General features: G+C 43.4%; 53 protein-coding genes and 2 pseudogenes (1 of these 55 running past the window's edge). 20 read left to right on the top strand and 35 right to left on the bottom strand.

Going from position 1 to position 57671, the window contains the following annotated elements:
- The 7 genes and pseudogenes from M2R47_RS03810 to M2R47_RS03785 form a co-directional block, all read right to left on the bottom strand.
- Positions 1 to 90, bottom strand: partial view of a hypothetical protein gene (locus M2R47_RS03810; protein ID WP_249099206.1) — the start only. Its footprint begins 312 nt before the window's first position; the window shows 90 of its 402 coding nt (coding positions 1-90); its start codon is at positions 88 to 90; the stop codon falls past the left edge of the window.
- A gap of 18 nt (positions 91 to 108) precedes the next feature.
- Positions 109 to 447 (bottom strand): phage tail tape measure protein, encoded by a 339-nt coding sequence (locus M2R47_RS03805; RefSeq protein ID WP_249099204.1) that lies wholly within the window; start codon positions 445 to 447, stop codon positions 109 to 111.
- A gap of 66 nt (positions 448 to 513) precedes the next feature.
- A pseudogene (locus tag M2R47_RS09570) lies at positions 514 to 596 on the bottom strand (hypothetical protein); the annotation flags it as partial.
- A gap of 58 nt (positions 597 to 654) precedes the next feature.
- Positions 655 to 879, bottom strand: coding sequence for a hypothetical protein (locus tag M2R47_RS03800; RefSeq protein WP_249099201.1), 225 nt, complete (start codon positions 877 to 879; stop codon positions 655 to 657).
- Between the two features lie 287 nt (positions 880 to 1166).
- Positions 1167 to 1394, bottom strand: coding sequence for a hypothetical protein (locus tag M2R47_RS03795; protein ID WP_249099199.1), 228 nt, complete (start codon positions 1392 to 1394; stop codon positions 1167 to 1169).
- Positions 1395 to 1452: 58 nt separating this feature from the next.
- Positions 1453 to 1854 carry a hypothetical protein gene (locus tag M2R47_RS03790; protein ID WP_249099196.1) on the bottom strand — a complete coding sequence of 134 codons (402 nt, stop codon included), beginning with the start codon at positions 1852 to 1854 and terminating at the stop codon, positions 1453 to 1455.
- A 111-nt stretch (positions 1855 to 1965) separates the two neighbouring features.
- Positions 1966 to 2771: pseudogene (locus tag M2R47_RS03785) on the bottom strand (phage antirepressor N-terminal domain-containing protein).
- A 216-nt stretch (positions 2772 to 2987) separates the two neighbouring features.
- Between M2R47_RS03785 and M2R47_RS03780 the strand changes: the two are divergent.
- Positions 2988 to 3350: an Arc family DNA-binding protein gene (locus M2R47_RS03780; protein ID WP_249099194.1), complete on the top strand. Its 363-nt coding sequence runs from the start codon at positions 2988 to 2990 to the stop codon at positions 3348 to 3350.
- A gap of 124 nt (positions 3351 to 3474) precedes the next feature.
- On the opposite strand, the gene M2R47_RS03775 is transcribed toward M2R47_RS03780, so the two are convergent.
- The 5 genes from M2R47_RS03775 to M2R47_RS03755 form a co-directional block, all read right to left on the bottom strand.
- On the bottom strand, positions 3475 to 4020 hold the full coding sequence (locus tag M2R47_RS03775; protein WP_249099190.1) for a hypothetical protein: 546 nt from the start codon (positions 4018 to 4020) through the stop codon (positions 3475 to 3477).
- A 61-nt stretch (positions 4021 to 4081) separates the two neighbouring features.
- Positions 4082 to 4393, bottom strand: coding sequence for a phage tail assembly protein T (locus tag M2R47_RS03770; RefSeq protein WP_249099187.1), 312 nt, complete (start codon positions 4391 to 4393; stop codon positions 4082 to 4084).
- Positions 4394 to 4413: 20 nt separating this feature from the next.
- Positions 4414 to 4737, bottom strand: coding sequence for a phage tail assembly chaperone family protein, TAC (locus tag M2R47_RS03765; protein ID WP_046698394.1), 324 nt, complete (start codon positions 4735 to 4737; stop codon positions 4414 to 4416).
- A gap of 35 nt (positions 4738 to 4772) precedes the next feature.
- On the bottom strand, positions 4773 to 5201 hold the full coding sequence (locus tag M2R47_RS03760; RefSeq protein WP_046698393.1) for a hypothetical protein: 429 nt from the start codon (positions 5199 to 5201) through the stop codon (positions 4773 to 4775).
- A 3-nt stretch (positions 5202 to 5204) separates the two neighbouring features.
- Positions 5205 to 5573 (bottom strand): gp17 family tail completion protein, encoded by a 369-nt coding sequence (locus tag M2R47_RS03755; RefSeq protein ID WP_249099184.1) that lies wholly within the window; start codon positions 5571 to 5573, stop codon positions 5205 to 5207.
- Positions 5574 to 6136: 563 nt separating this feature from the next.
- On the opposite strand from M2R47_RS03755, the gene dusB reads away from it, so the two are divergent.
- Complete coding sequence (dusB, locus tag M2R47_RS03750; RefSeq protein WP_249099181.1) at positions 6137 to 7168, top strand: tRNA dihydrouridine synthase DusB; 1032 nt, start codon at positions 6137 to 6139, stop codon at positions 7166 to 7168.
- Between the two features lie 16 nt (positions 7169 to 7184).
- On the opposite strand, the gene recD is transcribed toward dusB, so the two are convergent.
- Genes recD through M2R47_RS03735 form a run of 3 tightly spaced genes read right to left on the bottom strand, consistent with a single transcriptional unit; the run spans position 7185 to position 17171 of the window.
- Positions 7185 to 9170 carry an exodeoxyribonuclease V subunit alpha gene (gene recD, locus M2R47_RS03745; protein ID WP_249099178.1) on the bottom strand — a complete coding sequence of 662 codons (1986 nt, stop codon included), beginning with the start codon at positions 9168 to 9170 and terminating at the stop codon, positions 7185 to 7187.
- Positions 9171 to 9178: 8 nt separating this feature from the next.
- A complete protein-coding gene (locus M2R47_RS03740) occupies positions 9179 to 13084 on the bottom strand; it encodes a UvrD-helicase domain-containing protein (protein ID WP_249099175.1) in 3906 nt (1301 codons plus the stop codon).
- Between the two features lie 22 nt (positions 13085 to 13106).
- On the bottom strand, positions 13107 to 17171 hold the full coding sequence (locus M2R47_RS03735) for an exodeoxyribonuclease V subunit gamma (RefSeq protein WP_249099172.1): 4065 nt from the start codon (positions 17169 to 17171) through the stop codon (positions 13107 to 13109).
- Positions 17172 to 17420: 249 nt separating this feature from the next.
- Here M2R47_RS03735 and dnaE point away from each other — a divergent pair, with 249 nt between their 5' ends.
- The 3 genes from dnaE (at position 17421) to cysE (ending at position 22882) form a co-directional block, all read left to right on the top strand.
- Positions 17421 to 21170 carry a DNA polymerase III subunit alpha gene (gene dnaE / locus M2R47_RS03730; protein WP_249099169.1) on the top strand — a complete coding sequence of 1250 codons (3750 nt, stop codon included), beginning with the start codon at positions 17421 to 17423 and terminating at the stop codon, positions 21168 to 21170.
- Between the two features lie 40 nt (positions 21171 to 21210).
- Positions 21211 to 22017 carry an RNA methyltransferase gene (locus tag M2R47_RS03725; protein ID WP_249099167.1) on the top strand — a complete coding sequence of 269 codons (807 nt, stop codon included), beginning with the start codon at positions 21211 to 21213 and terminating at the stop codon, positions 22015 to 22017.
- A gap of 73 nt (positions 22018 to 22090) precedes the next feature.
- Positions 22091 to 22882 (top strand): serine O-acetyltransferase, encoded by a 792-nt coding sequence (gene cysE, locus M2R47_RS03720; RefSeq protein ID WP_249099333.1) that lies wholly within the window; start codon positions 22091 to 22093, stop codon positions 22880 to 22882.
- Between the two features lie 105 nt (positions 22883 to 22987).
- Here the strand turns inward: cysE and M2R47_RS03715 are convergent, their stop codons facing one another.
- Both M2R47_RS03715 and M2R47_RS03710 read right to left on the bottom strand, forming a co-directional pair.
- A complete protein-coding gene (locus M2R47_RS03715; protein WP_249099164.1) occupies positions 22988 to 23656 on the bottom strand; it encodes a hypothetical protein in 669 nt (222 codons plus the stop codon).
- 1 nt (position 23657) lies between these two features.
- Positions 23658 to 24041 carry a hypothetical protein gene (locus M2R47_RS03710; protein WP_249099161.1) on the bottom strand — a complete coding sequence of 128 codons (384 nt, stop codon included), beginning with the start codon at positions 24039 to 24041 and terminating at the stop codon, positions 23658 to 23660.
- 343 nt (positions 24042 to 24384) lie between these two features.
- Here M2R47_RS03710 and trpS point away from each other — a divergent pair, with 343 nt between their 5' ends.
- The 4 genes from trpS (at position 24385) to scpB (ending at position 27604) form a co-directional block, all read left to right on the top strand.
- Positions 24385 to 25449 (top strand): tryptophan--tRNA ligase, encoded by a 1065-nt coding sequence (gene trpS / locus M2R47_RS03705; RefSeq protein ID WP_249099158.1) that lies wholly within the window; start codon positions 24385 to 24387, stop codon positions 25447 to 25449.
- Between the two features lie 34 nt (positions 25450 to 25483).
- Complete coding sequence (locus tag M2R47_RS03700; protein WP_249099155.1) at positions 25484 to 26101, top strand: methylated-DNA--[protein]-cysteine S-methyltransferase; 618 nt, start codon at positions 25484 to 25486, stop codon at positions 26099 to 26101.
- A 14-nt stretch (positions 26102 to 26115) separates the two neighbouring features.
- Entirely contained in the window at positions 26116 to 26931 is an 816-nt protein-coding gene (locus tag M2R47_RS03695; protein ID WP_249099152.1) for a segregation and condensation protein A, read from the top strand.
- Between the two features lie 70 nt (positions 26932 to 27001).
- On the top strand, positions 27002 to 27604 hold the full coding sequence (gene scpB, locus M2R47_RS03690) for an SMC-Scp complex subunit ScpB (protein WP_249099147.1): 603 nt from the start codon (positions 27002 to 27004) through the stop codon (positions 27602 to 27604).
- Positions 27605 to 27698: 94 nt separating this feature from the next.
- Here the strand turns inward: scpB and M2R47_RS03685 are convergent, their stop codons facing one another.
- The gene (locus M2R47_RS03685) at positions 27699 to 27842 is read right to left on the bottom strand and encodes a hypothetical protein (RefSeq protein ID WP_249099144.1); all 144 of its coding nucleotides are present in this window, start codon (positions 27840 to 27842) and stop codon (positions 27699 to 27701) included.
- A gap of 119 nt (positions 27843 to 27961) precedes the next feature.
- On the opposite strand from M2R47_RS03685, the gene rluB reads away from it, so the two are divergent.
- From rluB to M2R47_RS03670, 3 genes are all read left to right on the top strand, one after another.
- Positions 27962 to 28858, top strand: coding sequence for a 23S rRNA pseudouridine(2605) synthase RluB (gene rluB / locus M2R47_RS03680; RefSeq protein ID WP_249099330.1), 897 nt, complete (start codon positions 27962 to 27964; stop codon positions 28856 to 28858).
- A gap of 33 nt (positions 28859 to 28891) precedes the next feature.
- Positions 28892 to 29437, top strand: coding sequence for an acyl-CoA thioesterase (locus tag M2R47_RS03675; protein WP_249099141.1), 546 nt, complete (start codon positions 28892 to 28894; stop codon positions 29435 to 29437).
- A 238-nt stretch (positions 29438 to 29675) separates the two neighbouring features.
- Entirely contained in the window at positions 29676 to 31508 is a 1833-nt protein-coding gene (locus tag M2R47_RS03670; protein WP_249099138.1) for a phosphoenolpyruvate carboxykinase (GTP), read from the top strand.
- Positions 31509 to 31631: 123 nt separating this feature from the next.
- Here M2R47_RS03670 and M2R47_RS03665 read toward each other — a convergent pair whose 3' ends face one another.
- Together M2R47_RS03665 and M2R47_RS03660 are read right to left on the bottom strand one after the other, a co-directional pair.
- On the bottom strand, positions 31632 to 33401 hold the full coding sequence (locus M2R47_RS03665; RefSeq protein WP_249099135.1) for an acyl-CoA dehydrogenase C-terminal domain-containing protein: 1770 nt from the start codon (positions 33399 to 33401) through the stop codon (positions 31632 to 31634).
- 120 nt (positions 33402 to 33521) lie between these two features.
- Positions 33522 to 35345: an acyl-CoA dehydrogenase C-terminal domain-containing protein gene (locus tag M2R47_RS03660; RefSeq protein WP_283162902.1), complete on the bottom strand. Its 1824-nt coding sequence runs from the start codon at positions 35343 to 35345 to the stop codon at positions 33522 to 33524.
- Positions 35346 to 35630: 285 nt separating this feature from the next.
- On the opposite strand from M2R47_RS03660, the gene truD reads away from it, so the two are divergent.
- Together truD and M2R47_RS03650 are read left to right on the top strand one after the other, a co-directional pair.
- Entirely contained in the window at positions 35631 to 36707 is a 1077-nt protein-coding gene (gene truD / locus M2R47_RS03655; protein ID WP_249099132.1) for a tRNA pseudouridine(13) synthase TruD, read from the top strand.
- Positions 36708 to 36782: 75 nt separating this feature from the next.
- The gene (locus M2R47_RS03650) at positions 36783 to 37541 is read left to right on the top strand and encodes a M15 family metallopeptidase (RefSeq protein ID WP_249099130.1); all 759 of its coding nucleotides are present in this window, start codon (positions 36783 to 36785) and stop codon (positions 37539 to 37541) included.
- A gap of 5 nt (positions 37542 to 37546) precedes the next feature.
- Here the strand turns inward: M2R47_RS03650 and M2R47_RS03645 are convergent, their stop codons facing one another.
- The 3 genes from M2R47_RS03645 to pncB form a co-directional block, all read right to left on the bottom strand.
- The gene (locus tag M2R47_RS03645) at positions 37547 to 38398 is read right to left on the bottom strand and encodes a symmetrical bis(5'-nucleosyl)-tetraphosphatase (protein WP_249099127.1); all 852 of its coding nucleotides are present in this window, start codon (positions 38396 to 38398) and stop codon (positions 37547 to 37549) included.
- Positions 38399 to 38450: 52 nt separating this feature from the next.
- A complete protein-coding gene (rsmA, locus tag M2R47_RS03640) occupies positions 38451 to 39296 on the bottom strand; it encodes a 16S rRNA (adenine(1518)-N(6)/adenine(1519)-N(6))-dimethyltransferase RsmA (RefSeq protein WP_249099122.1) in 846 nt (281 codons plus the stop codon).
- Between the two features lie 152 nt (positions 39297 to 39448).
- Complete coding sequence (gene pncB, locus M2R47_RS03635; RefSeq protein WP_249099120.1) at positions 39449 to 40663, bottom strand: nicotinate phosphoribosyltransferase; 1215 nt, start codon at positions 40661 to 40663, stop codon at positions 39449 to 39451.
- A 289-nt stretch (positions 40664 to 40952) separates the two neighbouring features.
- On the opposite strand from pncB, the gene lipB reads away from it, so the two are divergent.
- The 6 genes from lipB (at position 40953) to mnmC1 (ending at position 45723) form a co-directional block, all read left to right on the top strand.
- On the top strand, positions 40953 to 41693 hold the full coding sequence (gene lipB / locus M2R47_RS03630) for a lipoyl(octanoyl) transferase LipB (protein WP_418001181.1): 741 nt from the start codon (positions 40953 to 40955) through the stop codon (positions 41691 to 41693).
- 46 nt (positions 41694 to 41739) lie between these two features.
- A complete protein-coding gene (locus M2R47_RS03625) occupies positions 41740 to 42270 on the top strand; it encodes an inorganic diphosphatase (protein ID WP_249099117.1) in 531 nt (176 codons plus the stop codon).
- A 132-nt stretch (positions 42271 to 42402) separates the two neighbouring features.
- On the top strand, positions 42403 to 43014 hold the full coding sequence (locus tag M2R47_RS03620; RefSeq protein ID WP_249099113.1) for an inner membrane-spanning protein YciB: 612 nt from the start codon (positions 42403 to 42405) through the stop codon (positions 43012 to 43014).
- Positions 43015 to 43050: 36 nt separating this feature from the next.
- Entirely contained in the window at positions 43051 to 43353 is a 303-nt protein-coding gene (locus M2R47_RS03615; RefSeq protein WP_249099110.1) for a YciI family protein, read from the top strand.
- Positions 43353 to 43808, top strand: coding sequence for a hypothetical protein (locus M2R47_RS03610; protein ID WP_249099107.1), 456 nt, complete (start codon positions 43353 to 43355; stop codon positions 43806 to 43808). Before M2R47_RS03615 ends, M2R47_RS03610 begins: the two co-directional genes overlap by 1 nt.
- A 10-nt stretch (positions 43809 to 43818) precedes the next feature.
- Positions 43819 to 45723 (top strand): FAD-dependent 5-carboxymethylaminomethyl-2-thiouridine(34) oxidoreductase MnmC1, encoded by a 1905-nt coding sequence (gene mnmC1, locus M2R47_RS03605; protein WP_249099104.1) that lies wholly within the window; start codon positions 43819 to 43821, stop codon positions 45721 to 45723.
- 112 nt (positions 45724 to 45835) lie between these two features.
- Here the strand turns inward: mnmC1 and sodA are convergent, their stop codons facing one another.
- The 12 genes from sodA to M2R47_RS03545 all read right to left on the bottom strand — a co-directional run bounded on the left by sodA (position 45836) and on the right by M2R47_RS03545 (position 57342).
- Entirely contained in the window at positions 45836 to 46450 is a 615-nt protein-coding gene (sodA, locus tag M2R47_RS03600) for a superoxide dismutase [Mn] (protein ID WP_249099101.1), read from the bottom strand.
- Between the two features lie 191 nt (positions 46451 to 46641).
- Positions 46642 to 47262, bottom strand: a complete 621-nt coding sequence (hfq, locus tag M2R47_RS03595) for an RNA chaperone Hfq (protein ID WP_249099099.1) — start codon at positions 47260 to 47262, stop codon at positions 46642 to 46644.
- 70 nt (positions 47263 to 47332) lie between these two features.
- A complete protein-coding gene (gene miaA, locus M2R47_RS03590) occupies positions 47333 to 48373 on the bottom strand; it encodes a tRNA (adenosine(37)-N6)-dimethylallyltransferase MiaA (protein ID WP_249099096.1) in 1041 nt (346 codons plus the stop codon).
- Positions 48366 to 48794, bottom strand: coding sequence for a tRNA (adenosine(37)-N6)-threonylcarbamoyltransferase complex ATPase subunit type 1 TsaE (gene tsaE / locus M2R47_RS03585; protein WP_249099092.1), 429 nt, complete (start codon positions 48792 to 48794; stop codon positions 48366 to 48368). The genes miaA and tsaE overlap by 8 nt, the downstream gene beginning before the upstream one ends.
- A 109-nt stretch (positions 48795 to 48903) precedes the next feature.
- Complete coding sequence (locus M2R47_RS03580; RefSeq protein WP_249099089.1) at positions 48904 to 49497, bottom strand: 6-pyruvoyl trahydropterin synthase family protein; 594 nt, start codon at positions 49495 to 49497, stop codon at positions 48904 to 48906.
- 267 nt (positions 49498 to 49764) lie between these two features.
- Positions 49765 to 51132, bottom strand: a complete 1368-nt coding sequence (locus tag M2R47_RS03575; RefSeq protein ID WP_249099086.1) for a lytic murein transglycosylase — start codon at positions 51130 to 51132, stop codon at positions 49765 to 49767.
- A gap of 122 nt (positions 51133 to 51254) precedes the next feature.
- The gene (gene purF, locus M2R47_RS03570) at positions 51255 to 52778 is read right to left on the bottom strand and encodes an amidophosphoribosyltransferase (protein ID WP_249099082.1); all 1524 of its coding nucleotides are present in this window, start codon (positions 52776 to 52778) and stop codon (positions 51255 to 51257) included.
- A gap of 15 nt (positions 52779 to 52793) precedes the next feature.
- Positions 52794 to 53321 carry a CvpA family protein gene (locus M2R47_RS03565; protein ID WP_249099079.1) on the bottom strand — a complete coding sequence of 176 codons (528 nt, stop codon included), beginning with the start codon at positions 53319 to 53321 and terminating at the stop codon, positions 52794 to 52796.
- Positions 53318 to 54355, bottom strand: a complete 1038-nt coding sequence (locus M2R47_RS03560) for a quinone-dependent dihydroorotate dehydrogenase (protein ID WP_249099077.1) — start codon at positions 54353 to 54355, stop codon at positions 53318 to 53320. Before M2R47_RS03560 ends, M2R47_RS03565 begins: the two co-directional genes overlap by 4 nt.
- A 185-nt stretch (positions 54356 to 54540) precedes the next feature.
- A complete protein-coding gene (gene ftsY, locus M2R47_RS03555) occupies positions 54541 to 55476 on the bottom strand; it encodes a signal recognition particle-docking protein FtsY (RefSeq protein ID WP_249099072.1) in 936 nt (311 codons plus the stop codon).
- Between the two features lie 64 nt (positions 55477 to 55540).
- A complete protein-coding gene (locus M2R47_RS03550) occupies positions 55541 to 55783 on the bottom strand; it encodes a hypothetical protein (RefSeq protein ID WP_249099070.1) in 243 nt (80 codons plus the stop codon).
- A 239-nt stretch (positions 55784 to 56022) separates the two neighbouring features.
- Entirely contained in the window at positions 56023 to 57342 is a 1320-nt protein-coding gene (locus M2R47_RS03545) for a Na+/H+ antiporter family protein (RefSeq protein WP_249099067.1), read from the bottom strand.
- Positions 57343 to 57671: the final 329 nt, after the last annotated feature.

The following is a 57671-nucleotide window of genomic DNA, read 5'->3' as shown; positions in this document are numbered from 1 at the left end:
AAGTTTTTCACTGTTCATCATGAATTCACGAAAGGCAGGAATTTGGCAAGCGATGGCATGGCAAGCTTCTTTGGCTGTTTTGACATACATCTGTGGATTGGCACTAGTTTACTCGGTAAAGGCCTGTAGCATGGGCGTTAAAGCCTGCATGACACTGTTAATGGTAGGCAAGAAGGCACTACCTAATGCAATCTTAACCGCTGTGATGTTATTGCCAAATATTTCCATTTGAGCTTGGCTTATCCCTGACATACCCTCAAATTCTTTAAGCATTGAGCCTGCGTATTTGGACGCATCGCCCATGTCTGTTAGCTTCTGTATGGCGACTTCTTGGTTTTGGATAAGCTGAGCAAAGATGGGCAGTGCTTCACGACCGACCAGCATGGTAGAGACTGCCGACTGTTCGTGTTCAGGAATGGTCTCACTAATGAGCCGTGTGATCTCCATAAGCGTGCCAAATCCGCTTGGGCTATCCCTGCTCGTCCTGCTGCTGCCATGATTTGAGCTATTTGGTCAGCCGCCATGGGCAATCGTTGAGACACGCCAATAATGTCATCTTGTATTTGCTTGAATGCTTGCGGTGTATCAAAGTCCACGATCTTTTTGACTTACGCCATGGATTGTTTAAACTTAACAGCTTCGTCCACCACTCCTTTAATACCGTACGCCATCACACCCAATCCAACCTCGCCGATTGCCCTGAACTTTACAAACCTTGCAGGGCATCACGATGCACACGGGCAAATTTGTCCATTTTTTGTGCATCTTACCAGCCGACTTTGAAAACTTGGTAAGTGTATCATTGACTTTAGCAAGCCCATGGTCAAAGGCGGTCGTGTTGGCCTCTAGGACGATTTGTAGTTTTGAGATGACAGACATTGATCTTTTCCAATAAAAAACCGCTCAAAAGAGCGGTTTATGATAAAAGCGGACATCAGATTAAGTTTTTTGGTGTTCTTTGTAAATTTTCCATAATTCAATAACATGACCGATGGTAAAGTGGTACAAAATCACCCCTAATATCAACAAAGCAATGCCGACAAAAGGAGTGGCTAAGCATAATGCAATCATGAGTGCTATAAAAAATGCCAATAACACCAACACCCCAGACTCCGAACAAATAATTTACCATAATACCTAAATGATGCCTTAAGCTGGTCTAATATTCAAGAGCTTTTGCGATTAAACATCGCTATCATTACCCCCACTTCTTCTTTTGCTTTTTGGGCGTGCTGTGTTAAGTTATTCATGCCTTTAGACGCTTGGCTTGTGGCATGAGTGATGGAAGACTGCATCTGCTGGGCGGCTTGCTTTGATTGCTTGCCGACTTTGCTGATGTTTTTGGTGAATTGTGCGGTGTTTGCCGCCACATGAATCTCAATACCCAATGACATGGATTGCCCCCAATAAAAAAAGCACTCATGACGAGTGCCTTGTGTTGGTTGTTAAGCGTCATTCGCTCAACGACAAATAGCTGGTGCTTTTGGCGTGGCTTTTGAGTTTTTCGCTGTTCTTGGTACTGGCTTTGACAAACAAACTTCGCCCATCATCAAACACAAGCTGTAATAAGTGCATTTTTTTGACACCCAACAGCGAACCCATCACAGCCCCTGCCATGCCAGCGACCACACTGTCGGTAGCAACAGCCAACGCACCACCAAGCAACGCACCATCTACAAAAGAAGGTCGGTAATCGCCATTTTGAGTGATGATTTCATTGACTTGGGCAAGGCATTCTTGACGCAGTACAATATTCTTGCCAGTGTGCAGGCACTTCAAGGAAAAGCCACCCAGCATATAATACAAAGGGCTTTTTTTATCAAAATCATCAGAGGCAACGAATTGTAACCGCATGGGAACTCCACATCACAAACGCTCATCTCATCATACCCCAATCCCTACGCCTTTTCAAGCCATGCCCCACAAGCCACGCCTGCAGGGTTTTATAATGAAAAGCTTAGTTAATTAATAATAACGGCCAACCGACCAGTGTGTGTTTTTCAAGAGTTCAAGGTTCATGCCGTTGTAGCCCAGATGTTTGCCGATGTGGTTAGCAAATATCGCAGCATGAATGATGTGGTCGTGTATCTCGCCTGATAATTTAGGGCTTAGCATTCTAAACGGCTCTTCAATGGCTTTATACCAAGAATAGATGAACTGTGTGTGCCATGCCAAGTTCTGGGCATTGATGGATAGGCTCTCGCTCATGGGGTTTTGTGCCTTAATCATCAAACCATGCACATACTCCACCGCTTGTTCCACCTGCTCTTTGGATAATTCTTTGATTTCGTCAATGCCAAAGCGTTGATGCACCATTTTATAAATGGTGGCATAGTCTAAGCGTAACACCCCTGTCGCCATGCTCACGGCGTTTCTAAGGGGTAGGGTGTCGTATGATGATAAACGATGATTGACCGCCACACCGTTATTCCAGTAATTATACAAAACTTCAAAGCACTCTTCTTGGTACTGCTCGACGATATGGCGAATGTCCGCACGCACTTTTTGTGGGTTAATGCTAAATAGCCAGCCGTTGATTTTGCGAACAGGGATACAAAGCATTTTTTGAGTGCCGCCATTCGTAGGTGTGTTCATATGAACACACCCAAATTTGGGGTTCGGTTGAGCTTTTCGGATTGGCGTTTCCAATCTAACCCCATATTTTCTACAATGGGGCGGACAGCGACATAATGCTCGCCATCTTTTTCTAGGGTGATAAGAGTGTCTCCCTTAAAATTGACAGTAGCGACCTTTTGTGATACATTAGACATAGGAATATTTCCTTTGTTACGGTTGATATTTCTAAATCCCTTGCTTTCCGACCAAAGACGGCAAGGGATTTTTATTGCTTTAAAATTCAGGCTATATTATAATAACCCTACTGGGGATATATGATACAACCCCACTAGGGTTAAGTCAAGTATTTTTTTAAAAAATTTTAAGGTGTGGACATATGACCACACCTTAACATAAGCAAGGTTATTGATATGGGTCAGCATTTAAATGTGGATTTCAAAATTCGCCTACCGCACGAACTTAAAGATAAACTTAATCAATCAGCAGAAAAACATAATCGCACCATGACGGCTGACATTGTGGCACGGCTTGAAACAACATTTAATACCATTGTCGAAAATGAGATATATGGTTATAATGACATGACAGAGCCAGCCATGACAGTTCATCTGCATGATATTGTCATTGGTCTTATGCAGTCTCAGTATAAAGACATCAAGGTGCAAAAAAATCCTTTTAATGATACTTGGGTGTTAAGTTACCACGCCTTACGGTGTACAATTGATGAGAAATTCGCACAAGCATTGATACATAAGGGGTGTAGTACGATTTAATTTGATATTCTCAAGTTTCTTTGTTTTTACCAGAATTTATGTTACAATACCCAACAGAGCGTCAAGAACGCCAAAGCCCCCAATTCTGTTGATTTGGGGGCTTTATTTTGCAACCAACTAACAGTTATTTTTGCTTATTCTGTTCAAGAGTAGACATAAACTCAGACAGCATTTTGTTTGCTCTGGTTTGTTTTTTGCCACCCTTATAAATCATATCATACAACCCTTTATCGGTGGCAACTTGCATTTTTATACTGGTTGCAGTTTCAAAGGAATGTAGTTTATCCAATGGAATAACAAAATAATCCTTAGATATTGTAGAAATTTGGTTATGTGAATAATTGGTCGGTTGGTTGGGTGTAAGTTTATTTAGCTCTGTAACTTCGCCATCAATATTCAACTTTAATCTATTGATCCTTTGGTATGATTTTAGCCAACTATCATTAATTTCAATGATTAAAGTTGCGTACTGTTCGCCAAGTTCGCCATCGCTCCACGCATAACCAATTAAGGGACACATCATTTTTGATTGTGGACATTCAACCCAAGAAGGCTCTGTTATAATAGTAACTGAACCATCAAAATCACTCTTATGGACATTGGTTTTGGCAAAGCTAGGCGTTAAAGTGGCTAAAAGTAGGGTCAAGCCAGCAAGAAAACGATTTTTCATAAACAACCCTTAAATTTTTGGATACGATACAACTGTATCATACCCAAAAACTTATCCTTTTTCAACCTAAGCGGTTAAACATTGCTAGCGTTCGCTCCATCTGGCGTTGTAGCTCTGCCTTTTGCTTTTCTAGCTCATACCATTCACGCATCTCATCAGTCATGGGATTTGGATCAATGGGCAGAAAGTCTGTGATGGTGTTGTCATCATTGCCCAATTTGGCATACAAAAGATGAGCGGTTTGAATGTCTTGGCGATACCCACCAAAGGGGTCTAGGCGGTCGTAGGCTTGCCAGCAGATAAGCTCTTCATAAGATAAGCTGTGTTCTAGCTCGCCTACCGTCCGCCCCAGTGCCAATGCCAATTTAAACAAAAACCGACGATGAGCGTCGGCTATGAGTTTTTTTCTGCCATCTCCACCGTGCCAAAGTTGACTCGACTGACCGCCTCAACGATGTGTCCGACAGTCTTTGAGTCCAATGCTTCAATGTCTTTGGCATCAGCATCCTCAAACAGACGCTCACCTTTTTCATCGCACACGCCATACAGCACCAATGCCACAGCAGCCGCTGTTTGGTCGTCTGCCAATTTGGCAAGCTTGCTTTGCTCGGCGACGCTGATGCGACGAATGAACAACGGCTCATCAATGCCATCAATGCTGACCTGCGTTGGCTTGCTTAGGGATTTGATTTGATTAAGTAAAGTAGATTTTTTCATTGGGTTTTCCTTGTTGTATGAATGCACTGTTTGAGTTAGCCGATTTTGCCGACATCGCCTGTGATGGAGATGGTGCCTGTTTTACGCAGTTTTTTCTTAGTGTCTTCGTTGTCTAGGGTAAGCTTGGAGATGATGCCTTTAAACTTTCGTCCCTCGCTGGTGGCTTTAACAAACTCAAGCTTAAAATTAAGCTCTGCCCCTGACTCAAAAGCGGTGTTGATGATTTTTTGTCCTTCGTCGTTGGGTTCGTGGACAAATTCAAACTCAATCTCCGACTCCTCTTTAAAATCCACCACCGCTTTGACGGTACGCTTATCATCGGTGGCGGTAACTTCATCCATCACCTTTTCTTCGGTGGGGACGGCACATTTTTGCAGATGCTCGACTTTTTTGAAATCATCTTCGGTGGTTGATACAGACAGCGTATAAAAGCTGTCAAGTAGATTGGCGACATTTTTAGCCATATATTACTCCTCGTTTGGCTGATTTGGTTTGGTTTGGTGGTTAAAAAATACATCGATGCTGGCACGATACAAGCCCTCATCGACACTAAAATGAGTGCCGTCATGTTCACTCATCGGTAATTGGTCAAATTTATCCAAAACCTGACCATACAACGCCAAAAGCCCATCATAATCATCATGATAAACATCAATCTGCACACGCACTCGCTCATGATGGGTGATGCCGTCTAGCGTGGTGATGGGCAGTGTTGAGATGATTTGGTAGATGATATAAGGTGGCGTGTCGTCTGCCGTCTCTGGGATCAGATGCGGATAGACTTGTCCTGCCACCAAAGGCGATAGGACGGTGTAGATTAGGGTGCTTGCGTTCATGGGTTTTCTTGGGGTAATAAAAAGCCCCACTTCGTAAAGCGGGGTTTTTGAAATAAAAAATGGTTTGGAAATTATAAAGCAACTATTTTGTAAATTTATCAATCCGTTCGCCCAAAAAAATACCAGTATTTTGGGCAGAGCTTTTTGAAGGGGGGGGTCTGCCTAAATTTTTTAATCAGACTTAGACGAAATCATTTTAAGACTTGGTTTACAAAACTTTTACCCTCAAAAAATACTTACTCATCACAATCATCATCAACCCCTACTAATTAGTATTTTTTTCGTTACTTTTAGATATGACAGCAACAGCATTTTTTAGTACACCACATGCCATTCCATCTCAAACGGCAAATCATTTTTGGCTTGATTTTTCCCTTGTGATTTTAAGGCTTATTGAACATTTCTTTTTATAAATATCCTTTACTAAAACCCACTGCTTTGTTAAAATCGAAAATTTGGCAAGAAGTCCGTTAGTTACCAACCATCATCACACGACTGATTTGCCCTCATCACACACAAATTTACGGCAACCACTTAATTAACAATTTAACAATTACCGCAACATGCCAAAACCTCCAAGCACCACCGAGCCAACAGCTCAAAAAAACACCCATGCCCTCCTCACACCTTTAAAAATAGGCGGTTTGGAAATAAAAAATCGCCTAATTGTCGCCCCTATGGCAGGCGTTACCGACAATCCTTTTCGCAGGCTGTGTAAATCTTTTGGAGCAGGTCATGCGGTCAGTGAGATGATCATCGCCGACACAGCGTTGTATGCACGCAAAAAATCATTATACCGGGCAAATTTTCATGGAGAAATCGCACCAATTTCAGCTCAAATTGCTGGGGCTGAGCCTGACAAACTGGCTGAAGCAGCTCGTTTTCAAGTGGCCAACGGTGCACAAATGGTGGATATCAATATGGGTTGCCCTGCCAAAAAAGTGTGTAAAAAATTAGCAGGTTCAGCACTACTACAAGACGAATCTTTGGTAAAACAATTGTTACAGACTGCTGTCGATGCTGTTGATGTACCAGTAACTTTAAAGACACGCCTAGGCTTTGCCAATGGTCAAGAAAATATTCTAAAAATCGCCCAAATCGCTCAAGATGCTGGCATTGCCGCCATCGCCATTCACGGACGCACGCGTGAAGATTTTTATACAGGTCATGCTCGCTATGAACTTATCGCCCAAGTCAAGCAAGAGGTTGACATTCCCATCATCGTCAATGGCGACATAGACAGCCCAGAAAAAGCCAAAGCAGTGTACGAAAAAACAGGGGCGGATGCGGTGATGATTGGGCGTGCTGCACAAGGCAAACCTTGGATTTTTAGGGACATCATTCATTATTTAAGCACCGGCGAATTATTAGCACCCCCAAACATCGATGAACTTCGGCAAATCGTACTATCACATCTTGAAGAACTCTACCGTTTTTATGGCGAATATTCAGGCTGTCGAATCGCACGAAAGCACATCGCATGGTATACAGGCGGATTGCCAAACTCAAATGCTTTTCGTGAAGCAATGTACCAAGAAGAAACGACTACAAAGCAGTTTGAGGTGGTCAAAAAATTTTTGCAGCAGCCACAGTAGCAACGCTCCGATACGGTTATAAAACACCAAGCCCTGTACTTCTGATGGTTGGCGTGGTAACCGCCAGTTGTAAAGCATGCAAAGTTGCATGAATGCTTACTTGCTTTTTAGCACGAGTAACAGCGGTATAAATCAACTCCTTACAAAGCAACCGAGCATGCATATCATCAAATACCACCGACACCCTTTCAAACTCCGATCCTTGCGACTTATGCACTGTGATGGCGTAAGCAGTTGCTACCGTATCGCCACCAAGCATGGCAACTGACACTTTTTTTAGGACATTGCCATCAAAATACACCGCCAACTCCCCTTGTTGCTGCACGCACACGCCGACATCGCCATTAAACAGTCCCAAATCATAGCGATTGACCTGCACCATCACCACCCTCCCGTGATACCACGCTGATGTTGCCATGGTGTTTTTTAAGTATCGCTTATGCCGTTTGGCAATGAAGTTATTAATGCTTGCATCGCCTGCCGTGCCGACATGGGAAGCGGTTAAAATGCGGTATTGATTCAAAACCTCCATCAACTCTTTGATCTTGAACTGCCGTGCATCATCAGACAATTCATCAAAGCCGAATAATAACTTTTTGGTGGCTTGGAAATAGCGTTCATAACCCTCGCACAACTGATGGTAATAGTCAACATTTTTGGCGATGTCATTAAAAGTCAATGCCTCATGCTCATGCACCAGTGCCAGCACTTGTAGTGATTTATTGCCATCATCACAAGCTTCATTGATGAGCGTTGCCAGCTTACCGACCGCAGAATGAGCATCAAAACGCCTTGACTCCACAAGATGAACGCGATGCGAGTACAAAGAGGGCACACGACATAAATCTGACAATACCGCCCCTGCTTCCACCGCTGCCAGTTGATGCGCATCACCCAGTAAAATCAGTCTTGCACCAGTCTTCACTGCCGATAGCAGATGACAAGACAGCTCCATGCCCAACATTGATGCTTCATCTACAATGATGACATCATGCGATAACGGATTGCCTTCATGATATCGTGGCAAGGCATTTTCACCAATGCCTAGAAGTCGATGAATGGTTTTTGGCTCTGGCAAGTTGATGTTGACGGCACTGTTTTTTAATGAATTGGTTAATGATTCGCTCATACGCTGTGCCGCCTTTCCTGTTGGGGCTGCCAATGCCAACTCAATGTCTGGATTTTGTGTGACTAACGCCACCACAATCTGTGCTACTGTAAAGGTCTTTCCTGTGCCAGGGCCACCTGTGATGATGGCAAATGGCTGCCTACTGACCATTTGTATCGCTTGTTTTTGTGCCTCATTAAGCTCTTGTGGCAAATTGGTTGCATCAAAATATCCAACCTCCCCTCCACAAATGCGTTCAATATGCCCAATCGTCATCTTTTCTGCATGATAAGCACGATTGGACCATAGGCAGAGCACCTCATCAGTATTTTTATAAATGATTGGCGTACCGATTGCAATTTGATCATGATGAGCGAAAAAACGACTCGCCTGCAAAGCATTAACCAATCGATCAACATCATCTTTTAAGACGACTTGAATCAAGTAATACGCTCGCAACATGATCAAAAACACCTCATAAAGCCGCCTTTGATGAGCCGTGTTACCAGTGTGATTGAGAACATTCAAAAAATCACGCACATGGCAATCAATCAGTTCAGACAGCCCCGCTGCATCATCAGCATACTCCTCAATGCTGGCAAGCACTTCCTTAAAATCAACCAGATCAGCATGATCTGCAAAAGATGACTCCAAATATGTTTGAATGGGGGATAAAAGACACTCCCAGACATTTTTTTTGTCTTTTGGCACCATTGTAACAGTATGCCCTTCTGACAATGACAACATACCAGCAAAGCTTAATGCGTGAAATAGACTGACTTCTTGTTTGTTTAGACGAGCAGTGTTTGTCAGCATGTTTTTGGCACCATACCAATGTTCATTTTCGTCAATACGCATGCTGACATAACGATCGATGATGGATGTATTAATCATAGTCACACTCAACTCAATAAGTTATCCAAATGTCTCACAAGTTCGATTGGCACCTCCCACACCAGTCGCCCCAATGAATGATCATTGGTAATACCCCGCAAGAACAAATATTCAACCGAACCCAAATACTTATGCTCATTACCCACATAATCACTGATACGCATTTTTAATAAACGGTGTAGTGCTACCTGATAGATGGCAGCTTGCAACCAATAGCCTGCCGCATCCATCGCATCATTCATGGCAGATGGATGGTAGTCTTGTAGCAAACTTCCTAGAAAATTTGATTTGTAATCAAGAATATAAAACCTACCATCATGCTCATACATCAAGTCAATCTCACCCTTTAGATGACGATAGCAACACCGATTTTTGTCATCAAAAAGCGACATGGGCTTATCGCAATACTTAGCAAATACCGCATTCAACTCATCAATACCAAACCCTTGCTTGATGCCGAGCAAAAAACCAAGCTCACGAACGCTGTTTTTGACATTCAGTGAACATAAGGACATACCAGATGCTGCAAATGGTGCATGAATGATCTCATCAATCCACAGCACCAGCTGGCGATGCGGCGTATTCTTATCATCAGTCATCTCATGATTGGGTAACTTTTGGGCTTTTTGACTCATGTATTCGGTCAATCCCATCAGGCGTGCGACTTCATCCACCGTCCGACTGATGTTTTGCAAAATTTGACTTGGTTCGCCTTGCACTGGCACTTTTTGTAGTACTTGATGCAAAAAATCCCCTGCTGTCAAGCCGCGCATGAAAGTATGACGAATGTCATCAACCACGGTCTCATCAGTCATGCCCACCAACACTACCTCACCATAATCAGAATGACCGACCAGCCTTGACCTTGATCTTTCAAGCCGATCAACCAGTGAAGTAAAGCTTGTTTGACATTCCCCAAAAAAATCTGCATTTGGTATGACATCATTCCAAGCATGATAATCAATCAAACTCAACTCATCACAATCTGACTCATAAGGCATCTTAATGTAGTCCTGTGCGTCCAGATTAAGCCAGTCCATCTGATTTTGCATTCTAGATGGCATCGTCAAAGTGATGTCGGTTGTCTCACACCATAAAAATAATGGTCGCAAATCCAGTTGTTTTTTTTGTCTTAACTCCTGCGTAACCACATACACCTGTTCAGAAGCACGAGTGAGTGCCACATACGCCAAGCGTTTTTTTTCATCCAAACTTTCTTTTTGATCAAGTTCTTTATAATGATTCTCTTTCTTTGACTGATGCGGCGTTGGCGAAATGCGTCTTTGGAATTGTTCATTGCTGTATGGATAAAATACCGTGTTATTTGCTGATACGGCCTTATCCAACCCCAGTACATAAACGATGGGAAACTCCAGACCTTTTGACTGATGAATCGTCATAAGATTGACACCAGACTCACTTGGCAAAGCTTGTCTTTTATAATCATCAGGCACTTCCAAACCTGCCATCATGCTCGCTTCATACCACTCAAAAAAAGCCAACTGCGGCAAATGTGCCTGCTCACCAACCAATTGCAATATTTGCCAAACATCTGCCAAATATCGCTCGCCAAGTGGTGCAATCGCCAGCCAAAGTGATTCGGCTTGATGGGAAAATGGATATGTAGATAAAGCAAAATTCAACGCATCGGTAATGCCAAATAGTCGCCATTTGTCAAAAATTTTATTCAGATAAATCAACAGCTCCTGTTTTTGCTTGTCTTGAACAGCCCGATTATTTTTGTGTTCGATGGCATCATTACCGTCATCATCGCCACCTAATATTGCCATGGCCTCATCAATACTTTGACCAAATAGTGATGAGGTCAGTAATCTGCCTAATTTTTCAACATTTCCCATTTCCATGCACGCCAAAAGCAAGGTATGAATGTCCAGACCTGCTTTCGTCTGGAACACATTGACTTCACGAGCTGCGATGGACGGTATGTGAAGTGCGTCTAAACATGCTTTGATGTTGGATAGGTCCACATGCCGTCCGCTTAATACGGCGATGTCATTAGGCTGTATGGCACGCTGTCCATTGGATGTTTGTATGGTGTGTTTGCCTTGCAATAAGCTGTTAATGTGCCAAGTAAGCATTTCCAACATGTCATGTTCACTGTCATTACTTGCTTGCAAAACAGCAAATGGCAAATGACCCAAATAGCTAGGCAACTGCTGCTTTGACGACTGCCAAGACACTCTTTGTGTCTGATTATGAGCGGTGATTTTTTGATAATAAATGCCGTCGCCCAAGTCGGCATGGCAGTTATTCTCACCTCCAGAAAACCATGAGTTGAGTGATTCAATCAACGCACCATTAGAACGACGATTGACAGTGAGCGTCAAGTCTTGGTTGATGATGGGTTGATCATTCTCATGGCTCACTCCCATACTTTTCATGTAGTTGTAGTTGGCGACATCACCACCTCGAAAGCGATAAATCGCCTGTTTAGGGTCGCCCACAAGCAACAAAAAACCACGAGATGAAGCCTGATCATCCACCTTCTTAGTTTTTGCCTGCCGAATCATCTTTGACAAATACACCTGATGAATGAGCTCAACCTGAGCACCATTGACATCTTGGGATTCATCAATGAGTGCCACAGGATAATGGTGGCGAATATGCCTTGCCAAATTTGGGTTGGATTTTAATGCTTCATTAAGCCTATTCATCTGAATGGTAAAAGTGGTCTTACGCTGATTTTCCAACCAAGCTGGGATCTTTTGCTGTACTTCCAAGGCGATTTTTCGGTACAAATAACGCCGATACTGACTGGGCAACTCTTTGATTTGCTGATAAATACCCTCAAGATCTGACACATGTTTTTCAATGAAAGTCATTAAAGTCTGCTTGGCACATTCATCATGCTTTTTATTGAAAAATTTGTCTTTTTCTATGGCATCATCAATCGCATCCAACCACTTGATGTGAGATTCTTGTAAGTGGTTGATGGCATTAATACCAAACTGTCGCAACAACTCAACAATTTCAAACAGATGATGCCAGCCATTCATCAAGGCATTTCTGCCATTCACACCTACCGAGGTACGGTAGTCTTTGTCGGCAAATGCTTGAATGCTGGACAACTCTGTTTGTAAAAATTCATCCACCTTACCCTGTAAGACTTTGAGAAATTCATCATCAATTTGGTCAATCTCATCAATCGGCACACCGAAAAACTGCATCGTCAAATTGACCGATTCATACGCTTTTTTCACATCGCTAAAAATATTAGAATGTCGAATCAACTCATATAGCCGTGGTTCTTGTGTCATGACATGGGCATGGGTATGGCGTAGTGCGTCATGTATGATGGCGGTCGTCATATCAGCACTGTCATAAAGAATGTCCATTTTGGATCGATGCCCTATCTCGGCTGAGAATTCTTTGAGCCATTTTTGAGCCAGGCTGTCCAAAGTACCAACGAACAGCTTATCCAGTGTGGCAAGCAACAACCCCACTCGGCGTATTGCCTCATCAAAGTCTTTCACATCTTGATTTAACAAATATCCAATCAAATGCACATTGATGGGATCTTCAAAACCCTCAACATTCGCCATGCTCGCCTGCGACACAATATCGTCCAGACGCTCTTGGATATCCATACTGGCATCAAACCATGAATCATGCAACGATTGTTTTGACTTAATCCAATTCAAATAACGATAAAAGACCACCAAACGCTCTTGGATGCGTTCTTGCATTTCAGCGGCGGCGGCACGCGTGAAGGTCGTAGCAACGATGCGTTCTGGGGCGTATTTTTCTTCGACAAGCAAACGCAAAATGATGCCTGTCAGCGTCCAGGTCTTACCTGTACCAGCCGAAGCCTCGATCAGATAAGCCCCTTTGAGTGTGCAGGCAATGGCGGGTAAGGTCGTTGTGGAAGTTGTGGGGGTTGTGGAATTCGTCATCTCATTCATCGTCAATGGTTATTTAAGCATCATCAAGCACACTAAGGCGGCTCATCATTGGCTTGTATAAAGGCACGCTCAATTGTCCTACGCCATTCATCACATCATCTGGATTGGCATCACCAATGATCAGCTGGGCATACTCGTCCATCTCATCATGCTTGATAACCACCTCTTCATGATCTGCCAAAGCCTTCTTCAACGCATTTACTGGTAATAAAATCAATGGCGTCTTCGTAGCGATTAGGGCAAACAACACCAAATTTATCAAATATCGCTTGGCAACATTAGCACAAACTGGGGCGAATTGATACACACTGCCTGCACTTAGACCAATGACTTTTAGCTGAGTTGATGATGGCGTAAGGTATTGCCACACACTCGCTCCTCGCCCATGTTTAACATCATCTTCGGTTGTCTGCCGATGAATCTGCCATATCAAATGCCAAACCCAAAAGCCCATCAGCTTATCAGCCGATGCTTTACTGACCAAAACATTCAGCCAAACCATCTCATCAGACGCAGGCATGTCAGCAACGACCTTGATGTCATGTTGTCCCAAACCGACAGTGATCCTCTCTTCACATGTGGTGGTCTTCATGGAAGAAAAATCCGTCGCCTGCATTGAATCATCGACCAACGCGTGATGTTTAATCACTTCAAAAAATGCCATGAATTGATCCTTAATAAATTCTGTCGCATCCTGCAACACCTGTGAACGCACCACGCCAGCAGGCAGTTTGGCATCATGGTATAAGGCATCAAGTTGTGATAACTCTTTGATATTTTGTTCTGTCATTTGCATGGCATTCATGTCATCTGGTTTTTTGCCGTCAAACACACCCAAAGCAAACGCCTTGATGATCACCTGCCTAAGCTGCCAATCGCCCAAACCATCTAATGACAAAGGTTCGTTCATCTCATCCACCTCTGATGATTTGGCAGTGGCAAATTTACCATACAAATAATGCTTGGCAGGTGATTTGATGGCATTGATGATCATTTGAGCAGTCAGTTGATTGGGTGGTGTCAAGCGATATTGACAAATCAACTCATCAATATCTTGAGCAACATGCTCGCCTTGAACATTGTTTGACAAAACATCAGCAAACCGCTTCAATTCATCATCACTTGGCAGTGTGGCAAATGGCTTATCGTCATGTGGGCGTTTGGCATCAATGATTCGCCTTACTTGTTGCCAAATGGGAGCAGGCGGCATGGACAATCTTTGCTCTTGCTTTTTGTTATTAATAAAACCAAGTAACATCTCTGCCAAACTTTGACTCTCAGGTTGGGACTGACTGTCATAAAACACCCCTTTTTCAAAACTCATTGCATGATGATAAGTAACCAAATACCGCTCAATCAAACTGGGCAATAATGCAGCAACCGCCTGCACATCCTCATTAGCCGCTTCAAATTGCCAATCAACATCTGATTTAAAAAATTCAATGAGTTCGCCAACAGGTGAGGCTGGCAATAATACCGTACTGCCATCGGTGCTTAGACCGTCATAAAAAATTGCACAGGCATCTTTGGTACATAAGATTGCGTCTAAAAACGCCCCATTATCATCATCTTCGTTCGTACGATCACCACGGCGTTTAAGTCCCGCCTTCATCAAGTCCAGCCGCACATTCTTATCTTGTCTGGGGAAAGCAGACAGGTTCATGCCCAACATGAGTGTCAGACCAAAAGGAATGCTTCTTAAAGCACCAAATCTTGCCACCGTAATCACGCCAGACGGTTCAGCAGCGATTGTTTGCATTGCCACCGCATCTGATAAGCTTTCTAGCACAAATTCAAGACTCATGCGAATGTCATCAGTATGAGTCGCACTGTCTGCATGACGATGATAGTTGGCATTGGCACGCAAGCTTGACATCATCGCATTCTTAGCATCAAAGATGGCACGCATTTGCACACTTTGTTTACGGTCATAAAAATAATCATTAATGAGTTCATGCTCAATTTTTTGGAGCCATGACTGCACCGTATCAACCTGATGATACATGCCAGAAAATCGTGTCAATGCCTCATGAATCGCACAAAGAGCTGTTACGATGTGTGCGTCATTTAAGCTGACGCCATCAAGTGGCAAGGTGGCATCTTTGATGGTGGGATTGACCCAATCAGACGGATACAACAAATCACTTGCCGCTTGTGCATTTGGTGCGATGAATCCTAGTACAATGCGATCAAGCGCATAACTGAATGTATAACGATAATCGGTATCGGCGATATGCAGAGTTTGACTGATGTGGCGTGCATCAAAGCCCCGCTTAAAGCCTGCCTGCACCAGCAAAGCTTTGGCACGATAAGCCCCCTCAAAACCCAAGCCAAAACTTTCATAAACACTTGGATTCATCAGCCATTCAAAAAATTCATGTGCATAAAACCGAGCATCTTGCATGCCAAGCAAGCGATAAAACCCGATGATCGCTTGCATCAGTTCATCTATCGTACGGTCGGTTGTGCCTGTGATTTTGATGGGTAATCTAAGACCATCAATACCCACGCCATCAGGAAAGACGGAGCGAATCACATGTTCAGCCTCTTGAGCATCAGGCAATAATATCACCACATCTGATAACTTACGAGCCACACCATCACCATAGTCGGTATTAAGATAGCGAGCAATCATCGTGCGCGCAATTTCAAGCTGTCTTGTCAGGCTATGGCAAGCATGAATACTTAACTCTGGTATGGCGTGATCAGACTGGGTGTCTAGGGTAAATGTGGGTTTTTGGCAGTTTTTTTGGGTCAGGGCAAAAAGCACTTCTTGCATTGCCACGCTGTCGTTATCCTCACCCAGCATTAAAATGTCTTGTTTGAGTCTTTGTAGTATGCCCGTTCCAGCACCATTGACAAATTTGTCTTGCCAGTCAATTTTGATGGCGGCGTCTGTGTCATCAGAACAGATTTTATTCAGTGATTGTTCATGCTGATTGACTAAGGCGTCATCGTGTTCATAATAAAAATCACCTCCTGACATGTCAGCAAGCATGGCAAAAGTCTCACGAGATTCCTTGCCCAATCTAGACAATAATCCATGTCCATAATCTTTTAGGTACACCATCTGTGGTTGAATGATGCGTTGGGTTAAAAGCCAGTTTTTATCCACAATGTCCGCCCAAAACATCTTTGATGGATTAAAGTGCAATAGGCGTATATTGATTTGAAGCGATAGCTTTTTTAAAAACATCAGTTCCACTGGTGGGATCTGCTGCACCGTGAACATATACAGATTTTTTGGCAACTCATCGATTGCTAGACTTTTTACAGCCTCGCCGCGCTCACCATTTAGCACTTGCCAAAACCTTGTTTCTAGCTGTTCTCGATAGTTGTAAACTTCCTTGAACAATACCCACCACAAATGGCGAAGCAGTCGCTCTAAGGAATGGTAATGGGCATACAACCAGTCAGGCGTACCTTCTGACTGCCCAAAACTTTCGCCAAATTGGTCTTTTTGACGAATCATTTCTTCAACCGACATGGGCAAAGGCTTGTCCAAAGACCAAGCTTCTAGCCATTTTGGGCGTTGGGTTAAATATCGCACATAAACTTTTGCCAACTCATCACAAGTCTGCCAAAGACGATGTTCCAAAATGCTTGGTCGCACATCAGCCACTCCCTCATCAAAGCGTCGTGATGATTGCGTGTCAACAAGTGATTTAAATAAAAAATGTAGCTCATCATCGTCATCATTTAAAATCCGCTCCAAATCCGTCTTGGCAATCTCACTCAAATACCCAAAAATTCGCCAACGCATCACCGAGCCAGACAATACCGCCACCTCAGGCACGGCCAATCCATCATCATGAAAGCGAGCGTCAACATTCAAGACGGCATCAATCATACGCCACTGATATCGACCCCAAAATTCTGTGGTTAAGAGCGTGCTGATTCCTGCTTTCAATGCCACCTGTTTAGACAGCCAATCACCCAACACCATTGACGGCACAATCACCACAAATGGACAAAATATGACATCTGTCAAAGACTGATGCTGGTGATTTTTTTCGTAAAAATGAATGAGCTGATCGACCAACTTATTTGTATCATTAGACTGAATGATTTGAAACATAACGCAGATGGCAATTTAAATAAAAGATAAAATGAGATTGTACCTTGATTTGGTCAATTTTACCATGAATGAGTGATGTTTTGATGTGCATCACTTCATTGACTAAACATTTAAAGACCGCATCAAAATTTCATTAATGGCAGTAATTTTTACACAACACTTAAAAATACAACCAATCAGTGGTATAATTCTAAAGTTTATTTTCATGATTTTTGTCATTTTCACTTCATCATAACATCAAGGACATTCATGGCATTTGTGCATTTGGGCGTACATAGTGAATTCGCCATCGTTGATTCTATCGTGCGTATCAAAGACTTGGTAAAAGCCGCTAAGGATGATGGGCAGACAGCGTTGGGATTGGCGGATTTAAACAATATGTTTGCTGTGGTCAAATTCTATAAAGCATGTATTGGGGCGGGCATCAAACCCATCATTGGCCTTGAAGCAACGATTGGTGAGTCTGCTGACCGCCATGCTCAAGACGCTGCTCACACCGTCATACTCTACGCCATGAATAACGACGGCTACAAAAATCTATTACGACTGCTGTCAGATGCCTACACCGACCGACCCATGAATGACAATGGCACGGTTGCCATCAGCACACCCATCATCACCAAAAAAGCATTATTCAGCATGAATGATGGCATCATCGCCATCTTAACCAACCGTTCAGAGACCAGCACCGTATTAACAGGCAACCACCCAGAGCAATTTGGCGAAATTGTTAAGCCTTGGCAGGAGGTTTTTGGCGATCGATTATACCTATCCATTCGACGCACACATGTCGGTGATGATGATTATAATCGCCAAGCCATCATTCAAGGCTCAAAAGCAGGCATTGCCATCATCGCTCATAATGATGTGCGTTTCATGAATCCAGTACCACAAAGTACAGGATTGGGCAGAGACGATGAGGTTGGCAGCGATTTTGATGCGCACGAAGCACGCGTATGTATCACCACAGGTTATACGCTAGACGACCCCAATCGTCCAAAAAACTACACACAATCACAATATTTTCGCACCCAGCAAGAGATGATGACACTGTTTTATGACTTGCCCCAAGCCATTGAAAACACCCATCTGCTTGCCAGCCGTTGCAATGTTACGCTGACGCTTGGCATCAATGTATTGCCTGAATTTCCCATACCTGAGGGTGAAACGATTGAAAGTTTCTTTAAAAAAGTCAGTGCCGAAGGTTTGGATCAGCGTCTTGCCAAGCTCTACCCCATCGATTCTCGTGATGACACATGGCATGAAATTTTCAAGGCATACCAAGAACGCCTCGATTATGAACTAAGCATCATCTTAAAAATGGGATTTCCAGGTTATTTTCTCATCGTGATGGATTTTATTCGTTGGGCGAAAGCCAATGGCGTACCCGTTGGTCCAGGTCGTGGTTCTGGTGCGGGCTCATTGGTGGCATATAGTCTCAACATCACCGATCTTGACCCCTTAGAGTACGACTTACTTTTTGAGCGATTTTTAAATCCTGAACGCGTCTCAATGCCAGACTTCGATATTGATTTTTGTATCGAGGGGCGAGATCGTGTGATTGATTATGTCGGTCGCACTTATGGCAGGCAGGCGGTGTCTCAAATCATCACTTTTGGTACAATGGGTGCCAAAGCGGTGGTGCGAGATGTTGCTCGTGTGCAAGGTAAACCCTTAGGGTTGGCTGACAAAATGTCGAAGCTCATTCCAAAAACTCCTGGCATTTCATTGGCACAAGCATTGGCAGAAGAACCTCAGCTTCAAGAAATGCTCAAAGACGACTCAACCCACCCAGATCATGATGCCGCTGTCGAAATATGGGAAATGGCACAAAAATTAGAGGGCATCACTCGCAATGTCGGCAAACATGCAGGTGGCGTACTCATCGCCCCCAATCGCATCTCTGATTTTTCTGCGGTGTACTGTGATGATGAAGGGCATCCTGTCAGCCAGTTTGATAAAGACGATGTTGAATCGGTGGGGCTGGTCAAATTTGACTTTTTGGGCCTGCGAAATCTGACTGTGATCCAAGCTGCGGTGGATAACATCAATCACACCCTTGCCAAGCTGGGTGAGCAACCGATTGACCTTGAAAAACTCCCCCTTGATGATGAAAAGGTCTATGAATCAGTCTTACAATCAGGAAATACCACCGCCGTATTCCAGCTTGAAAGCTCAGGTATGAAAAAATACCTAAAAAAACTCAAGCCCACCAACATCGAAGATGTGATTGCGATGTGTGCTTTATATCGCCCTGGTCCTTTAGAATCTGGCATGGTTACAGACTTCATCGACCGAAAGCACGGCATTCAAGAACCTGCCTACCCACACCCAGATTTCCAGCATGAATGGCTAGAACCTCCACTAAAAGCCACTTATGGCGTCATTGTTTATCAAGAACAAGTCATGCAAATCGCTCAAATATTGTCAGGCTACACCCTAGGCGGTGCTGACATGCTACGCCGTGCGATGGGTAAGAAAAAGCCTGAAGAGATGGCAAGGCAACGCAGTATTTTTGTTGATGGTGCCATCGGTCAAGGCGTGTCAGGTGAGCTGGCTGGACAAATATTTGATTTGGTTGAAAAGTTTGCAGGCTACGGTTTTAATAAATCACATTCTGCTGCCTATGGCGTGCTTGCTTACCAAACCGCTTATTTAAAATACTACTACCCTGCCGAATTCATGGCAGCGGTCTTAACCTCAGAAATGGACGATACAGATACGATTGTTTTTTTGATTTCTGATTGCAAAGATAACTTTGATTTGTCTGTCATTCCACCTAGTGTCAATCACAGTGATTGGAAATTTGTTGTACAGGATAAAAAGACCATCATCTATGGGCTAGGTGCAATCAAGGGCGTGGGAGAAGATGCGGTTGCCAGCATTGTCAAGGCTCGTCAAAAAGGTGCGTTTAAAGACCTTTATGATTTTTGCAATCGTGTCGATATTAAAAAAGTCGGCAAGCGTGCCTTAGAGGCGCTCATCTGTGCTGGTTGTTTTGATGATTTGGCAGAGCGTATCAAGCCAGAGTTTGCTGATCAGCAGTTACGCCACCACATTCGTGGAGGGCTTTGGGCACAACTACCCACCGCCACAAAAGTCGCTGAACAAAATCGTCAAAATGAACTGGTTGGCACTTTTGACTTGTTTGATGAGATTGACGATGGCTTATCCACCGCTCCACAGTTACCAAATGTCATATGGGGCGATCAGACACGCCTAAAAGGGGAAAAAGATACCCTAGGGTTATATTTGACAGGGCACCCATTAGACAAATATCGAGATGAGCTTAAAAAATACACCAATACCAACCAACTGTCCAATCTTAGTGATTTGGGCTATAACAAATACGCACAAGTGGCAGGTTTGGTCATTGATGTGGCAAACTTTGGTAACAGAGTCGCCATCACCTTAGATGATGGCAGTTGTCGTGTGGAAGTGAGTTGCTTTACTGATAAATTCACAAAACTAAAATCAATTTTAGAAGCCAAAACACCAAATGCCACTGAATTGCGTAAAATACCCAAAGAAGACTGGGAAGGCATTGAAGACCTAAATGGCGTCATCATCATCGCCAAACTTAGCGTGCGTGAATCCGATGGAAGAATTTTCGCCAGAATGCAAGACGCCATTTCATTGACTCAAGCTCGCATCAAACATTTATCCGCCATTAATATCAAGCTACACGCTCATGACACCAAGGCTTTATCGGGCGTTTTGTCGCTATTAAAAGAATCCGTGCCGCCAGCAGACATGCCCCACATTGATGACGATGAAGAGATTGACGATGCCATCGCTTATGATGAAGCAGGCAATGAAATTACCCTGCCAAAGCACACCACCATCAAAGACGGCTGCCTACCTGTCTCATTATTCATCTATGATGACTGTAGCGTCTCACGACTGATGGTTAATGAGCGTTTTCGCTTATATCCTAGTGATGGTGTGCTTAGCGGATTACAATCAATACTGCCACCAGATCACATCTTATTAAAATAATGGGCAAATTCATCAACCCAAAAAAACCACAGTAGCAACCATGAATATCCTAAAACATTTAAAGCACATTCGCATCATCATGATTGGCACAACCCTACCTGCCAATATTGGCTCTGCCGCTCGTGCCATGCACACCATGGGATTAAGTGATCTTGTCGTGGTCAATCCTCGCCTGCCAATTGATGAGACAAGCCACGCAAACGCTGCAGGTGCGACCAGCGTTCTTAACAACGCTGTCATTGTCAATACACCAGAGGAAGCATTGGCAGATTGCTCACTGATTTTCGCCGCTTCTGCTCGCACACGCCATTTACCACGCCCTGTTGTTAGCCCCAAACAAAGTGCTGACATCTTAACAGACTATTTTAGCCAGCATGACAATTCTCAAAGACCCAAAGTTGCCATTTTATTTGGGCGTGAGGACAGAGGACTGACCAATGATGAACTGGCGATTGCAGATTACCACATTCAAATCCCTGCCAATCCTGACTATCCTGTACTCAATGTCGCCTCTGCCATTCAGGTCATCAGCTCATTCATTTATGACGCATTTTATCAAATGACTCAACTCACGCCAAAGAACGCCCAACAACATGAATGCCAGCCACTGATGCTCACCATTCGTCAAGATTGGGACGAACCTGCCATCACTCATGCCCAAAAACAGGCACTGAATGATGCCGTGGTTGATTTGATGACACGCCTTGACTTAGCAGATGCTAATCATCTAAAAAACCTACCACAGCGCCTGTCTCGTTTGACCAGCCGATTACAACTTGACCAAAAAGAACATGCTTTACTGCGTGCATTAATCGCCAAAATCACTCAAAAATTAAATCCTACCTAATAGTTGGCAAATTTGGTGTAATGATTTACAATGAGACAAAAACACACCGACCAATAAGGATTGCTCCGTGTCCATCCTCACAAGACTAAAACATCTCGCCACTCAAATCAACGATGATGTTGAGGCGGTGCTGGCAAAAGATCCAGCTGCTCGCACCAAGATTGAAGTGCTTGCCACCTACCCAGGGATTCACGCACGCACCTTGCATCGTGCCGCTCACACCCTATGGAACAAAGAACATAAATTCGCTGCTCGTGCTTTATCACATGTTGGTCGCATGGTAACTGGCATTGAGATTCACCCTGCCGCCAAAATTGGTCAGCGGCTGTTTATTGACCATGGTATGGGTGTAGTCATTGGAGAGACCGCTGAAATTGGTGATGATGTTACTTTGTATCACGGTGTTACCTTGGGGGGGGTTTCCTGGGAAAAGGGTGCCAAACGCCACCCAACACTGGGAAATCATGTCGTGGTTGGTGCTGGCGCAAAGATTTTAGGCGGATTTAATGTCGGTAATCATGCCAAAATAGGCTCAAATGCAGTCGTCATCAAATCCGTTCCTGACAACGCCACAATGGTAGGATTTGCTGCCAGAATGATTGATAAAGATCACAAAAAAGACGCACCAAAAGTAAACCATGAGCAAAACCAAGTAGCCAACGAATTATTCAATGCTTACGGATTAAAACCAGACAATCACGACCCTATTGCCACCAGCATCGCAGCGTTGCTTGCTCATATCCAACATCAAGACAAACAAATCAAAGAGTTACAATGTGCCATTTGTCGATTAGACCCCAGCTTTTGCCCTGATGACGATGCGATGGCCATTTGCAAAGATGATTTAGAAGTGCTAAATTCCTAATATATACCAAATGAGCCATAGGATAATGTAGGGTGGGCTATGCCCACCATTTTTGGTGTAAGTCTTTGAATTTGTTGGGTTTCGTGCCTCAACCCAACCTACGGGCTACGGGCTATTTTCAAAACCAAGTTGCCAAAACCCCATATCCAATAATTTCATTTGTGGATATTCAAATTGTTCTTTATGAAGTTTCTGACGCAAATCTTCCAATTGGATTTCATTATCTGCATAAAATCCAGCCAATTCTTTTAAAGAACTCACGCCGTACGCTGCTGTAATTCCGCATACTTTTTTTGCAGTATCCATAAAGAAACGGTCATAGGCAGGCGTACAAGCCAAAGTACCTAGCAAAATTTTACTCATCAAAACAGATGATGGTTTTGATTTTACATCACCTTTAACAGTCTGTCTGACCATACCATAGTAATCAGAAAGCTCCTTATTTACATTTCTCCAGGCAACTTCCACTTGCTTGTTAAAAATATCTTGGCATTTTAAATTGTGCAAACAGTCATACTCTGGTTTTAAAATAATTTGCACTGCAGGAATATGAACTTTATAATCCTTTTGTAACAAAAAGGATGCTCTCAGCATACCCCAACTTGCCAAATAAAATGCCAAATGCAGGCTTAAGTAATCATAATCTAGCGACGACTGCTTTCTTGCTTTGGCAAATTCAGTATAGCAATGCTCCCAAGAGCGGTATCTGCTATTTTCATCATTTGCATCCAAACAAAACTTATTAGCAGCCTGGATAAAGTCTTGAATATTCAATTTAACTCTCTTGTATTAGTGGTTGTAAATCCAGCATCGCAAAATTTACACCGATAATGCGTTTTTCTGTTACCTTAAAAATTTTAACTTGGCGAGTTTTGGTTTTTCCAGACGAAGTTGTTTCTCTAAGCTCTTTATAAGTTGGATAGCGGTCTATTTCCTCCACCCTCCCCTTAACCAAAGCCTCTTCCTTGCCACATTCATCACAAGTAAAAAATCTCCTTCTCTTTTCCTCCTCACGAGCCCTCCGCTCCTCCTCCCTCTCCTCCTCCAAACGCTTCTCTATCACTGCTGAAGCAATACGACCAATCAAGAAAAGTAAAACTAAGCTTGTAATGATCCAATGCTCAAAACACCACTTAAGAATAGCAATAATAATATCCAAAATCAACTCCTGAAAAATAAAAACATTAGACGAAAAATAATCACAAAAATTCAATGCAAGTATTGTTTAAATTAGCTATCATTGGTTTTGTCAAATACCCAATCCCACTCCTCTAATTTTACAAAAAAAAACGATTTGTCAATCATACTTTTAAACACGGTGCTATAAAAAACTAAAGTTTAGGGTTGGGTATCCAAATTAGCAGATAAAAACTCAACCATATAAACACCATCCCAAAAAATTTCAGCAAAAATCCCAAAGAATCAAACATCACTTGTCAAAAAATTTGCTATAATAATCATTTTATCTTTTCATCATTGCCAAAAACAGACAAGAGACCATCATGAGCGACACCACCGAACAAAGACGAGTTCTTACAGGCATTACCACCACGGGCATTCCCCATCTAGGCAACTATGTCGGCTCAATTCGCCCTGCGATTGCCGCTGCCAATGAAGCGATTGCCAAAGGCGAAGGAGATGCTTTTTTCTTTTTGGCAGATTTTCACGCTCTCATCAAGTGTTTCGATCCTGATGAGATTCATCGCTCCACTCGTGCCATTGCTGCAACTTGGCTCGCCTGCGGTCTGGATCCACAAGCGGTAACTTTCTACCGCCAGTCAGACATTCCAGAAATTCCAGAGCTGGCTTGGGTGCTAAATTGCTCATGTGCTAAAGGCTTGATGAATCGAGCCCACGCCTATAAAGCCGCTGTTGATATCAATGCCGCCAAAGAAGATGTTGATCCAGACTTTGGCATTACCATGGGATTGTTCAGCTATCCTGTATTGATGGCGGCTGACATTTTGATGTTTAACGCCACTCATGTACCCGTCGGTAAAGACCAAGTACAGCATATTGAGATGGCAAGAGACATTGCTGGCACATTCAATTTTAAGTACAAGCCCCTGTTCGTTCAGCCAAACGCCGTCGTTGATGAAGACATTCCCTTATTAACTGGGCTTGACGGTCGCAAGATGAGCAAATCTTATGGCAATACCATTCCGCTATTTGGCGATGGCAACCCACAAATCGACCCAAAAAAAGCACTAAAAAAAGCCATCTCACAAATCGTTACCAACTCCCAGGCACCAGAAGAGCCAAAAGATCCAAATGACTGCAACATTTTTGAGATTTATCGTGCTTTTGCCAGCAAAGAAGAGATTGACGCACTTGCGGCTCATTATCGCCGTGGTATTGGTTGGGGTGAAGCCAAAGAGATTTTATTTAATAAAATCAATGATGAAATCGAACCCATGCGAAACCGCTATTTTGAACTCATGAACGACCCAAAACACCTGGAAGAAATCTTGCAAATGGGAGCCACCAAAGCTCGTCGCGTCGCCCAAAAGCAGCTGGATAAGACTCGTCGTGCCATTGGCATCAAACCACTTGCCAAGCTTAAATGACATGACCTGCGACCACATAAGACAATCAAAAGTAATGTTAATTAGGACTGGCGACGCATCTGTCCAGCACTCAGACACGCACCACTTATCAAAAGTGTTGCGTGTCATGAATGACGCACATGACCGCCCTAACGACCATCTGTGTCATTCATTCATACAGACACCGCTGGGGATGATGATCAGTATTTTTTCACCCAAAGGTTTGTGTCTTTTGGAATTTTTAGACAATAAAACACTTGTCAATGACATTCATACGATCATCAAAGTCTTTAATTCTCACCTACCACCCAACAACAGCAAAGCCATCAAACTCCAACATCAGCTTAACCGTTATTTTGATGGCACATTGACTCAATTTAGCATACCGCTAGACATGATTGGGACAGAATTTGAGCGTAAAGTTTGGCACGAACTGATGAACATTGATTATGGTCAGACAATCTCCTACTCAGAACAAGCCAAAAAAATGTCCATGCCCAATGCGACCAGAGCCGTCGCATCAGCGAATGGCAAAAATAAGATTGCCATCATCATCCCCTGCCATAGAGTGCGACTAAAAAATGGTAAAATTGGTGGATACAGCAGTGGCACTACTCGCAAAAAGCTGCTGTTGCAATTAGAAAGCTCCACCAGTAACACACAACTCATCTGATAATAAGGTTCATTGTGGAAAATTCATCCATTCGCATCTTCGATACGCCTGTTGAAAATCTGCCTGATGATTTATACATTCCACCGCAGGCTTTTGCCATTTGGCTTGAACAATTTGCAGGGCCGCTGGATTTTTTGTTGTATTTGGTTAAAAAAAATAATTTCGACCTTACTGAAACAGCCATTTTACCCATCACAAAGCAATATTTAAGTTATATCAAAGACTTAGATGAAGAGTATTTTGAATTGGCAGGAGATTACCTACTCATGGCAAGCACCCTGATTGCCATCAAAAGCGAACTTTTATTGCCCAATGCAGCTGGCACAGACGATGAAATGAGTCCAAAGGCAAGATTGATCAGAAAGCTTGAGGAGTATGCTCAGATCAAAGAAGTGGCCAGACGCCTTGATGATCTGATTCGCCTTGAAAGAGATGTGTTTTTGGCTTTTACAAGCCTACCTAGCATCGAAGCCATGCAAGCTGAATTACCCAAGTACTCGCCAGCACTGTTGATTAATAGCTTGGTCAATATGCAAATCAAATCAGAACAGCAAACACACATGGTTACCATTGACCCTGTTCCTTTGCCTGAACGCATCGCCAACATCACTCGCACATTAAGCAACAAAGGCATGGCAACATTCAAAGAGTTGCTTGAACCCACTCAGGGCAAGCTGGGTGTCGTGGTGAGTTTCGTGGCAGTCTTAGAACTGATCAAGCGTGGCTTGGTCGGCTTTAATGACTACCACGATGATGAGACAGACATCTCAAAGAACACAGAACATAAAGAAATCAGCATGGACGAACAGATGCTTTACTGGTTGCATTAAACACCCGCTCACCTTAATTTAATTTATCCGACCATTTTTTACCAAATGTAACACCATCATGCAAAACACCATGAACACCCCACCACTTAATGTGGCACAAGAGTCAAACATAACAAAAGATGAACAAAAAGCCATCTTAGAAGCTCATGCCACTGCCGAAGCCTTAAGTCGCTATATTGAAGTATTGTTACACGCCAGTGAAACGCCATTGACCGACAATGATTTAAAGAAACATCTTGCCATGAGTAGCGATGAACTACAAATGGCACTCATCATTCTACAAGAACGACTGTCAGGCAGTGTCCTGACACTCAGTAAGACAGCCAGTGGCTATCGCCTACAAATCAAAGACAGTTATTCACGACTGATTCAGCAAATCTTTCCACAACGCCTTGAAAACCTAAGTCAGGCTTTACTTGAAACCCTAAGCGTCATCGCCTACAAACAACCTGTTACGCGTGGTGATATTGAGCAAGTGCGTGGCGTAACGGTATCAAGTAACATTCTAAGACAGCTGTTTGATAAAGGTTGGATTATGGAGAAAGGTCATAAAGACACGCTGGGCAAACCTGCCCTACTGCACACCACGCCTGCATTTTTAGATGCTTTTGGTTTATCAAGCCTAGATGAGTTGCCGCCACTGCCTGATTTGGAAAGTTTGAAAGTGGAATGATGATCATCCAAAACACGCCTCATTAAAGTTTATAAATACAGTTACAAAACTATTCTTGCTAATTTTTAATAACGGTCGTATGATGGGCGTGGCATCATCTAACATCAGTGTCATCACGCATTCGCCCATGATTGATGATTGCCATGCTTTTTAGCATCAACACGCACTCATCACAAACATTGCTTTCACACCAAAAAGCAAGACGAACGCAAATCGTAACATTGTGAAATGTCATCATCCAAACACAGGAAACGCCCCATGAATGATTTTAATCATACCGATTTTATACCACACACCTCAGAATCCACCCCCACCACTCGCACCGATGGAGAAAAACTCCAAAAATTGCTTGCTCGCATGGGCTTAGGCTCTCGTCGTGGATTGGAGGACATCATTAAGTCAGGGCGAGTCTCTATCAACGGTACGATTGCCACACTTGGCGACCGAGCGACAGCATTGGACGAAATTCGTGTTGATGGACGCTTGGTGCGTATCAAAGCCGAACGAGAAAAACGCCGTCGTGTCCTTGCCTATTATAAACCAGAAGGTGAAATCTCATCAGCATCTGACCCAGAAGGTCGCCCCACCGTCTTTGACCGCCTACCAAAACTCACAGGCGACAGATGGGTCATGGTTGGACGCTTAGACATCAACTCATCAGGATTACTCCTATTTACCAATGATGGTGAACTCGCTCATCGTCTCATGCACCCATCTAGTGAGGTAGCTCGTGAATACGCCGTGCGAGTACTTGGTGATGTGACTCCACAAATCGCTCAAAATCTCACTCGTGGCGTTGAACTAGAAGACGGCATGGCAAAATTTGATGACATCAAAGAAGGCGGTGGCATGGGCGTAAATAAATGGTATCATGTCAAAATCAAAGAAGGTCGTAAAAGAGAAGTTCGCCGCATGTTCGAATCACAAGGACTGAAAGTGTCTCGGCTGATTCGCACTCGCTACGGCACCGTCATTCTACCAAAAGAATTACGCACAGGACGCTTCATTGAGCTTGACGCCAAAGAAATCAGCAAGCTGGTTGAAACGGTCGGTTTGCGTCCACGCATCGGCACAGGTCTTAATACTGCCACCAAAGAAAAGCAAGCACGCATTCATAAAAAACCGTTAAAATCTCGTGCTGTTCGTCGCCAGCACACAGATGGCAAATCCTCCAAAAATGGATCACAATCAAAAGAGCGTAACGAAAAATCAAAATCGCCGAACCTAAAGACCGCCAAGTTTTATCAAGTTTGACGGTAACAATCAGCCCAAAACAAGGAAATCAGCATGTATCCGTTTTTACGCCTAACCAAAACCATTGTCAAAAGCTCGCTCGGTCTAAAACAAGGAAAAGCCCTAAGCTTGACCGACACCAGTGAATATCATTTCACCGCCAATGTCAATGACATTGACAACTTTCTTGAAATGAACAATGGGAGAATCTTGACACTGTTTGACTTAGGTCGCACGGATTTTGCCATTCGTTCAGGTCTTGGGGTTAAGCTCATCAAAAATCGCTGGGGTTTGGTGGTGGCAGGCAGCACCATTCAGTACCGCAAGCGAATTCGTGCTTTTGATAAGGTTACGATGAAAACTCGCATTTGTGCCATTGATGAACGCTGGTTTTATGTGGAGCAGACCATGTGGGTTAAGGGAAAGTGTACTTGTCATGCCCTTTTGCGAACAGCAGTTACCGATTTTAAATCTGGCAAAGCCCTACCAACCAAAGAAATCTTAGACAGCTTGGGTCATTCAGACATCAACCTACCCCCTGATGAATGGGTACAAGCATGGATACAGGCAGATCAACTCCGTCCATATCCAGATATATGATGTTTAAAATCCCCAAGTCAAATGCTTGGGGATTATTTCAAGCATTATTACCCACCTATATTGCAACATGCCCATTCCATCAGTTTTAATCATCATTAAAAAAAATAGTTTCATTTATTTTTAAAATAATGATTATCATTGTTTTATTTTTATGTTTTAATAGGTCATTTTTTTTATATGTAGTACTTTTACTTCGTACTTACTTTTTCATTCAATCTAAGAACCCTGAGAGGTTATCATGACCACAACCATCACTGCCCCACAATTCGTCCGTCACCAAGCTTTAATCGATTGGGTGGCTAACATTGCCAGCCTCACCAAGCCTGCCAACATTGAGTGGTGCGACGGTTCAGAAGAAGAATACGATCGCCTCATCAATCTGATGATTGAGAATGGGACAATGATCAAGCTTAATGAAGAAAAACACCCGAATTCTTATTTGGCATTCTCCGATCCGTCAGATGTGGCCCGTGTTGAAGACCGTACTTTCATCTGTTCTAAGCAGCAAATTGACGCAGGTGCAACCAACAACTGGAAAGCCCCCGATGAAATGCGAGCAATTTTAAATGAGAAATTTGACGGCTGCATGGCAGGTCGCACCATGTATGTGGTACCATTTAGCATGGGTCCGCTGGGTAGCCACATTGCCCACATCGGTGTTGAAATCACCGACAGCCCTTATGTTGTCGTCAGTATGCGTAAGATGGCTCGCATGGGCAAGGCTGTCTATGATGTACTGGGCACGGACGGTGAATTTGTACCATGCGTGCATTCTGTTGGTAAGCCATTAAGCGATGGCGAGAAAGATGTGGCATGGCCGTGCAATGATGACAAGTACATCGTCCATTTTCCAGAGACTCGTGAAATCTGGTCATACGGTTCAGGCTATGGTGGTAATGCCCTACTTGGCAAAAAATGTCTGGCACTACGCATTGCATCTGTCATGGGTCGTGAACAAGGCTGGCTGGCTGAACACATGCTCATCTTGGGCGTAACCAATCCAGAAGGCAAAAAACACTATATCGCCGCCGCTTTCCCATCCGCCTGTGGCAAAACCAACTTTGCCATGCTCATTCCACCAGCGGGTTATGAGGGCTGGAAGGTAGAGACGGTTGGTGATGACATCGCTTGGATCAAGCCATCAGCAGATGGCAAACTTTACGCCATCAACCCAGAAGCAGGATTTTTTGGCGTAGCACCAGGAACAAACACTAAGACTAACTCAAACTGCATGAGCATGCTGGGGTCTGATGTACTTTATACCAATGTCGCCGTAACAGAAGATGGTGAAGTGTGGTGGGAAGGCAAAACCAAAGAGCCACCAGCAAATCTCATCAACTGGAAACGCCAACAGCATGATGGATCAGAAAAAGCATCGCACGCTAATGCTCGCTTTACCGTATCAGCAGCACAATGCCCATCCATCGACCCACAATGGGAAAACCCTGAAGGTGTGCCTATCTCTGCCTTTATCTTTGGTGGTCGTCGCGCTGACACTGTGCCATTGGTATCTGAAGCCTTTGACTGGGTGGACGGCGTATATAAAGCGGCAACCATGGGTTCTGAAACCACCGCCGCCGCCACAGGGCAGCAAGGCGTGGTACGCCGCGACCCATTTGCCATGTTGCCATTTGCAGGCTACAACATGGCCGACTATTTCACCAATTGGCTGGAAATGGGCGACAAACTAAACAAATTGACCGCACAGCATGGCACAACAATGCCAAAAATGTTTAAAGTGAACTGGTTTCGTCGTGATGAACATGGTGATTTTGTCTGGCCTGGATTTGGTCAAAACATGCGTGTTCTTGAATGGATCATCAATCGTTGCGAAGGCAATGCGAACGCTGTTCACACGCCGATTGGATTGGTACCTACCTATGATGACATCAACTGGGCAGAGTCTGATTTTAGCCAGCAACAGTTCGACTTAGTAACCGGCCAAGACAAAAACTCTTGGATACAAGAACTTAATGACCATAAAGCATTGTTTGAAAAACTGGGCGAACGCATGCCTCAAGCTCTGATTGACCACCAAGCCAAATTGCTTGATGCCGTACAAAAATCCTAATCAAACCACAAAAAAAATACCTTAATGATAATTAAGGTATTTTTTTAACCTTCATCATCAATCCTCACAAGCAACCGAATGATGAATGGCGACTGTCTATTGCTGTCATTCTGCCATCAGCGACTAAAAAAAATCATCGTCAAAAGCCATCACGCTTGACGCACTCGCCTGTGCCATGTCAGCATGTGCATAGAGCTTCGGCAACATTCGCAAAACAAAGTAATCTGCAAGCTTACGACGCTCATCATAGAACTTACCAGACTGACCATCGCATGCTTGCACAATCAATAAATACATGTACGCATAGCATAAGTAACCAACTGCATGCAGATAATCCACCGCAGATGTGTTAATGAGGTGAGTGTCTTGCTTGGTAGCACTTAGCAGATGCTCTGTCAATGACCGCACACGCTTGGCGGCTTTAATGGCGGCATCTTTGATGGCATGATTCGTATCCGCCTGACACGCATCTAGCACCTCATCAATAAAGCTCAATAGCGTCATGGCTTGATTCTTAATGACTTTACGACCCAATAAATCTAGTGCCTGAATGCCATTCGTCCCTTCATAGATTTGGCTGATGCGTGTATCACGAACGATTTGTTCCATGCCCCATTCTTTAATATAGCCATGACCGCCAAATACTTGCTGACAGCCCACCACCGCTTCAAATGCCATGTCGGTCAAAAATGCCTTAGCAATCGGTGTTAATAGGGCAATCTTAGCATTTGCAGCCGCCCTCATCTGTGTATCGTCGCTAAATTTAGCAATATCCAGTTCACGAGCCACATACATGGCAAAGGTACGAGACGCAACACTATTGCATTTGGCATTTAACAGCATGCGACGCAAATCACCAAAACCAATGATGGCATCGGCAACTTTATCTGTATTTTGTACGCCAGCATCATTACGACCTTGCAGACGCTCTTTGGCATATTGACAAGCGTTTTGATACGCAAGCACGCTCGCCCCCAGCCCTTGCAAACCCATGGTAACACGCTCATAATTCATCATGACAAACATGGTGGCAAGCCCCGTATTTTGTTCACCCACCATATATCCCTTAGCATCATCAAAATTCATCACGCAAGTCGCCGATGCTTTGATGCCCATTTTATGCTCAATCGACCCACAAGTAACAGCATTTCTCTCACCCAAAGAACCATCAGCATTCACCAAAAATTTTGGTACAATGAATAAAGAGATGCCTTTAGTACCAGCAGGAGCATTTGGCGTCTTAGCAAGCACCAAATGAACGATGTTCTCAGTCAAATCATGCTCGCCACCAGTGATAAAAATCTTCGTGCCAGTGATGTTGTAAGAGCCATCTTCGTTTGGCGTGGCACGAGTCTTAATGATGCCCAAATCCGTCCCTGCGTGTGATTCGGTCAGGCACATGGTACCAGACCATTCACCTGTATAAAGCTTGGGCAGATAAACATTTTTTTGTTCCTCACTGCCACTGGCGAGCAAGCAAAGACTGGCTCCAACCGTCAAGTTTGGGTATAAAGCAAAAGATTGATTGACCGAAAACATCATCTCTTCGGTAAGCATCGTAATCATTTTTGGCATACCCTGTCCACCAAATGATTCGCAGCCACCCAGTCCGATCCAACCCATCTCAGCATAAGACCTGAATGCCTTCCCAAACCCCATGGGCGTCTCAACCCTGCCCCTACCCAGATATTTCGCCCCCTCGTTATCGCCAGATTGATTGATTGGCAATAATACTTCACGGCTAAATTTCGCCATCTCCTGCAAGACCATGTCCACCGTATCAGCGTCCATGTGCGACAGACTGGGGGTGTTTTGCCAAAATTGTGATGCTTTAAACACTTCATATAAAGTAAATCGCATCTCATCTAACGGTGCGTGATAACTCAAACTCATGACCACTCCTTGTTTATGATGAATTTTAAAAATAATTTTCACTCTAAAAAGCTACTGCCATCAAGAAACAACCTTTAAGATCAAGCTGACAACCATCTGATGTCAGTAGCTGACAGATCATCAAAAGGCAAACTGTTCCACCTCCATTGCCATCAATGATTCATGACCACTGTTGATTCGTGCAACATGAACCGCATGGCGTGGCATGAGTTTGGCAAAATAAAACTCCGCCGTTTTAATCTTGGCATCATAAAAGCCGTATTCGCCATCCAACGCATGTTCCACATCTAAGCTTTCACACATTTTATCCAGTCGTGCATAAGCGACGGTCGCCATTTTTGCCCATAGATAACCCAAGGTAACATAGCCACTAAAAAACAGATAATCAACCGCTGCCGCACCAATAGCGTCTGCATTTTGAGTGCCCTGCATGCCAATACGAGTGGTGATATCGCCCCATTGTTTATTAAGCTTGGTAAGCGTGCTTATCATCTGACCCACACGGTCATCATCTTGATGCTCTTGGCAAAACTGATGAATGATTGTCGTGAAGTTGGCAAGCATTTTGCCTTGCGAACCCAACACCTTACGAGCCAGCAAATCCAATGCTTGAATCTCTGTCGTCCCTTCGTATAAGCATGCAATGCGAGTATCACGAACATTTTGTTCCATGCCCCATTCACTGATGAAACCATGGCCTCCATAGACTTGCACACCCATGTTAGCGGCCTCATGACCTGTTTCAGTCAAAAATGCCTTGGCAATCGGTGTTAGTAAAGACAGCATTTCATCAGCAAACTTTGCCTGTGCATGCTCACCTTTGGCGACAATGTCAGCAAATTGAGACAGGTAGTACACCAAAGCTCGACCACCTTCAGCAAATGCCTTTTGGGTCAATAGCATGTTACGCACCGCTGGATGGTGAATGATGCTATCAGCAGGTTTTTGTGGCTCTTTGATACCGGATAATGAACGCATTGCGGTACGATCTTTGGCATACTTTAAAGAGCCTTGAAACGCAAACTCAGACGCCGCCAAACCCTGAATTGCCGTACCAATGCGTGCGACATTCATGAAGGTAAACATGCAATTTAGACCACGATTTTTCGGCCCTATCAAATATCCCTTAGCATCATCAAAATTCATCACGCAAGTCGCCGATGCTTTGATGCCCATTTTATGCTCAATCGACCCACAAGTAACAGCATTTCTCTCACCCAAAGAACCATCAGCATTCACCAAAAATTTTGGTACAATGAATAAAGAGATGCCTTTAGTACCAGCAGGAGCATTTGGCAGGCGAGCTAAGACGATATGAATGATGTTTTCGGTCAAGTCGTGTTCGCCAGCAGAGATGAATATTTTTTGTCCTTTAATGGCATACGATCCATCTTCATTTGGTGTGGCACGAGTCTTAATGATGCCCAAATCCGAGCCTGCGTGTGATTCGGTCAGGCACATGGTACCAGACCATTGACCCGTATTCATTTTTTCAAGATAAGTGGTTTTTTGTTCGTCTGTGCCGTGATGCTCAATGGTTTGAATGGCACCGTGTGACAATCCTGGATACATGGAAAAAGACCAGTTTGCCGTCCCCATGATTTCACTGACGGCACTTGATATGGAAGTTGGTAAGCCCAAGCCGCCATACTTAGGTTCGGCATTTAACGCTGCAAACCCAAGCTCACAATACTGCTCATATGCTTGTTTAAAGCCTGTCGGCGTCGTGACTTCACCCTCATCAAAAGTACAGCCTTCAAGGTCGCCTGTGCGATTTATTGGCGATAACACTGACTGGGCAAAATCCGCCGCCGCTTCCAAATAGCTATTAATCGTCTCTATGTCAAGTTCATGATATTCATCCAGTTTGGCGTAATGCGACTGGCTATCTAACAGTTCGTGCATCACAAACTGCATATCACGAAGTGGGGCGATGTATTGCATGATCATTCTCCATTTAACTCATGTGTCATGTTTGGTATGCACTCAATTTAAAATAAAGTCATCACCCCTGCAATCTTTTCATCAGACTGGCTGGTCATTTTAAGCACTTGATCATTCAAATGCATCATCATAAGGTCAAGCATCGCTTCCGTGAGATAAGCTTCGGCTGACCAAATACATATTCATCAAGCATTTTTGATGATTTTTCATCATCATGCACTTTTTAATTTGAGAAATGTGCCAAATCATGCTTTAATAGCCATTTTTAGCTGTCAACCGATCCTCATGCAAACCATCATTTCAGCCACCTTTAAGAACACACCTACTGACTTTATTGTTACCGAACAGCTTTGTCTGGATTTTGATGGATGTGGCGAACATCTTTGGTTATATGTAGAAAAAATCAACCTAAATACCCATTTTGTCGCACGCCTGCTGGCTGACTGGGCAGGCATTCCCATTCATGATGTTGGCTACTCTGGCATGAAAGACCGCCACGCCCAAACCTTTCAGTGGTTCAGCTTACGATTACCAAACAAACAGCCACCACAAAAGCCTTTTAATGATATTGCTCTAAAAGCACTCAAGCCCACCGAGTACCTTGCTTTATTACAACAACACTGGCATGGTAAAAAACTTAATCGTGGCACGCATGCTGCCAATCATTTCACCATCACTCTCACTAAGGTCGTCGGTGATAAAGATGCCATCGAACAGCAGCTCACGGACATCATCAATCACGGTGTGCCAAACTATGTTGGCGAACAAAGATTTGGACAAGATGGAAACAACCTAAGCCAAGCCCGAGCATTTTTTCAAAAGTTATTAGACAACCCCAAGCCTTACAAGCCATTCAAAAAAGACTTTGAACGCCATGGGATACTCATCTCATCAGCACGCAGTCATTTATTCAATGAAATTTTAACATTACGAGTGGCTGATGGTACTTGGAATCAAGCAATTGATGGCGATGTGTTCAATCTTGATGGCACAGGTTCAATTTTTACCAGTAAGATTGATGATGCCGTCATCGAACGCCTAAAAAGACATGACATTCACCCCACCATTACCCTGTTTGGCATTGGAGAAAATAAAGCCAGTCAATCCGCCTTGGCGGTTGAAAATGCCATTTTTCAAGATGAAAAAAACAGCGTACTCATCAAAGGCTTAGAAAAAGTTAAGGCAAAAATGTTACGCAGACCCACACGACTGATTGTACGCAATTTGTCTTGGAAATGGAAAGATGATGCACTGACATTAAGTTTTGTACTACCCAAAGGTTCTTTTGCTACCGTGGTGCTTGATGCGATGGTTGCACATCTGCATCAACCAAAACCCCAACATTCTCCGCTTCGTAAGTAAAGATTGGCATTCACAAATGTCATCACGAACAGCACTTATCTTAAATTCTTAACACGCAATTCAAACATAAAGACAATGCAGACAACACATAAAATCAAGCATCACATCGCTCTGTTTTTAATGGCTTTTGGTAGCATGACTGCCTACGCCACGAACATATCAGATAAAGAACATGTCAGTACCACAACAACTGTTAATATGATGTGGGTCAATCACGAGGAGACAGACGAACCTCTGAACAAATCCCCTGACGAAAATTCATCGCCAGTCGCCGCCACGCCCATCTGCTCACCTGATGCCTTAGCAGTTGGCATCAAGCATTTTTCATACCAAGAGGCTTTTGCTGAAGATTTGGTATGGAGTGGCTATGGCGATAAAAACCATGAGAACAAACTCATTCACAAAGATGTCAAAACACCTTTACAAGAACTGGTCAAAGCAGCAGCCAAAGACAAAGTTGCGTTATACCCAAGTTCCATATTCCGCTCCGTCCGCGCTCAAGATGTCATTGTGAAGCGTAAAATCCGCCAAAAACAATCTCCAAAAACCATCTACACCACCTCATCACCTGCGGGATTTTCCGAGCATCACACTGGCTATGCGGTAGATTTTGCACCGATTGATGATAAGTTTGCCAAAAGTAAAGGTTACCGATGGCTCAAAGAACATGCCAAAGAGTATGGGTGGGAGCAAACTTTCACGCCAAACTTTTCCTCTCAAACAGGCGTGTCAGAAGAATCATGGCATTGGCGATATGTTGGAGATGAACGAGGTCAGAAACTTTTTGCACCACGCACTTGCCAACCACTTGATACCAATCTTGAAAAACAGTAAGTCCGTCAAATTTGGGCATTGCCATCAACCCAAAACAACTTTTCGTCGCCAAGCCGATAGGCCACCAGTCTGCCACCCCACACACAGCCGCCGTCAAGTGAGCGTATGGTACGACTGGCAACTTTGGCTTGTAATGCTGCCCAATGTCCAAATAAAATCCGTCTTTGCCTTGGTACTTCCCATAAAAACCAGGGGCGAAATCCTTTTGGCATTTCATCAAGCAAGCCTTCTTTAAAGCCAAATTCAAGTGTGCCATTGGCATCACACAGTCGCATTCTGGTCAGGTAGTTAGCGATGTGTCTAAGTCGCTTTGCACCACTCAAATCATTTGCCCATCGTTCGGCTTTTTTGTTGTATAGTTTTGGTAGGAGTTTATCAAGACTGTTCAAATCCGAACCAAGTGCGATTTGTAGCTCTTTGGCATAGCCAGCCGCCTCATCAATTGACCAATTGGGCGGAATGCCTGCATGCGTCAATACCGTTTTATCATCAGGATACAACAAAAGCGGCTGCTTTCGAAGCCAGTTTAACAAGTCATCACAGTCATGGGCTTTGAATATGGGCAAGGTGTTGTCCCTAGGCTTAGGCGGCATGATTCCACGCCACACCGCAATCAATGTGATGTCATGATTACCAAGCACGGTTGCCAACGCCCCCACATCAGACAGCCTCTTGACTTCACGCAAGGTTGCCAAGGAGTTCTCACCACGCGCCACGATGTCGCCAGCAAGCCAAATCTTATCTTGTGCCTCATCAAAATCAAGCAGGTTTAATAGGCGAGAGAATGACCCAAAGCACCCTTGTAGGTCGCCGATCACATACTGATGACGATAAGTCTTTTGTCCGTCTTTATCCATGTTGTTTTTTGTGTCAATGAATGGTTAAATCCGCCCATGATGGCGTTTACAGTTAAGATGATTTACTTAGGGCCAAATCAGACAGACGCACAAAATCCGCCACCGAAAGTGTCTCTGGGCGTGCCTGCGGATTGATGCCAGCTTCAACAAAATCCTCATCGTTCAATTTTGGCAAAATACTCATGCTCTTAAAAATCGCTCGTAATGTTTTGCGTCTGTGATTGAAAGTCTCACGCACGATGGTGGCAAACAACGCCTCATCTTTGGCAGTGATGGGCTTACAGGCATATGGGATTAGGCGAAAGACTGCTGAGGTTACCTTAGGTGGTGGATTGAACGCCCCTTTTGGCACAGTCAAAAGATACTCCGCCATACAATGGTACTGCATGATGACTGACAGTCTTCCATATGCTTTGGTATTCGGCTCTGCAGTGATGCGATCAACAACCTCTTTTTGGAGCATGAAGTGCATGTCGCTGATGACATCGCCAAATTCAAGCAAGCGAAATAAAATCGGCGTGGAAATGTTATAAGGCAAATTCCCCACCACTCGTAACGCCCCTTTACCAATCTCTTGGCTAAGTGCGCGATAATCAATATGCATGGCATTGGCATTGATGATGTTAAAATCAGGATGGCTATTAGCACCAATGTTGATTTTAAGCTGGCTGGCCAAATCGCGATCAAGCTCAATCACCGTCATGCCATCAACCTCTGCCAGTAGCGGCTCAGTCAATGCACCAAGCCCAGGTCCGATTTCTAGCAGATTGTCAGTGCGAGATAAGCAGATGGCATCAACGATTTGGCGAATCACGCCAGTATCATGAAGGAAATTTTGCCCAAAGCGTTTTCTTGGATCGTGGCGGACTTGTTGTGGAGTTTTTGGGAGGTGTCGCATGGTTTTTGATGAGTTAATAATGATGCCCAATCATATCATGATTTTAATCATTTTACCAAAAAGATGTGTCATGAACTCTTCATAAATCAGCATTTACCTTTTTTGATCATTGAATTCAAACCATTGATACGCAATCTTGACTTAATGAAGCATTAGCCATCATTGATTTCAAAGACTTTTCTTAGATATGCCAAATAAGTATCATCATCAATCATCGTCTTACCTGGGCTATCAGAAAGCTTGGCAACAGGCTGCCCATTACACTGCACCAATTTTAGTACAATGTTTAACTGTATCAGCCCCATGTCATTGGTGAGATTTGTACCAATGCCAAAGCCTGTCTTAATGCGTTCTTTAAAATACTGATGTAAATCCCATGCTTTTTCGAGTGTCAGACCATCACTAAAATTTAAAGTCTTGGTTTTTGGATTGATTTTTAGCATGCTGTAATGATTGATTGCCTTATCCCCCCACTCATAGGGGTCGCCAGAATCATGACGCAACCCATCAAACAACTTGGCAAAATACAAATCAAAATCTCTTAAAAATGCGTCCATACCCACCACATCAGTCAATGCTATTCCCAAATCACCACGGTACTCACGCACCCACGCTTCTAACGCCGCTTTTTGACTGTCTCGCAGTCGCACATCCAATGCCTGAAATGCCTGCATGAACTCATGTGCCATCGTCCCAATCGGCGTGATACCCAACTCTTTGGCAAGGTACACATTGCTTGTTCCACGAAAAATGGTTGGTGCTTCTTTGGTGAGTGTACGCACGACATGATAGTGCCATTGCTTAGAAAATCGACGACGAGTGCCAAAATCTGCCACCGCAAAAGGCGGATGATCCAGGTCTGAGCGTTGCAAATCTTGGTAGTGCTTGAGCATTTTAACCTTATCATCAAGGCGTCTTTGCCCTTCTGCAAGCACACAGTCATCATTTAGGCGTTCATAATACAGCTGATTGACAATACAAAGCACAAAAATTTCAAAAAACATCGCCTGAATCATCGGTCCTTCAATGTCAATGGTTAGCAGACCAAGTTCATCAATGGATACTTTAATAAAGCGGCGTTTTAGCTTGAATAATTCTAGATAATCAACAAAGTCAGACTTGATAAATCTCAACCCTCGCAGGTAGTCCAGCTCATCTTGAGTAAAACGAAGTTCGCACAGATGATCTAACTGTATCTCCAATTCATCTTTAATCCAAGCAAGAGGGTAGGCTGTCTGCTCGTGATTGCGACAACGAAATCGATACACGCCATGCGTCTGGGGAAACTGGTGCAACATGGCTTGAAGCATGGTAAATTTATATAAATCATTATCAAGCAGCGAGGTGATGATGGGTAAACTTTGCATGACTTCATCCACTATTTTAATCTAATCATCCAACAAAATTGACTTATCATACCGAAAAATATCAAACTTTGCATTGATTTTAGTCAAATTGTTACAAAAATATGAGAATTTTTCTCAAAACAACGCACCCTGCCACCAACACCACCAACCACCGATGCTCAATACCCACAGAACCACCCCATATCAAATTTTTTATTCAGACTTTTGATCAATAAAAGCAAAAACCCTTTAAAAAACATCTCATATCAAGGTAAAATAACACATCATTATTGACAAACTGATTGATATCATGACCTCACCTACCATCTCATTAAACCTGTCAGAACTCAACCACAAACAGTTATCAACTGATTGTCTGCACACGGTCATTCATGACAATGCTCCATATGACGCCACGCATGAAGCAATGCTATCAAGAATTTTGGCTCGTATTGACACCAAAAAACATGGCAAGGCCACAGCAGATGAACTATGGCTTGTCGAACATGAAGATGTCTACACATTGGGGCAAGCAGGCAAAGAAGAGCACATTTTATACAAAACCAGCACTCCCATCATCAAAACCGATCGCGGCGGTCAAGTTACTTGGCATGGCAAAGGTCAGCTCGTGGTTTACTGGCTATGGGATTTACACGCCCTTGGGCTTGGTGTGCGAGATTTGGTCAGTCATGCCGAACAATCCATTGAAGATATGGTCAATGAATATCTGCCAGACGGATTGACCGCCAGAGCTCGCCGTGATGCCCCTGGCGTATATGTTTATAATCAACATGGCGACATGCTTGGTAAAATTGCAAGCCTAGGTTTTAAAATCAAGCAAGGTTACAGCTATCATGGCATCGCCATCAATTTAAGTTGCGATTTGACTGCTTTTCATGCCATCAATCCTTGTGGTTATGCAGGCATGAATATGGTGAAATTATCCAATTTTGGCTGCTTTGACCCAGATGACACACACACTTTCATTCAAAAGCTTGTCCAAAATATTTCTCAAAGACATCAAGGAGTAATTGCACTTAGAGCGATTTAATATTACAATGAGCTGTTTTATTGTTAGTTTTTAAACGGAGCATATTATGGCAGATTTTAACCAAATTTTAGACGCAGGCGATGTTGAGGGCGGCATCATTAATGTCGTTGTTGAGATTCCAGCAGGGTCAAATCATAAGATTGAATGGAATCGTGAACTGGCATGCTTTGAGCTTGACCGTGTTGAACCCATTGTCTTTGCCAAACCCTGCAACTACGGCTTCATTCCACAAACTCTGGATGAAGATGGTGATGAACTTGATGCGTTAATCATCACAGACCAGCCTTTAACCACAGGCATTTTCTTAAAAGCTAAAGTGCTGGGCGTGATGAAATTTATCGATGATGGTGAAGTAGATGATAAAATCATCGTCGTGCCAGCTGACGACCGCAACCATGGTAATGCGTATGCGTCACTAGACGACTTACCAGAGCAACTCATCAAACAACTTGAATTTCACTTCAATCATTACAAGGATTTGAAAAAAGCTGGCACCACGAAAGTTGAGGGATTTTTTGACATTCAAACTGCCAAGGAAGTCATCATTGAGAGTCAAAAACGCTGGAATGACAAGTAATCACTCATTATCATACCAAAAAATAGCTCAATCTTGGGCTATTTTTTATTTTAGGAGGCATTTGGGTAAATTTAGGTTTTATTTTTGGTCATTTTATTTTAAACTATATCTTTTATCATTGACTCGCCATTCATGAAAGCTTTATTTGATTACATTCCGCTGATTGTCTTTTTCTATTTATACAAAACCACCGATCAAAACAACCCTCACCACCCCTTACTTGATGTATTTGGTTTGACAGGCACGACGACGAATAATCACATCATTGTTGCGACTTTGGGTTTGAGCCTAGCAACGCTGATTGTGTATGGATTTTTATTCGTTAGCCAAAAATTTCGTCTGGAAAAACAGCAGATTTTTGTATTGCTGATGACGGTAATTTTTGGGGGACTGACCTTGGCATTACGAGATGATTTTTATATTCGCTTAAAGGCGGTTTTGATCAATTTGGGGTTTGCTGGCGGATTGGCATTATCTCCCTTATTTTTAAACCAACAATCCGCCATTCAAAAAATGCTTTCACCCATCTTTCAGCTATCATCAGCAGGCTGGAAAAAGTTGCATTGGGCATGGGTGGGTCTTTTTACCCTAATGGCAGGTCTGCATGCTTTTTTTGCTTTTGTATTCATGAACGGAAAATACTGGGGAGAGTTCACCGCTTTTGGCGACATGATTGTCATGCTGATCTTTATGATGGGTATGTTTTATGCCTTAAGAAAAAACATTCGCTCAGATGCACAATAACACCTCATTTTATGATCAATTCAGGAGAGAAAAGTCATGCCCCTATTCGCCATCATCGGTCATGATGTCGCAGACAGCACAGCCAAACGAGCCATGATTCGCCCCGCACACATTGAACGCTTAGCCAAACTTCACGATGAAAAACGACTCATCATCGCAGGCCCAACCCCCATTGAACATGGTGAATCCGCCATGAGTGGCAGTCTGATCATTGCACATTTTGATGATTTAAAGCACGCTTTGGCATGGGCAGATAAAGAACCCTATCTCCATGGCGGCGTGTACAGTCATGTGGAGGTCAAACCTTTCATTCAAGCCCTGCCAAAAGTAGATTTATAATGAAAAAACACACTGCATCATTTTTTTTACTGACCTGTCTGTCTGTGGCATCATCTGCATTTGCCAACACGCCAACTCCAATCACCGAAAAGACAGCAGCTTTTACCAATCAAACCATCATCACCAATCCTGCCGATGCCCAAAGTGATGGTCAGCATTCATCGCAATTTCAACACGATGCTTTGAGCATCTCGGAAGATGCTCACACACCCAGCATTGAAGAAATAGCCGCCCCAAAAGACAATGCGTTATCACTTGCCAATGCCGAACTTTTAGTCAAAAATGCTGAATTGGAGCGTCGCATCAACGATTTGACCACCCAAGTGAATGTTTTGACTAATGAACGCAGTGGTCAGCTATTTTTATATGGTGCGATTACCGTACTTGTTACCATCGGTCTGTGCGTATTGGCAGGCACCCTCATTTCCATGCGTAATCAGCGTAGCCGTTGGTAGCCAAACACTCATGAAAATACAGCATGCTTCCTTAGACTGGAAAATTGACCACTTAGGCAACACCGTCCCCATCTCAAATCATTTTGATGATGTGTATTTTTCCCATGCAGGCGGTCTTGACGAAAGCCATCATGTCTTTGTGGAGGGTAATCAGCTGACCCACAGATTTGGCACTTTGTCCGAATGTCAAACCTTTGTTGTGGCAGAGACTGGCTTTGGCACAGGGCTGAATTTTCTTGCTACTTATCAACTTTGGTACAAGCTGAAAAGTCAAGGTAATTTAGCCACTGGTGTACGCCTACACTTCATCAGTACCGAGAAATTTCCATTGAGTCGCTCTGATCTGATAAAAGCACTTAAAGCATGGCAGCACAGTCATGATGATGGCATATCCACAGCCATCAAATCACTCATTAACAACTACCCCCTACCCTTAGCAGGCTGCCATCGGATCCATGTGTGTGATGATGTGATGCTTGATTTATGGCTTGGTGATGCTTTGGACAGTTTTCAAAGCATGCATCAAGCAAATCAAACACAACATCACACCACCTTTGGCGTTAACGCATGGTTTTTAGATGGATTTGCTCCCAGTAAGAATGATGATCTTTGGTCAAACGAGTTGTTTGAACTCATCAAACTGTTGTCAGCACACGATGCCACACTTGCCACTTTTACCGCCGCAGGATTTGTGCGTCGTGGTTTGCAGGCAGTAGGATTTAACATGACCAAAAATAAAGGTTTTGGTCGAAAGCGTGAGATGCTCACAGGTAAGCTCTCAATGACGCAAGCACCATGTCCCAGCCACACCCCCAAACACATTGCTGTGATTGGCGCAGGCGTGTCTGGGCTATGTATTGCCCATGCTTTGGCTTGCCGTGGCATCAAAGTAACATTGCTTGATAAGCACACGCCACCATCAGGAGCATCAGGCAACCCCTGTGCCATGTTTGCCCCAAAGCTATCAGCGTTTGAACAAGCAGATCATCATCTATCAACCGTTGCTTTTTTATATGCGGCAAGATTTTATGAAAGACTTAACAGTGATGGCGATTTGTACGATTGCTCTGGCGCATTAGACTTTTTATTACCCACCAAAAAAAGCCATGATAAGCTTAGTACCATGATTGCTCCTTATCCTAACGAGCTGATTCATGAAATCTCCGCCATCTACCCCAACCAGATCATTCACACATACATTCCCAAGGCAGGGTTGATTTTTCCAAAAAATCTGGCAAAAGCCATACTCAAGCATTCTTTAATCTCATTCAGGCAGTTTTCTGCACACACCGTGATTGAACATGCTGATGGCGTGAAGATTGTTGGCGATTGTGGTGAGTTGAATGCTGATAAAGTCATCATCTCATCAGGTCATGAAAGTCATCTACTCACCCCTAAGCTGTTCAACCCACGCAAAATTCGTGGACAAGTCTCATGGTTATCAGTAAATGATGATATCTATTCTAAATTGCCCACGCATCCGATCAAGTACGATGGCTATTGTGCCAAATACAATCACGAATCTGGCAAAAGCTTTCTGATTGGTGCCAGCTTTGTACGCAACTGCACCGACACCAAAATCAGTCTGGTTGAACATCAATTCAACCTTGATAAATTAGCAAACAACCTGCCAGCCATCGCCGATCTCATCAAACCAGCCATCGCCGATCTACAAGGTCGTGCCAGCATTCGTGCCCAAACGCCTGATTATCACCCCATCGTTGGGCAAATTGATCAGCATTCATATGCCATGTATGGTATGGGCTCAAAAGGTTTTACTTTCGCACCTTTTTGTGCAGAAATTTTGGCGGCAATGATTACCCATGAGATGTTACCTGCCAGTCATGAATTGCTTAAAAAAATTGAACCAAACCGCCCAAGACTTGCCAATCCAATCACAGATCATGAGATTTAGCCGCATCATTTCCAGCAATCATCATTGCGATTGAAAAATGATTAAAAAACACACTTAAAGCATGAATGCTCTAAGTGTGTCAATGATGATCCAACCCATCATCTAGGATGCATTAGGCATTTTCAAAGCGTTTTTGTGCTTCGTCCCAGTTCACTACCGACCAGAATGCCTTAATGTAGTCTGGGCGTTTGTTTTGGTATTTTAGGTAGTAGGCATGCTCCCACACATCAAGACCGATGATGGGTGTGCCTTCACAACCTGCCACATCTTTACCCATCAATGGGCTATCTTGGTTGGCAGTAGAAACCACAGCAAGCTTATCACCTTGTTTAACAAGCCATGCCCAACCAGAACCAAAACGAGTCTGTGCAGCTTTTTCAAACTGCTCTTGGAATGCTTCCACCGAACCAAAATCACGGATGATGGCGTCTTTTAAAGAACCTTGTAGCTGAGTACCAGTCTTTAAGATTGTCCAAAACAGACTATGGTTGGCATGACCGCCAGCGTTATTACGCACCGCAGTTTGTTTGTCAGCATCAATTTTATCAAGGTTGGCAATCACTTCTTCTGCTGATTTACCTTCCCATTGAGTGCCTTCAAGTGCAGCATTGGCGTTATTGACATACGCTTGATGATGTCTGCTGTGGTGGATTTCCATGGTTTCTTTATCAAAATGTGGCTCTAATGCATCGTAAGCGTAGCCAAGCTCTGGTAGTGTAAATGCCATGACGGTATTCCTTTGTTGAATGAATTGAGTGATGTGTGTCAATAATTTTTTGACCACCATGAACAATATAAGGGCTTGCGTGAATAAAATCAAGTCAAAAACAGAAGTTTTCCAAGATCAATGACACACGAAGCCAAAAAACCACCGAATACATCGATGGTTTTTGACATGATGGATAAAAAATTTAGCAATCAGCCATTAAACTCATCATCGCCAAATTTTTCATCAAAATCTTTATCATCAAAACCGCCAAAATTACGAGTTTCTTTCTTATCCTTTTTTTCAAAGGTTTTACCATCGAAACCACGCTCATCAAATGCACTACGATCAAAACCCCGATCAAAGCCTTGACCCATACCACGATCAAAACCCTGATTCATGCCACCACCTTGTGGATAGCCACCACGGTCAAAACCACCACGAGTACCGAAATTCTCATTCGGAGGCGTGCGTGTGAATCCACCCAAAGGACGAGAACCGAAGCCAGTATTAACATTGCGATCGAAGCCTGCGTTGTTGGTAGATTGATAATTGCTTGAAGACATGACTCCCAATGGCGGTGTGGCATAGCCCATCTGTGCACCAGAGACAGAGACACCGTCAGTGCGTGGGTTACGAGTAGGGACGACAGTTGAAATGGCATGCTTATAAACCATTTGGCTGACCGTATTCTTCAATAAAACAACATATTGGTCAAAAGACTCAATTTGACCTTGCAGTTTGATGCCGTTAACTAAGAAAATGGACACAGGGATGCGGTCTTTACGCAATGCATTTAAAAATGGGTCTTGCAAACTTTGCCCTTTTGACATAAAAATTCTCCAAAAACCAAACTGATGAAAACTCACAGTTTAAAAACACAACGCATGAGCAAGGTGATTTTTATAATAACTGCTCTTGTACTTCTTGTATGCTAGAAAATGGTAAAATCAATGATGATTCACCACCAAGGCGAGCAAGGCTACGCTGCCAAGTAGATTGGCGCTTCGCTAACTGCCTTGTTGCATATAATGCCTTATTTTTCATGTCTTGGCAAGACATTGGCATGACATTTGATGGGTCTTTTTGTAAATTTTTAGCAAATTGTTGCCAAACTGGAGAAATATCCATCAATTCATGACCTGACATACCCAAAAACTCCAAGACCTGCCTATAACCCACACACCGCATGGAAGGCATATCAGGTGCTAATGTTGGGTATTTTTTTAGCAATTCAATCACCTCATTCACCAAGCCCAACTCCCACATCATATCAAGTCTTTTTGAGATACGCTCATGCAACCAAGCTCGTTGCGGCTCAACGGATAATGTTATCCAGTAATGATTTGGGTTATGACTCAAAGCAATTTTAGGAGTGTCCTGCCAAACACTCATCGGTATGCCAGTTTGTTGATGCACCTCCACCGCACGGGTGATACGCTGCGTATCACAGATGGTCAATCGCTGGCAGATTTTTGGGTCGTATGCTTGTAAGTAAGCATACAAATCCGCAATGCCCTTTTCATTAAGCCAGTCTTTGACCTGTTGGCGAATGGCGGAACTTGTTTCAGGCACAGCAGATAGCCCATCAAGCAATGCCATATAATACATCATCGTTCCTCCCACAAGTAGTGGAATGCGTCCATTTTGATGGATTTGATGAATGAGCGTCTCTATCGCAGCGACGAAATTGGCAACACTGTAAGTCATTGTAGGCTTGATGATATTCACCAAATGATGTGGGAAGCGAGCCAATTCCTCAACTGTGGGCTTTGCCGTGCCTATATCCATGTCTTGATAAACAAGAGCAGAATCCACCGAAATCAACTCAAACCTTCCTGTATCATATAGCTTACATGCTAGGTCAGTTTTACCACTGGCGGTCGGAGCAATGAGTGATAAAACAGCATGATCAGGAATGTTTTTATAATATAATTTATTCAATATCAATTCCTTGAATTGTAACCAGCCTGTCATCACCCGCCATTTTTTTGATATCAATCAATATGTCAGGCTTGGGCAATAGGCACTCTGCACGACTCGCCCATTCTATGATGATCAGCGAATCCTGCTCATCAAAATACTCAAAAAAACCCATAAGTTCCAGCTCTTCTGGATCATGCAGACGATATAAATCAGAGTGATAAACAGGCTTGTCATTGATGACATAAGGCTCAACCAAGGTAAAAGTAGGGCTTTTGACCGCACCCACATGCCCTAATGCCTGCAAAAAATACCGAGTAAAAGTCGTTTTTCCTGCACCAAGATCCCCTGACAGCCAAATACTACCAACAGGCTTTAGATCGGCAATCTTTTGAGCAAGAATCGCCGTATCAGATTGAGAATGCAGCATCAGGGTTTTCATGACCTACTCCAACAGACGACATTGTTATTATTTTTTCTTAGATGGCAAGTAAAATGTATGGTCATGGGCATCATACATCACTTATTGATAGATGATTGAAGTAGCATCATCACTTAACTTGAATCTCAACTTTTGGATTATAAAAAATCTCACCTTGTTTTAATTTATCAAACAATGATGGATCTCCCCATTGTTGTTTAACATCATCGCTAAACTCAAAATCATTCAAATCCAATAGTCCCATTTGTGGATTGATGACATCTTCATAAAAACATTGGGCATAGCCTGTGGCTGTTTCATGAACGATGACCGAATAAACCGAAACGCCCTGTTCTCCATTGTTCATTTGGGTCTGTTTTAAAATCTCACTTGCCCAAAAAAAGATGACTCGGCTAAATTGCTCAGCAGAGGGTGAAACAGGCAAACTTACCCAACGGTGTGAAAATTCTTTACACGCACGAATGTAATTAGAATCGTCTTTATTCCAAAAGGCGATGGCATGATCAAAACTGTCTATGATGTCTTTGATGTTGCCCTTTAATAATCCGAAATCATAGACCATTTGTCCATGATCAAGGGCGTTGGCTTCCAAAATCAACTCAACTTGATAACTGTGTCCATGAATGGAATATTTACAGCGATCAGATGAACAATTGCGGACAATATGAGCATTCTCAAATTTGAAAACTTTACGGATACGCATGGCGGTCTATTGCACTTTGAATGATGAGTATGGCTTTTTATTATAACATATTTTTATTGATGATGGCGTAATCAGCACAGCACGCCATCATCACAGATTACTCACATCCATCTTATCGCAATAATGTGTTGATGATCACACCTCAAGGTACTCAGTTTGGCAAATTTTGTGAATACCCCAGATTTTTTTGTGAATTAGCATGTCTATCACACACCTAAAAAATTTTAGGTTAGCCACATGCATGAATGACAGACTTAGTCATCAGTTTTACCAAATCAAATCCTTAGTACTATACTGACTGATGAAGCCGTCAGGAATGCGACCATTCGCCGATTGCCATCGAGCAAACGCACGGCGAGTGTTTGCACCTACCACACCATCTACACCACCTGCGTCAAATCCTTGCTCATTGAGCTTGTTTTGCAAACGCTCAACTTGACTGCGAGACAGTGGCCGTTCGTGCGTTGGCCAACTTGCCACCAACCCTCCATTACCAGACAGACGCTTGGCCAGTAATGACACCCCAAGCGCATAGCTGGTTGAGTTATTATAAACCCGAATCACCTCAAAATTTGGCGTCAGTAATAACGCCGGTCCGTTAATGCCAGCAGGCAACCAAAGTTCTGCAAGCACAGAACCACCAAAATCTTCTGCCACCACCGAACTCAATCCAAGATTTCGCCAAGTATCTAAGGTTTGTTTGGTATTCAACAACTCATAATTAAAGTTATTAGGCAAACGAATCTCATAATAAGGAGCAAGACCAGCAATCCAGCCTGCATTCTTCAAATAACTGGCGGTAGAATTAAGCGCATCTCCAACACTCCAAGGGTTGATATGACCATCACCATTGCCATCCAAACCCTCTTTCACCCAAGTGCTTGGAATGAATTGTGTATGCCCCATGCCACCTGCCCACGAACCTTTAAATTGCGAAGATTCAACATCACCACGATTGAGCATGTGTAACATGGCAAACAACTGATTTTCAGCAAATTCACGGCGGCGACCATCATAAGCAAGGGTGGATAAGGCACTCACCAAATCCGTATTGCCAGTCGCTGCTCCAAAAGATGACTCCATACCCCAAATCGCCGCAACGATTTGCTTTGGAACGCCGTATGTCAATTCGGCATGATTAAAAGTCGTCGGATATTGAGCAAGTTTGGCACGACCTTGATTGACACGACTGGCAGATGCTGCAGAGCTGACATACTCCCAAGGCATTTTGGTAAATTCTGCCTGAGAGCGATCCAGATCGACAATGCGTTGATTAAAATTAGCACCGTCCATCAGTGCATGCACCATATTTGCCCCATAACCTTTAGCAATCGCACGATGGATAAAATCCTCTTTCCAATCATTGAAGGTAATGGGATGCTCTGCCACAGCCTTGGGGGTGATTGGTTGATGGGTAGGACGATCATCAATGACATGACTTTCGATTTTAGGGGTTGGTTGTGCTTTCTGAACTTGGGCAATCGGCTGGCTTGATGCCCAAGATGAAGCATTGCCCTGAATCACTGTGATGGTTTTTTGTATAGGGGTGTGATTGCTGGTATTGGTACAGGCAGTCAGCAATGATAAGGATAAGACAGATAGGCTTAAAGCAAGTTTTTGATGAGATGATTTCATAATACACTACATAAAAATGATCACAGTTTGAATAAAAATCAAGTAATATCAGGGTGATGATTATCAGCGGATACATGAATAAATCAGCCTTCATCAGATGACTGATTGCTATCATCATGCTCTTAAACACCCGTGACACCCGTCATGTCCACTGGTGTATCAACAACCGTTACGGTTTTATTTTTAGCGGCATCGTTGCGTCTGGCTTGCAGTGCCTCCAAATAAGCATCATCAATGCCCCCTGCCACATAACGACCATCAAATACCGAACAGTCAAACTCACTGACCTTACTGTACTTAGTATTATTCACCGCCTCAATCAAATCCTCCAAATCTTGGAAAATCAGACGATCTGCACCGATGATTTGACGCACCTCTTCAACCGTACGATTTGATGAAATCAGCTCACTGCGAGACGGCATGTCAATACCGTAAACATTGGGGAATTTGACCTCAGGTGCTGCCGAAGCAAAAAACACATTCTTAGCACCTGCATCTCTTGCCATTTGAATGATTTCATGACAAGTCGTACCACGCACGATTGAATCATCAACCAGCAGGACATTTTTATTTTTAAATTCTAGTGGTATGGCGTTTAATTTTTGGCGGACGCTTTTTTTACGCTGTCCTTGCCCAGGCATGATGAAGGTGCGACCAATATATCGATTCTTATTAAAGCCTTCACGATATTTGACATTTAAATGCGTGGCAAGCTCTAAGGCTGAATTGCGTGAAGTGTCTGGAATTGGAATCACCACATCAATTCCGTGATCTTCACCCCATTCACGCACGATTTTTTGTGCAAGCTTCTCCCCCATACGCATGCGTGCTTTATATACCGAAATGTTATCAATGATTGAATCAGGGCGGGCAAAATACACATACTCAAAAATACAAGGAGTATGCTTGACGACATCAGCACATTGCTTGGCATGAATGTTGTGTGACAAATCAATGAAAATCGCCTCACCTGGTGCGATGTCTCGAACAATCTCAAAGCCAAGTGCTTGAATCACTACCGACTCAGATGCCACCACATATTCCACACCATCGTCGGTCATACGCTGCCCATAGATGAGTGGACGAATGCCATTTGGATCACGAAAGGCAAGCAGACCATGCCCTGCGATGATGGCCACCACACCATACGCCCCTTCACAGCGTTGATAGACTGCTTGCAAGGCATGAAAAATGTCATTTGGTTCCAAGTTCGCCTTGGGAGATTTTTGGAGTTCATTGGCAAGTACATTGAGTAGCACTTCTGAATCTGAGTCGGTGTTAAGATGACGATGATCGTTTTCAAACAGCTCTTTGGCAATCTTATCAGCATTGGTCAAGTTGCCATTATGTGCCAACGCAATACCATAAGGTGAATTGACATATAAAGGCTGTGCTTCGGCAGTGCTTGATGTGCCTGCGGTTGGATAACGAACATGACCAATACCAAAGTCTCCTACCAAACGCACCATATGCTTGTTTAAAAAGACATCACGAACCATGCCATTGTCTTTTCGAAGGTATAGCCTATCATCCTTTAAGGTAACAATCCCTGCCGCATCTTGTCCACGGTGTTGTAGCATGGTTAAGCCATCATACAACATTTGATTGACAGGTTCATGAGCTACGATGCCAATTACACCACACATAATTCACTCCAAAGATTAAGATTGGTAAGGGTTTTGAATTTGTTGCCAAGACTCGCCAAGCACCTGTTGCAGTAACTGCATGGCAATGGGAGCAAGCGGCAGTAGATTTTGTGCCAAAATAGACGAGTGCCAATCTGGCAGATGCACCAGTAAGGGAGATGCGATGCTAAGGAAAATCAAAACTTTGATAAGACCTGTGATGGCTCCTAGCACACCTCCCAACATACGGTCAAAAATTCCTAACTTTAAGGTTTTAAACACCCCTGATAATAATGACGCTGTCGCCTGTACCGACATCATCACAATAAGCACCACCACCAAAAATGCCACAGCGGTTTGTAAAACAGGGTTGATGATAAGTCCTGAAAGCCAAGGAGCGACCAAATTGGTCATCTGCGATGCGATTATTAACGCCAAAAACCATGAAAGAAACGATGCCACCGTTTTAATCAAGCCTGTCCCAAAACCACGCCACAACCCAAAAAACACCACAATGATGATCAGCATGTCCAGCCAAGTCATCGCTTCAAATAATGGATTCATACAATCAAATGATGCTCTTGATGCTCTGCAATCGCTTGCACACAGTCAGTGATGAGCGTTGGGCCTTTATAAATCAACCCGGAATACAGTTGCACAGCTTTAGCACCTGCCTTAAATTTTTTAACAGCAAGCGCACCTTCATCAATACCACCCACACCGATCAGATCCACCTTATCCATCAGACGATCGTGAAACATGGATAGAATTTGAGTACTCATATGACTGACAGGACGGCCAGATAAACCACCCTGTTCATCAGCATGCGGGTAATCCTCAACCCCCACACGAGATAGCGTGGTATTGGTGGCGATCAGCCCATCTATGTCAAACGCCAAAACGGTGTGTGCAATCTCATCTACTTGAGACTCATCCAAATCTGGAGCGATTTTTAAGGCAAGTGGAACATAAAAGCCATACTCATTGGCCAGTCGTGTGTGGCAAGTTTTGATGCCATCAAGCAATGATGACAAAGCATCGCCACCTTGCAGAGTGCGTAGATTTTTAGTGTTTGGGCTTGAGATATTGATGGTGATATAGCTGGCATAAGGATACACACGCTCTAAGCAATACACATAATCATCAAGTGCATTTTCCACAGGTGTGATGGCATTTTTACCAATATTGATGCCCAGCACGCCTTGATATTTGGCACGCTCAATATTGGCAATCATCTGATCCACACCATCATTATTAAAACCCATGCGATTGATGATACCACCAGCTTGAGTGATACGAAACAGTCGTGGCTTATCATTGCCTGATTGGGGGCGTGGGGTAACCGTACCAACCTCCAAAAAACCAAAGCCAAGCTCACTCATCGCATCAATATGCGACCCATTTTTATCAAGACCTGCCGCCAAGCCAACAGGATTTAAAAGGTGAATGCCCATGCATGTTGTCGGTAAAGACTGTCTGGCATGGCCAAATTCTAATAGTTTTGCCTTATGTGCTTTTTCAAGCAGTTTTAGGGTAAATTCATGCGCACGCTCTGGCTCCATGTTAAACAGCAATGGACGAAGTAACGCATACGACATAAAAACCCCCAAAAAAAATTAAGCAACAAAAAACTAGCTTATTATAACATAATTGACCATCTAAGGTATATGCCCAAGCGGCTTAATGGAGAATTTTTGTCATGTTTTTGACTCATGGCATGACTTATGCAGGCACCATCATGAATCCTAGCGACTGATACGAATGACTTTGCTAGGTTGAAAGCTTAATGATCTTCATCAAACAACGCTTCGACAAATTCATGTGGGTCAAAAGATTGCAAATCATCAATACCCTCGCCAACGCCAATGTATCGGATTGGTACAGCAGTGTTTTGAGCAACATTAAATACCACGCCACCTTTAGCCGTACCATCAAGCTTGGTAATGCTGATACCAGTCAATGGCACAGCCTCTGAAAATATCTTTACTTGATTGATGGCGTTTTGACCAGTACCAGCATCCAGCACGATCATTGTTTCGTGAGGTGCGGTTTCATCGGCCTTTTTCATGACACGAACGACTTTTTCAAGCTCATTCATCAAATGAGTTTTGTTCTGCAACCGTCCTGCCGTATCTGCAATCAAAACATCAATGCCGCGCGCCTTAGCAGATTGCATGGCATCAAAGATGACTGATGCACTGTCTGAACCGTGCCCTTGTGCCACCACAGGAATGCCATTGCGTTCACCCCAAATTTGTAATTGCTCGGTTGCTGCCGCACGGAAAGTATCGCCTGCTGCCAGCATGACAGATTTTCCCTCACCTTGCAGTCTTTTAGCAAGCTTGCCGATGGTTGTTGTCTTACCAACACCATTAACCCCAACCATCAAAATGACGAATGGTTTTTTGGTCGTATCAACATACAAAGGGTGTACCTTGGGTGCTAAGATGTCAACCAACTCTTTTTTTAGTGCCTTGTACAGAGAATGAGAATAGATCAAATCACCACGAGCGGTCTGCTCCGTCAAGTTTTTAATGATGCGATTGGTGGCGTCCACCCCAATATCTGCAACCAACAGTTGATCCTCAACCTCTTCAAGCAACTCATCGTCAATTTCTTTACCGCCCACCAATACATTCATTAGCCCTTCGGTCAAATTTTTACCAGATTTTGACAACCCTTGCTTCATGCGGCTAAACCAGCCTTGATGCTCACTCATTACTTACTCACAGTTCATTGTTAATTTAACAGCTCATTCATATTATTCGTACACAATCACACCACTAGACTAATGGCATGATGGGCACAACCGTCTCTTGATCATTTTTGTCAATGATTTGATGACTGGCATTTTGTTCATCATCGGCAAGCATCGGTTCGGTTACTATTGGCATGAAACTCTCTTGATTTTCTAATGCCTCATCTTGCACTCTGTTTGCCGATGTATCGACCTCTGTATTCACAGCTTTTATAGACATGATAAAATTGTCAGACCGAGTGTTATTTTTACTGTCATCGCCATTCATGCTCACACCCTCTTTTATGTTGGTTCATTATAGCACACCTTAGCACCGCACCCAAGTTACGCCAATTCATGAGTCATCAAAGCGTAAACATGCGATGAGCTTTTACCATCAAGCCCTCGATTAATTCATCATCTAAATGAGGTCAATTTCATTCATTTCAATGGCAAATACAATCTTTAGCCCCACAAAAAACAAAGGCAGCTTAAAGACTGCCTTTGACCATTTGACCCAGCAACCAATCACAATACCATCGCCGCAATCCAGCCGAAAATGATGAGTGGAATGTTGTAATGAATGAATGTTGGAATGACCGAATCTTTGATATGATCATGCTGACCATCAATATTAAGCCCCATGGTAGGTCCTAAGGTTGAATCAGATGCAGGCGAACCAGCATCACCCAATACGCCTGCAGTAGCAATTAACGCAATCGTTGCAGACATGCTAAAGCCCAAAGCAGCACACAAAGGAACATAAATTGCCGCTAGAATCGGTACTGTTGAAAAGGACGAACCAATACCAAGAGTAACCACCAAACCAATAACAAGCATGACAAACGCTGCCAAGCCTTTATTACCGCCAAATAAAGACATGGCACCATTGACCAATGAGTCTATTTGACCTGTGGTCTTAATCACCTCGGCAAAGCCCTGTGCACTGATCATGATCAATCCAATCATTGCCATCATTTTGATGCCATCATTGAAAACATGATCAGCCTCGTGCCATTTCACCACACCAGACGCCATGAATATGGCAAACCCTGCAATCGAACCCATCAATAGCGAATCTGTATACAACTGCACCAAAAACGCCACCACAATCGCCACCAGTGCCACCGTGGTGCGGTAAGGACTGGAAGTATCAGCAGCAGCTTGAGTATCGGTATTGTGCGTTGAGATGCTTTGATAGGTTCTTGGTTTGCGATAGCTCACAAAAATAGCAATCAACAATCCAAGCAACATTCCAAAGGCAGGGATTGCCATGACACGCATGATTGACACATCTGCGGTATCCATGCCAGCATCATTGATGTTTTTTAAGATGATTTGATTTAAAAAGATGTCGCCAAAACCATAAGGTAAGAACATGTAGGCATTAACCAAACCAAAAGTAATCAAACACGCCACCAATCTTCTGTCCACCTGTAAGCGATTTAATAGCACCAATAATGGCGGAATGATCAGTGGAATGAATGCAATGTGAATCGGAATGAGATTTTGGCTAAAAATCGCCATCAAGCCAATCATCCCAAACAGCATCCATTTAACCGCATGACTGGCTGATGCTTGATTAAGACGCAAGGTCATCTTATCAGCCAAAAATTTCGGTGCTCCAGAATGTGCGATCGCCATGGCAAATGCACCCAAAATGGCATAAGACAAAGCGATTTGAGCACCATTTTTCAAGCCGTCTTGAAATGCTGTCAATGTGTCAGCCACAGACAGGCCAGCAATCAGACCACCCATCATCGCACCAATAATAAGACTGAGTATCACATGCACACGAGCCAAGGACAGGCCCACCATGATGATGACTGCAATAAGTACTGCATTCATGATTATTTCCAAAAAGTAACAAAAGATGTGTTATTATATCTTATTTTGTATTAAAATTTATACATAAAAATACAAAAATACCCCATATGACAACAAATATTTCATTCAATCGGCAAGACCCATCTAAGAATGTGAGAAACTCAGTATCTTAACTACTTTTTAGCAATTTTTATCTTTCAACATCAACGCCAGTATTTGAGCATCATTACTCACACATGTTGCCCCCACATAAAAAACACCCCAAAAGCCATCAGTCTTTTAGGGTGCGGTTTGATGTTAACGCATCACAGTGAATCAGTGTGATTGATTTTCTACAATCCCATAACCAT

Origin of the sequence: Moraxella oculi (assembly GCF_023336735.1) — a bacterium.
Classification (GTDB): Bacteria; Pseudomonadota; Gammaproteobacteria; order Pseudomonadales; family Moraxellaceae; genus Moraxella; species Moraxella oculi.
Note: the sequence above shows the minus strand (reverse complement) of the source record. Positions and strands in the feature narration are given on the sequence as shown.

Excerpts from the sequence above, each read along its gene's own strand:
- M2R47_RS03805 (WP_249099204.1), bottom strand. The coding sequence starts at position 447 with ATGGAGATCACACGGCTCATTAGTGAGACCATTCCTGAACACGAACAG.
- M2R47_RS03800 (WP_249099201.1), bottom strand. The coding sequence starts at position 879 with ATGTCTGTCATCTCAAAACTACAAATCGTCCTAGAGGCCAACACGACC.
- M2R47_RS03795 (WP_249099199.1), bottom strand. The coding sequence starts at position 1,394 with ATGTCATTGGGTATTGAGATTCATGTGGCGGCAAACACCGCACAATTC.
- M2R47_RS03790 (WP_249099196.1), bottom strand. The coding sequence starts at position 1,854 with ATGCGGTTACAATTCGTTGCCTCTGATGATTTTGATAAAAAAAGCCCT.
- M2R47_RS03780 (WP_249099194.1), top strand. The coding sequence starts at position 2,988 with ATGGGTCAGCATTTAAATGTGGATTTCAAAATTCGCCTACCGCACGAA.
- M2R47_RS03775 (WP_249099190.1), bottom strand. The coding sequence starts at position 4,020 with ATGAAAAATCGTTTTCTTGCTGGCTTGACCCTACTTTTAGCCACTTTA.
- M2R47_RS03765 (WP_046698394.1), bottom strand. The coding sequence starts at position 4,737 with ATGAAAAAATCTACTTTACTTAATCAAATCAAATCCCTAAGCAAGCCA.
- M2R47_RS03760 (WP_046698393.1), bottom strand. The coding sequence starts at position 5,201 with ATGGCTAAAAATGTCGCCAATCTACTTGACAGCTTTTATACGCTGTCT.
- M2R47_RS03755 (WP_249099184.1), bottom strand. The coding sequence starts at position 5,573 with ATGAACGCAAGCACCCTAATCTACACCGTCCTATCGCCTTTGGTGGCA.
- dusB (WP_249099181.1), top strand. The coding sequence starts at position 6,137 with ATGCCAAAACCTCCAAGCACCACCGAGCCAACAGCTCAAAAAAACACC.
- recD (WP_249099178.1), bottom strand. The coding sequence starts at position 9,170 with ATGATTAATACATCCATCATCGATCGTTATGTCAGCATGCGTATTGAC.
- M2R47_RS03740 (WP_249099175.1), bottom strand. The coding sequence starts at position 13,084 with ATGACGAATTCCACAACCCCCACAACTTCCACAACGACCTTACCCGCC.
- M2R47_RS03735 (WP_249099172.1), bottom strand. The coding sequence starts at position 17,171 with ATGTTTCAAATCATTCAGTCTAATGATACAAATAAGTTGGTCGATCAG.
- dnaE (WP_249099169.1), top strand. The coding sequence starts at position 17,421 with ATGGCATTTGTGCATTTGGGCGTACATAGTGAATTCGCCATCGTTGAT.
- M2R47_RS03725 (WP_249099167.1), top strand. The coding sequence starts at position 21,211 with ATGAATATCCTAAAACATTTAAAGCACATTCGCATCATCATGATTGGC.
- trpS (WP_249099158.1), top strand. The coding sequence starts at position 24,385 with ATGAGCGACACCACCGAACAAAGACGAGTTCTTACAGGCATTACCACC.
- M2R47_RS03700 (WP_249099155.1), top strand. The coding sequence starts at position 25,484 with ATGTTAATTAGGACTGGCGACGCATCTGTCCAGCACTCAGACACGCAC.
- scpB (WP_249099147.1), top strand. The coding sequence starts at position 27,002 with ATGAACACCCCACCACTTAATGTGGCACAAGAGTCAAACATAACAAAA.
- M2R47_RS03685 (WP_249099144.1), bottom strand. The coding sequence starts at position 27,842 with ATGATGACATTTCACAATGTTACGATTTGCGTTCGTCTTGCTTTTTGG.
- rluB (WP_249099330.1), top strand. The coding sequence starts at position 27,962 with ATGGGCTTAGGCTCTCGTCGTGGATTGGAGGACATCATTAAGTCAGGG.
- M2R47_RS03675 (WP_249099141.1), top strand. The coding sequence starts at position 28,892 with ATGTATCCGTTTTTACGCCTAACCAAAACCATTGTCAAAAGCTCGCTC.
- M2R47_RS03670 (WP_249099138.1), top strand. The coding sequence starts at position 29,676 with ATGACCACAACCATCACTGCCCCACAATTCGTCCGTCACCAAGCTTTA.
- M2R47_RS03665 (WP_249099135.1), bottom strand. The coding sequence starts at position 33,401 with ATGAGTTTGAGTTATCACGCACCGTTAGATGAGATGCGATTTACTTTA.
- M2R47_RS03660 (WP_283162902.1), bottom strand. The coding sequence starts at position 35,345 with ATGCAATACATCGCCCCACTTCGTGATATGCAGTTTGTGATGCACGAA.
- truD (WP_249099132.1), top strand. The coding sequence starts at position 35,631 with ATGCAAACCATCATTTCAGCCACCTTTAAGAACACACCTACTGACTTT.
- M2R47_RS03650 (WP_249099130.1), top strand. The coding sequence starts at position 36,783 with ATGCAGACAACACATAAAATCAAGCATCACATCGCTCTGTTTTTAATG.
- M2R47_RS03645 (WP_249099127.1), bottom strand. The coding sequence starts at position 38,398 with ATGGATAAAGACGGACAAAAGACTTATCGTCATCAGTATGTGATCGGC.
- rsmA (WP_249099122.1), bottom strand. The coding sequence starts at position 39,296 with ATGCGACACCTCCCAAAAACTCCACAACAAGTCCGCCACGATCCAAGA.
- pncB (WP_249099120.1), bottom strand. The coding sequence starts at position 40,663 with ATGCAAAGTTTACCCATCATCACCTCGCTGCTTGATAATGATTTATAT.
- lipB (WP_418001181.1), top strand. The coding sequence starts at position 40,953 with ATGACCTCACCTACCATCTCATTAAACCTGTCAGAACTCAACCACAAA.
- M2R47_RS03625 (WP_249099117.1), top strand. The coding sequence starts at position 41,740 with ATGGCAGATTTTAACCAAATTTTAGACGCAGGCGATGTTGAGGGCGGC.
- M2R47_RS03620 (WP_249099113.1), top strand. The coding sequence starts at position 42,403 with ATGAAAGCTTTATTTGATTACATTCCGCTGATTGTCTTTTTCTATTTA.
- M2R47_RS03615 (WP_249099110.1), top strand. The coding sequence starts at position 43,051 with ATGCCCCTATTCGCCATCATCGGTCATGATGTCGCAGACAGCACAGCC.
- M2R47_RS03610 (WP_249099107.1), top strand. The coding sequence starts at position 43,353 with ATGAAAAAACACACTGCATCATTTTTTTTACTGACCTGTCTGTCTGTG.
- mnmC1 (WP_249099104.1), top strand. The coding sequence starts at position 43,819 with ATGAAAATACAGCATGCTTCCTTAGACTGGAAAATTGACCACTTAGGC.
- sodA (WP_249099101.1), bottom strand. The coding sequence starts at position 46,450 with ATGGCATTTACACTACCAGAGCTTGGCTACGCTTACGATGCATTAGAG.
- hfq (WP_249099099.1), bottom strand. The coding sequence starts at position 47,262 with ATGTCAAAAGGGCAAAGTTTGCAAGACCCATTTTTAAATGCATTGCGT.
- tsaE (WP_249099092.1), bottom strand. The coding sequence starts at position 48,794 with ATGAAAACCCTGATGCTGCATTCTCAATCTGATACGGCGATTCTTGCT.
- M2R47_RS03580 (WP_249099089.1), bottom strand. The coding sequence starts at position 49,497 with ATGCGTATCCGTAAAGTTTTCAAATTTGAGAATGCTCATATTGTCCGC.
- M2R47_RS03575 (WP_249099086.1), bottom strand. The coding sequence starts at position 51,132 with ATGAAATCATCTCATCAAAAACTTGCTTTAAGCCTATCTGTCTTATCC.
- purF (WP_249099082.1), bottom strand. The coding sequence starts at position 52,778 with ATGTGTGGTGTAATTGGCATCGTAGCTCATGAACCTGTCAATCAAATG.
- M2R47_RS03565 (WP_249099079.1), bottom strand. The coding sequence starts at position 53,321 with ATGAATCCATTATTTGAAGCGATGACTTGGCTGGACATGCTGATCATC.
- M2R47_RS03560 (WP_249099077.1), bottom strand. The coding sequence starts at position 54,355 with ATGTCGTATGCGTTACTTCGTCCATTGCTGTTTAACATGGAGCCAGAG.
- ftsY (WP_249099072.1), bottom strand. The coding sequence starts at position 55,476 with ATGAGTGAGCATCAAGGCTGGTTTAGCCGCATGAAGCAAGGGTTGTCA.
- M2R47_RS03550 (WP_249099070.1), bottom strand. The coding sequence starts at position 55,783 with ATGAATGGCGATGACAGTAAAAATAACACTCGGTCTGACAATTTTATC.
- M2R47_RS03545 (WP_249099067.1), bottom strand. The coding sequence starts at position 57,342 with ATGAATGCAGTACTTATTGCAGTCATCATCATGGTGGGCCTGTCCTTG.